Origin of the sequence: Massilibacillus massiliensis, from assembly GCF_900086705.1 — a bacterium.
GTDB classification, from domain to species: domain Bacteria; phylum Bacillota; class Negativicutes; order FLKF01; family FLKF01; genus Massilibacillus; species Massilibacillus massiliensis.
In genome coordinates this window covers 1,953,894-2,011,564 of sequence record NZ_LT575483.1, presented here as the reverse complement: position 1 = coordinate 2,011,564, position 57,671 = coordinate 1,953,894, and the positions used below count along the sequence as shown (strand labels likewise).

The 57,671-nt window shown below is 37.6% G+C and carries 52 protein-coding genes, 1 tRNA gene, 1 rRNA gene and 1 other annotated feature (2 of these 55 cut by a window edge); of the genes, 39 read left to right on the top strand and 15 right to left on the bottom strand.

The genetic code is table 11. From position 1 onward, the window contains the following. From BN6559_RS09650 to ttdA, 3 genes are all read right to left on the bottom strand, one after another. A protein-coding gene (locus BN6559_RS09650; protein WP_110954517.1) for a hypothetical protein crosses the window boundary here: on the bottom strand, positions 1 to 590 show its start. The gene continues 1,015 nt to the left of window position 1, outside the view; 590 of the gene's 1,605 nt are visible here — the first part of the coding sequence; the start codon lies at positions 588 to 590; the stop codon falls past the left edge of the window. A 402-nt stretch (positions 591 to 992) separates the two neighbouring features. Then, positions 993 to 1,604 (bottom strand): L(+)-tartrate dehydratase subunit beta, encoded by a 612-nt coding sequence (gene ttdB / locus BN6559_RS09645; protein ID WP_110954516.1) that lies wholly within the window; start codon positions 1,602 to 1,604, stop codon positions 993 to 995. Continuing rightward, on the bottom strand, positions 1,604 to 2,503 hold the full coding sequence (gene ttdA / locus BN6559_RS09640; RefSeq protein WP_110954515.1) for a L(+)-tartrate dehydratase subunit alpha: 900 nt from the start codon (positions 2,501 to 2,503) through the stop codon (positions 1,604 to 1,606). The genes ttdB and ttdA overlap by 1 nt, the downstream gene beginning before the upstream one ends. Before the next feature lie 300 nt (positions 2,504 to 2,803). On the opposite strand from ttdA, the gene BN6559_RS09635 reads away from it, so the two are divergent. After that, a complete protein-coding gene (locus tag BN6559_RS09635; protein WP_110954514.1) occupies positions 2,804 to 3,718 on the top strand; it encodes a LysR family transcriptional regulator in 915 nt (304 codons plus the stop codon). A 201-nt stretch (positions 3,719 to 3,919) separates the two neighbouring features. Here BN6559_RS09635 and BN6559_RS09630 read toward each other — a convergent pair whose 3' ends face one another. From BN6559_RS09630 to BN6559_RS09615, 4 genes are all read right to left on the bottom strand, one after another. Next, positions 3,920 to 4,372 (bottom strand): HIT family protein, encoded by a 453-nt coding sequence (locus BN6559_RS09630; RefSeq protein WP_267886727.1) that lies wholly within the window; start codon positions 4,370 to 4,372, stop codon positions 3,920 to 3,922. Between the two features lie 11 nt (positions 4,373 to 4,383). Continuing rightward, on the bottom strand, positions 4,384 to 5,151 hold the full coding sequence (gene fabG / locus BN6559_RS09625; RefSeq protein WP_110954512.1) for a 3-oxoacyl-ACP reductase FabG: 768 nt from the start codon (positions 5,149 to 5,151) through the stop codon (positions 4,384 to 4,386). A gap of 87 nt (positions 5,152 to 5,238) precedes the next feature. Beyond that, positions 5,239 to 6,246, bottom strand: coding sequence for a C-terminal binding protein (locus BN6559_RS09620; RefSeq protein WP_110954511.1), 1,008 nt, complete (start codon positions 6,244 to 6,246; stop codon positions 5,239 to 5,241). Positions 6,247 to 6,347: 101 nt separating this feature from the next. Next, positions 6,348 to 7,667, bottom strand: a complete 1,320-nt coding sequence (locus BN6559_RS09615; RefSeq protein ID WP_199883898.1) for an MFS transporter — start codon at positions 7,665 to 7,667, stop codon at positions 6,348 to 6,350. 344 nt (positions 7,668 to 8,011) lie between these two features. Here BN6559_RS09615 and BN6559_RS09610 point away from each other — a divergent pair, with 344 nt between their 5' ends. From BN6559_RS09610 to BN6559_RS09585, 6 genes are all read left to right on the top strand, one after another. Continuing rightward, positions 8,012 to 8,749: a FadR/GntR family transcriptional regulator gene (locus BN6559_RS09610; protein ID WP_110954510.1), complete on the top strand. Its 738-nt coding sequence runs from the start codon at positions 8,012 to 8,014 to the stop codon at positions 8,747 to 8,749. Positions 8,750 to 8,801: 52 nt separating this feature from the next. Continuing rightward, on the top strand, positions 8,802 to 9,233 hold the full coding sequence (locus BN6559_RS09605; RefSeq protein ID WP_110954509.1) for a VOC family protein: 432 nt from the start codon (positions 8,802 to 8,804) through the stop codon (positions 9,231 to 9,233). A gap of 743 nt (positions 9,234 to 9,976) precedes the next feature. Next, on the top strand, positions 9,977 to 11,326 hold the full coding sequence (locus BN6559_RS09600; protein ID WP_110954508.1) for an AAA family ATPase: 1,350 nt from the start codon (positions 9,977 to 9,979) through the stop codon (positions 11,324 to 11,326). Between the two features lie 5 nt (positions 11,327 to 11,331). Further along, positions 11,332 to 11,682, top strand: coding sequence for a hypothetical protein (locus BN6559_RS09595; RefSeq protein WP_110954507.1), 351 nt, complete (start codon positions 11,332 to 11,334; stop codon positions 11,680 to 11,682). Positions 11,683 to 11,935: 253 nt separating this feature from the next. Further along, the gene (locus BN6559_RS09590; RefSeq protein WP_110954506.1) at positions 11,936 to 12,895 is read left to right on the top strand and encodes a hypothetical protein; all 960 of its coding nucleotides are present in this window, start codon (positions 11,936 to 11,938) and stop codon (positions 12,893 to 12,895) included. A gap of 336 nt (positions 12,896 to 13,231) precedes the next feature. Then, on the top strand, positions 13,232 to 14,224 hold the full coding sequence (locus tag BN6559_RS09585; protein ID WP_110954505.1) for a hypothetical protein: 993 nt from the start codon (positions 13,232 to 13,234) through the stop codon (positions 14,222 to 14,224). Positions 14,225 to 14,429: 205 nt separating this feature from the next. Here BN6559_RS09585 and BN6559_RS09580 read toward each other — a convergent pair whose 3' ends face one another. The 3 genes from BN6559_RS09580 to BN6559_RS09575 form a co-directional block, all read right to left on the bottom strand. Next, positions 14,430 to 14,753, bottom strand: coding sequence for a hypothetical protein (locus BN6559_RS09580; protein WP_110954504.1), 324 nt, complete (start codon positions 14,751 to 14,753; stop codon positions 14,430 to 14,432). Then, positions 14,746 to 14,901, bottom strand: coding sequence for a hypothetical protein (locus BN6559_RS19250; protein WP_199883897.1), 156 nt, complete (start codon positions 14,899 to 14,901; stop codon positions 14,746 to 14,748). Before BN6559_RS19250 ends, BN6559_RS09580 begins: the two co-directional genes overlap by 8 nt. A 688-nt stretch (positions 14,902 to 15,589) precedes the next feature. Further along, a complete protein-coding gene (locus BN6559_RS09575) occupies positions 15,590 to 16,492 on the bottom strand; it encodes a LysR family transcriptional regulator (RefSeq protein WP_110954503.1) in 903 nt (300 codons plus the stop codon). A 248-nt stretch (positions 16,493 to 16,740) separates the two neighbouring features. On the opposite strand from BN6559_RS09575, the gene BN6559_RS09570 reads away from it, so the two are divergent. The 3 genes from BN6559_RS09570 to BN6559_RS09560 all read left to right on the top strand — a co-directional run bounded on the left by BN6559_RS09570 (position 16,741) and on the right by BN6559_RS09560 (position 20,374). Continuing rightward, a complete protein-coding gene (locus BN6559_RS09570; protein WP_234407824.1) occupies positions 16,741 to 17,880 on the top strand; it encodes a M20 family metallopeptidase in 1,140 nt (379 codons plus the stop codon). A gap of 110 nt (positions 17,881 to 17,990) precedes the next feature. Then, a complete protein-coding gene (gene dcuC, locus BN6559_RS09565; protein WP_110954501.1) occupies positions 17,991 to 19,358 on the top strand; it encodes a C4-dicarboxylate transporter DcuC in 1,368 nt (455 codons plus the stop codon). A 95-nt stretch (positions 19,359 to 19,453) separates the two neighbouring features. Further along, entirely contained in the window at positions 19,454 to 20,374 is a 921-nt protein-coding gene (locus BN6559_RS09560; RefSeq protein ID WP_110954500.1) for an alpha/beta hydrolase, read from the top strand. A 199-nt stretch (positions 20,375 to 20,573) separates the two neighbouring features. On the opposite strand, the gene BN6559_RS09555 is transcribed toward BN6559_RS09560, so the two are convergent. Continuing rightward, positions 20,574 to 21,011: an Hsp20/alpha crystallin family protein gene (locus BN6559_RS09555; protein ID WP_110954499.1), complete on the bottom strand. Its 438-nt coding sequence runs from the start codon at positions 21,009 to 21,011 to the stop codon at positions 20,574 to 20,576. A 393-nt stretch (positions 21,012 to 21,404) separates the two neighbouring features. Here BN6559_RS09555 and BN6559_RS09550 point away from each other — a divergent pair, with 393 nt between their 5' ends. From BN6559_RS09550 to BN6559_RS09520, 7 genes are all read left to right on the top strand, one after another. Next, entirely contained in the window at positions 21,405 to 23,414 is a 2,010-nt protein-coding gene (locus BN6559_RS09550; protein ID WP_110954498.1) for a BglG family transcription antiterminator, read from the top strand. Further along, complete coding sequence (locus tag BN6559_RS09545; protein WP_199883896.1) at positions 23,411 to 23,902, top strand: PTS sugar transporter subunit IIA; 492 nt, start codon at positions 23,411 to 23,413, stop codon at positions 23,900 to 23,902. Before BN6559_RS09550 ends, BN6559_RS09545 begins: the two co-directional genes overlap by 4 nt. Next, entirely contained in the window at positions 23,899 to 24,174 is a 276-nt protein-coding gene (gene gatB, locus BN6559_RS09540; RefSeq protein WP_110954496.1) for a PTS galactitol transporter subunit IIB, read from the top strand. The genes BN6559_RS09545 and gatB overlap by 4 nt, the downstream gene beginning before the upstream one ends. A gap of 40 nt (positions 24,175 to 24,214) precedes the next feature. Beyond that, positions 24,215 to 25,600 carry a PTS galactitol transporter subunit IIC gene (locus BN6559_RS09535; RefSeq protein ID WP_110954495.1) on the top strand — a complete coding sequence of 462 codons (1,386 nt, stop codon included), beginning with the start codon at positions 24,215 to 24,217 and terminating at the stop codon, positions 25,598 to 25,600. Beyond that, entirely contained in the window at positions 25,600 to 26,640 is a 1,041-nt protein-coding gene (locus BN6559_RS09530) for a galactitol-1-phosphate 5-dehydrogenase (RefSeq protein WP_110954494.1), read from the top strand. Before BN6559_RS09535 ends, BN6559_RS09530 begins: the two co-directional genes overlap by 1 nt. 97 nt (positions 26,641 to 26,737) lie before the next feature. Further along, on the top strand, positions 26,738 to 27,595 hold the full coding sequence (locus BN6559_RS09525; RefSeq protein ID WP_110954493.1) for a tagatose bisphosphate family class II aldolase: 858 nt from the start codon (positions 26,738 to 26,740) through the stop codon (positions 27,593 to 27,595). Between the two features lie 31 nt (positions 27,596 to 27,626). Further along, positions 27,627 to 28,553 carry a 1-phosphofructokinase family hexose kinase gene (locus BN6559_RS09520; protein ID WP_110954492.1) on the top strand — a complete coding sequence of 309 codons (927 nt, stop codon included), beginning with the start codon at positions 27,627 to 27,629 and terminating at the stop codon, positions 28,551 to 28,553. Positions 28,554 to 28,637: 84 nt separating this feature from the next. On the opposite strand, the gene BN6559_RS09515 is transcribed toward BN6559_RS09520, so the two are convergent. Beyond that, on the bottom strand, positions 28,638 to 30,194 hold the full coding sequence (locus tag BN6559_RS09515; RefSeq protein ID WP_110954491.1) for an ABC-F family ATP-binding cassette domain-containing protein: 1,557 nt from the start codon (positions 30,192 to 30,194) through the stop codon (positions 28,638 to 28,640). A gap of 191 nt (positions 30,195 to 30,385) precedes the next feature. Then, a complete protein-coding gene (locus tag BN6559_RS09510; protein WP_110954490.1) occupies positions 30,386 to 30,712 on the bottom strand; it encodes a helix-turn-helix domain-containing protein in 327 nt (108 codons plus the stop codon). A 486-nt stretch (positions 30,713 to 31,198) separates the two neighbouring features. On the opposite strand from BN6559_RS09510, the gene BN6559_RS09505 reads away from it, so the two are divergent. The 9 genes from BN6559_RS09505 to BN6559_RS09465 all read left to right on the top strand — a co-directional run bounded on the left by BN6559_RS09505 (position 31,199) and on the right by BN6559_RS09465 (position 42,161). After that, positions 31,199 to 31,933, top strand: coding sequence for an MIP/aquaporin family protein (locus BN6559_RS09505; RefSeq protein ID WP_110954489.1), 735 nt, complete (start codon positions 31,199 to 31,201; stop codon positions 31,931 to 31,933). 86 nt (positions 31,934 to 32,019) lie between these two features. Beyond that, a complete protein-coding gene (glpK, locus tag BN6559_RS09500; RefSeq protein ID WP_110954488.1) occupies positions 32,020 to 33,519 on the top strand; it encodes a glycerol kinase GlpK in 1,500 nt (499 codons plus the stop codon). A 106-nt stretch (positions 33,520 to 33,625) separates the two neighbouring features. Beyond that, positions 33,626 to 35,233, top strand: a complete 1,608-nt coding sequence (glpA, locus tag BN6559_RS09495) for an anaerobic glycerol-3-phosphate dehydrogenase subunit GlpA (RefSeq protein ID WP_110956357.1) — start codon at positions 33,626 to 33,628, stop codon at positions 35,231 to 35,233. After that, positions 35,230 to 36,477: an anaerobic glycerol-3-phosphate dehydrogenase subunit GlpB gene (gene glpB / locus BN6559_RS09490; RefSeq protein WP_110954487.1), complete on the top strand. Its 1,248-nt coding sequence runs from the start codon at positions 35,230 to 35,232 to the stop codon at positions 36,475 to 36,477. Before glpA ends, glpB begins: the two co-directional genes overlap by 4 nt. A gap of 10 nt (positions 36,478 to 36,487) precedes the next feature. Then, positions 36,488 to 37,723, top strand: coding sequence for an anaerobic glycerol-3-phosphate dehydrogenase subunit C (locus tag BN6559_RS09485; protein ID WP_110954486.1), 1,236 nt, complete (start codon positions 36,488 to 36,490; stop codon positions 37,721 to 37,723). Positions 37,724 to 37,902: 179 nt separating this feature from the next. After that, complete coding sequence (gene glpK / locus BN6559_RS09480) at positions 37,903 to 39,402, top strand: glycerol kinase GlpK (RefSeq protein ID WP_110954485.1); 1,500 nt, start codon at positions 37,903 to 37,905, stop codon at positions 39,400 to 39,402. Positions 39,403 to 39,523: 121 nt separating this feature from the next. Continuing rightward, positions 39,524 to 39,778: a binding site (T-box leader), on the top strand. Positions 39,779 to 39,837: 59 nt separating this feature from the next. Continuing rightward, a complete protein-coding gene (gene pheA / locus BN6559_RS09475) occupies positions 39,838 to 40,704 on the top strand; it encodes a prephenate dehydratase (protein ID WP_110954484.1) in 867 nt (288 codons plus the stop codon). Positions 40,705 to 40,733: 29 nt separating this feature from the next. Continuing rightward, positions 40,734 to 41,750 (top strand): 3-deoxy-7-phosphoheptulonate synthase, encoded by a 1,017-nt coding sequence (aroF, locus tag BN6559_RS09470; protein WP_110954483.1) that lies wholly within the window; start codon positions 40,734 to 40,736, stop codon positions 41,748 to 41,750. 96 nt (positions 41,751 to 41,846) lie between these two features. Then, the gene (locus BN6559_RS09465; RefSeq protein WP_110954482.1) at positions 41,847 to 42,161 is read left to right on the top strand and encodes a hypothetical protein; all 315 of its coding nucleotides are present in this window, start codon (positions 41,847 to 41,849) and stop codon (positions 42,159 to 42,161) included. Between the two features lie 122 nt (positions 42,162 to 42,283). On the opposite strand, the gene BN6559_RS09460 is transcribed toward BN6559_RS09465, so the two are convergent. Both BN6559_RS09460 and BN6559_RS09455 read right to left on the bottom strand, forming a co-directional pair. After that, positions 42,284 to 42,538 carry a hypothetical protein gene (locus BN6559_RS09460; protein WP_110954481.1) on the bottom strand — a complete coding sequence of 85 codons (255 nt, stop codon included), beginning with the start codon at positions 42,536 to 42,538 and terminating at the stop codon, positions 42,284 to 42,286. A gap of 151 nt (positions 42,539 to 42,689) precedes the next feature. After that, positions 42,690 to 42,766, bottom strand: a tRNA-Val gene (locus tag BN6559_RS09455). A 500-nt stretch (positions 42,767 to 43,266) separates the two neighbouring features. On the opposite strand from BN6559_RS09455, the gene BN6559_RS09450 reads away from it, so the two are divergent. From BN6559_RS09450 to BN6559_RS09390, 13 genes are all read left to right on the top strand, one after another. Beyond that, positions 43,267 to 43,881, top strand: coding sequence for a transketolase C-terminal domain-containing protein (locus tag BN6559_RS09450; RefSeq protein ID WP_199883895.1), 615 nt, complete (start codon positions 43,267 to 43,269; stop codon positions 43,879 to 43,881). Position 43,882: 1 nt separating this feature from the next. Then, positions 43,883 to 45,370, top strand: a complete 1,488-nt coding sequence (locus tag BN6559_RS09445; protein ID WP_110954479.1) for an FGGY-family carbohydrate kinase — start codon at positions 43,883 to 43,885, stop codon at positions 45,368 to 45,370. A gap of 34 nt (positions 45,371 to 45,404) precedes the next feature. Further along, entirely contained in the window at positions 45,405 to 46,412 is a 1,008-nt protein-coding gene (locus BN6559_RS09440) for a D-ribose ABC transporter substrate-binding protein (RefSeq protein ID WP_110954478.1), read from the top strand. Positions 46,413 to 46,460: 48 nt separating this feature from the next. Next, positions 46,461 to 47,102 (top strand): DUF2291 domain-containing protein, encoded by a 642-nt coding sequence (locus tag BN6559_RS09435; protein WP_110954477.1) that lies wholly within the window; start codon positions 46,461 to 46,463, stop codon positions 47,100 to 47,102. A 12-nt stretch (positions 47,103 to 47,114) separates the two neighbouring features. Next, on the top strand, positions 47,115 to 48,668 hold the full coding sequence (locus BN6559_RS09430; RefSeq protein WP_110954476.1) for a sugar ABC transporter ATP-binding protein: 1,554 nt from the start codon (positions 47,115 to 47,117) through the stop codon (positions 48,666 to 48,668). Positions 48,669 to 48,704: 36 nt separating this feature from the next. Continuing rightward, a complete protein-coding gene (locus BN6559_RS09425; protein ID WP_110954475.1) occupies positions 48,705 to 49,739 on the top strand; it encodes an ABC transporter permease in 1,035 nt (344 codons plus the stop codon). Continuing rightward, entirely contained in the window at positions 49,736 to 50,743 is a 1,008-nt protein-coding gene (locus BN6559_RS09420) for a LacI family DNA-binding transcriptional regulator (RefSeq protein WP_110954474.1), read from the top strand. Before BN6559_RS09425 ends, BN6559_RS09420 begins: the two co-directional genes overlap by 4 nt. A 16-nt stretch (positions 50,744 to 50,759) precedes the next feature. Further along, positions 50,760 to 51,686, top strand: coding sequence for a ribokinase (rbsK, locus tag BN6559_RS09415; RefSeq protein WP_110954473.1), 927 nt, complete (start codon positions 50,760 to 50,762; stop codon positions 51,684 to 51,686). Positions 51,687 to 52,061: 375 nt separating this feature from the next. Beyond that, complete coding sequence (locus BN6559_RS09410) at positions 52,062 to 53,072, top strand: NAD-dependent epimerase/dehydratase family protein (RefSeq protein ID WP_110954472.1); 1,011 nt, start codon at positions 52,062 to 52,064, stop codon at positions 53,070 to 53,072. Between the two features lie 354 nt (positions 53,073 to 53,426). Next, on the top strand, positions 53,427 to 54,614 hold the full coding sequence (locus BN6559_RS09405) for a pyridoxal phosphate-dependent aminotransferase (RefSeq protein ID WP_110954471.1): 1,188 nt from the start codon (positions 53,427 to 53,429) through the stop codon (positions 54,612 to 54,614). Positions 54,615 to 54,672: 58 nt separating this feature from the next. Beyond that, complete coding sequence (locus BN6559_RS09400) at positions 54,673 to 55,518, top strand: transporter substrate-binding domain-containing protein (RefSeq protein WP_110954470.1); 846 nt, start codon at positions 54,673 to 54,675, stop codon at positions 55,516 to 55,518. A gap of 84 nt (positions 55,519 to 55,602) precedes the next feature. Beyond that, the gene (locus BN6559_RS09395; protein WP_199883894.1) at positions 55,603 to 56,583 is read left to right on the top strand and encodes an L-lactate dehydrogenase; all 981 of its coding nucleotides are present in this window, start codon (positions 55,603 to 55,605) and stop codon (positions 56,581 to 56,583) included. A gap of 693 nt (positions 56,584 to 57,276) precedes the next feature. Continuing rightward, positions 57,277 to 57,671: ribosomal RNA gene (locus BN6559_RS09390) — 16S ribosomal RNA — on the top strand; it runs 1,159 nt beyond the window's last position.

Genomic DNA, 57,671 nt, shown 5'->3' with positions numbered 1-57,671 from the left:
ACGTAACTGTCCGCATTACGCAAAATATTGATCGTGTCCAATTGCCAGACAGCCAGACTCTGGAAACCGCTTTTTTCAGTCAGTGCGGCACCAATGTAATCAGCGGTGCCTTCTTTCAGCCAATACAATCCTTTGTCATCGTTGTTATGGGATAATTGCGCTTGTACTTGATGAAAGAGTTCATGCCCGGCTGAGGCAATCAGATTTTGCGGAATCTGCATTTTGTTTGCAGCTCCATTCAATGCAACCATATGTAATTTATCATTGGATATTCCCGCTGAAAGCTTACCTTGCCGCATCGCTTTGTCTTTCGGTAGATGTATTTCTTGTGCTAAGACATTTGTGTACTCCTCCTGTGTAGAACAAAGGAGCAGCTTGATATCACGGGTAAGTTCCAATTTCATCTCAGCTTTTAAAAATTGCTTGAAGAGTACCGTTGTTTTTTGTGTGTTCTCTATTAAGGATTGATTCATTTTCCCACGGGAGATGATATCAATCTTTCCAGTGCCATTTTCAGAAGGGAAAAAGAAAAAAAAGGCTGCGACCAATATACCGATGCAAAATAGTAGTAAGACTAAAAATTTCTTCACGTTACTGTCTCCTTTCAGACGATAAAACCATTGCCGGTATTTAGAATAAAAGTAAGTAGTCCTGCCATTATTGCAAAAAGTGTAGTTTGTGTCAAGCCGTATAAGGATGTAATTTCAATTGTGATAAAATCGTTTGATTTATTCCATTGGTATATCATATGAAGCTGGAACATATTAAAGACGAATGCTGAAGTTAAGATTTCTTGTCTCAAATGCAGCATTCGTCTTTTTGTACTTGTTTAGGAGGGGAAATTTCTAATGGCAAGGTGAGATAGATACATACAAAAATGATAGCGCGGATTTTTTCCACGCTATCATTTAAACTTAAAAAGCAATATTATTTTTTAGTAGCTTGATGCGCATAAACTCAATAGAGCTTATGCCAAATAACCATATCACAGTTTACTTAATGAAACGCACCTGTTCGCAAATTTCGGCAATTGCTTCTTCCTTTTTTTCGTTAAAAATAACTTTGTTTTCCTCAAACAAATTGCGGCCATGTGTATCAATGGAAACAATAAGCGGACCGAATTCTTTCACTTTACAAGTCCAGAGCGTCTCTGGCATGCCAAGATCTTTCCAATTCGCAGACTCAATTTTTTCAACACAAGTTGCCGCAACAACGGCACAGCCTGCGGGGAAAACCGCATGAAGTGCCTTATGCTTCTGGCAGCCTTTCATTGTGCCATCGCCCATGCCGCCTTTGCCGACAATGAGTTTAACCCCGGTTTGTTTAATAAATTCTTCTTCAAATTTTTCCATGCGCATGCTTGTCGTTGGTCCAACGGATACCATTTCATATTTTTCATCCCCCAATGGACGAATAATCGGGCCTGCATGAAAAATGGCTCCGCCATCGAGATCGACGGGAAGTTTTCGTCCCTCTTCAATCAGGCGGCGGTGTGCGACATCGCGGCACGTTGTAATATAACCGTTTAAATAGACAATATCGCCTACGTTAATATCTTCTAAATCTTCCGCTTTGATCGGCGTTGTTAAAATTTTCTTTGTCATTAGAAATCCACCTCCGCATGAGAATCAATTGTATAATTTAGCTCTCGATCAAATATGACATGTCCACGTCGATGTGACCAGCAACCCACATTTACAGCGACACCGATAACCGATGGATGTCTCGCCGTATTTTCAATATGAACACCAAGTACCGAGTTTTTTCCTGTTAGGCCCTGTGGGCCAAGTCCAATTTTATTAATCCCATTCTCTAATAGTTTTTCCATTGAAGCGGCCCGCGCATTCGGATTATGACTGCCAAGCGGTCGCATCAAAGCTTTTTTTGAAAGGACAGCTGCGGTTTCTACCGATGTTGCAATACCAACGCCGACTAATAATGGCGGACAAGCATTCAATCCGTAACTTGTCATCACATCCATGACAAAACGTGTTACGCCCTCATAACCTTCGCCGGGCATGAGCACCATAGCTTTCCCGGGTAAGCTGCAACCGCCGCCGGCCATGTACGTATCAATTTCAAGCTTGTCATTATTTGGAATGATATCCCAAAATAATGTTGGAACACCTTTTCCTATATTTTTACCTGTGTTATATTCATCAAATGTTTCTACACTATTATGACGCAATGGAGCATCCTCGGTAGCCTGTAACACGGATTGACGCAAGGATTCCTCTATTTCATTTATATAAGGAAAATTTGCACCACACTTGATGAAAAATTGAATCGCTCCTGTATCTTGGCAGCTTGGTCGATTTAATTCTATGGCAAGCTCCTGATTTTTAAACATCGTTTCATAGATAACTTTTGAAAGTGGAGCATCTTCCTCTTTACCAAGTTCCTTCAACTTTTTTTTCACATCATCTGGTAATACTTTGCCTGTATACGCTACAACCTTAGCAATTGTATCTGTTAAACGCGATACGACTTCTTCCTTATTCATCAATATCAACCTCTTTCTGTATTATACTTTCCTGCTAGGAAGACAATTAGATTTATTATGACCATTGCTTTAAAGACCTTATAATCAAAAAATAATTCCTCCGGATTTTATAGTATTAGATGATGTGTTTTGTATGATAAATCACTTCATAAATAGTAAGAAAAATCTGTTTTTTATGCGCGGCGTTGCACATTCCTTTACACAATTTAAAGTATAATTTATACTTGGTTATAAGTCGAATATGAAAAAATTTATAATCATTATAGGATTTTTCATATAATCAAAGGAGTCGATAAACGAATGGAATATCGCCATTTAAAATATGTTCTCACAGTAAGCGAAGAAAAAAGCTTCTCTTTGGCAGCCAAAAAGCTTTATATTTCACAGCCCTCATTGAGTCAACTCATTCTAAAATTAGAAGATAAAATTGGCTTTTCCTTGTTTGACAGAAGCTGCACACCATTAAAGCTGACCTATGTTGGTGAATTATATATCGAGATGGCGAAAAAAATAATAGATTTAAATGATCAATTTACAAAACAGGCAGATGATATTGCTAATTTGCGTCGTGGGCGTTTGACGATCGGCAGTTCACCGTTCCGCAGTACCTATTTAATGGCGCAGATTATTCCTGTCTTTGAACAACGGTTTCCTGGGGTGGAACTTATTTTAAAGGAAGATACGACGCTTCGTTTAGAGTCTCTTGCATTAAGTGGTTTGACGGATTTTTCAATATCACTTTTACCGATCAATACAAAACTCTTCGATTATGAAGAACTATTTCAGGAAGAACTGCTTCTTGCTTTGCCCCCGAGTCATCCACTTTGTGTTAAGCATCACAGCCAACCGGGAGACTATCAAAATCCACCTCAAATAAAGCTGGAAGAGATCAGTGATACGCCTTTTATTTTCATGGATCAAGGTCAAAAAATTCATGAAACTTTATTTGATTTATGCAATAAAGCAAATTTTAAGCCGAAAATTCTGCTCGAAACGCAAAGTATGAATGTGGCGCAGGCACTCGTAGGTGCTGGAATGGGAGCAGCTTTACTACCAGATACGTTGATTCGTGCTAGTAATCTCGACAAAAATCCTTGTTATTTCTCGCTTTCCTCAAAACCGTTCCGCACGGTCATTGTCGCCTATTGCAAAAACCGCTATCTATCTAAGGCTGCCATAGAATTTATTCGCTTAATGAAGGAGTCTTTGCGATAACTTTAAAGGAGCATGAGCAGATACTGTAAGAACTGCAAAGAATCGCACCGCTTGTAGACATCGAGATATTAGAGCAGGGCAGGCATCAGAGAAAATAATAAAGACGAATTCTAAGATAGGATGGATTATTCTATCTTCAGAATTCGTCTTTTGTAATTGGTTAGGATGTTGGCGGAACAGGTATAGATACGTTTGCCTTAATTATTTTAAATAAGCCTGAATTTTTTCACTGATTTTTTGATATGCTGCATCATCAAGCAAGACCTTATTTGCAGGCATCATTTCAAAAGTGCCGCCCCAATTCGGCGCATTTTTATATTTGGGAACGATATGAAAGTGAAGATGGGCGAGCTTATCTGAATACGCGCCGTAATTTATTTTATCGGCTGAAAAAGCTTTTTTTACAGCCTGGGCGGCATTGGCAACGTCTTGCATAAAAAGTTCCAGTTCTGTTTCCGATAACTCAAATAATTCATTTACATGCCCTTTATAAGCAACAATACATCGGCCTTGGTAGGTTTGTTCTCTAAATAAATATAAGGTGGAGGTTTTTAAAGAACATAGTTCAATCATCAAATTTTTTAAGTTTTGATCATTTTGGCAATAAAAACAATCTTCGCTCATTTTGCAAAGCCTCTTTTCTGTATTTTTAATTTTAGGCGGATTTACTTTGCAAGGTATCCACCATCAATGGGAATGACTGCGCCGTTAATATAGTCGGAAACGGATGAGGCAAGAAAAACAGTAAGACCTTTTACATCTTCTGGTGTGCCCCAGCGACCAATCGGTATACGTGCTAAAATTTCGGTATTTCTTTTCTCATCCTGCATTAAAGCTGTATTCATCTCTGTTGCCATATAACCTGGGGCGATGGCGTTCACATGCACACCCTGTCCCGCCCACTCATTAGACAATGCTTTGGTCAATTGTACAACACCGCCTTTACTTGCTGCATATGCCGGCACGGTATAGCCGCCGAAAAAACTCAACATAGAAGCTACATTAATGATTTTTCCGGATTTTTGTGCGAGCATTTTTCTACCGGCAAGTTGGCAAAGTTGAAAAACAGCATTTAAATTGACATTTATGACATCATCCCAATCAGTTAAAGAAAAATCTTCGCATGGATTACGGCGCTGGATACCGGCATTATTGATTAAAATATCAATTTTTCCGTGCAGCAGATCAAGTGCTTTATCAAATACCGCATTGATTTCATCGCGATTCATTAAATTTCCTTGTATTCCTTGAATACGATGGCCTTTTTCACGCAACTGCTGGGCGGTTTTGAAAACTTCATCGCTGGATGAAAGAATGACAACCTCTGCACCTGCTTCACATAATGCTTCTGCCATTCCTCTGCCCAAACCTCTTGTACCTCCGGTGACAAGTGCACATTTTCCGTTTAAATAAAATTGCTCCATAAAAGACATAGTATTTGACCTCTTTCTGTTTATTTAAAATCTATATATAGTATACATCCAATTGGTGTTCAAAAATAATAAGGAGACTGCTGATATTTATGACCTTCTCGCTGGTGCTTTTACTAAAGTCTGTTTAGGTGAGACCTCCTGATTTACCAATGCGGCAGGATAATATCCCGCAAGCACATCAGCAATACCTTGTGCTGCCTTCGTTTTTAAATCTATTTCTGCCTGTTCTGAGTACCAGGCCACATGTGGTGTAATGATAACATTTGATTGTCCGAGCAGCGGGCTGGACGTTGCTAACGGCTCTTCTTCTGTTACATCCAAACCGGCACCGGCAAGCTGTTTATGTGCTAAGGCTTTTGACAAGGCTGCTTCATCGATGAGTGGGCCGCGGGAAGTGTTGATAATGATAGCGGTGTTTTTCATCATGCCAAATTCTTTTTCTCCGAGCATATGATAGGTTTCTTTGCTTAATGGAACATGAACTGAAATAAAATCTGCTTCTGTTAATACCTCTTCCAGAGATAAAAGTTTAGCGCCCAATAAAGCGGCATCACTTTCTTTTACAAAAGGATCATAAACTAAAAGTTTGAGGTTAAATGCCTGCGCTTTTTTCGCCAAAGCTTTTGCAATTCTTCCGAATCCGAGTAGCCCTAGTTTCTGTCCGCTGAGCCGATAAATGGGTTTGCTGATTTTATAATCCCAACCCTTGGACTGTACCTGCTGATGTAAAAGTGTGAGTTTGCGGGCGCAAGCGATTAGGAGGGCAAATGCATGATTAGAAACTTCATCAACCCCGTAGTCCGGCACATTTAATACGCAGATGCCAAACTCTGTTGCTGCATCTAAGTCAATCGTATTGACACCGACTCCATAGCGGCAGATTACTTTTAGATGCGGTAACGCTTTCATTACTTTTCGGGTAATTGGAGCATATTGGTTTAACAGTCCGTCGGCGTCAGCGCAATGCTGCATAATCTCTTCTTCTGTTTTGCATTGCTGAGGAATTAATTTTGCACCGATTTTTTCTAGTTCTGTTTTTTCTTCGTCTAAAGATGCATATTCATAATCTGTTACATATACCTTGAATTTTTCCATACCAAATCACCTCATAAAAATTTTTGAACGGATTAGTTTAGCATTGTGGTTGAAAGGATACAGATCGATATGTAGTCTTTTAACAGAAAAGTTTATGACGATTAAACTGTGATTGGTTTAATATCTTTTAGTACAAAAGCATAAATCGCTGCTGCTGCGAAACAAGCTGTGCCGGCGATGAAGAATGGAATCGTAAAAGAACCGCTTACAGCAACGAAATAACCGGTAACCACGGGCCCTAGAATACCGCTGACACCCGAAAAAGTGTTTTGAATGCCGCCAAGTACTGAGGTCATATTACGGGGTGCAATATCGCTTGGCAGACACCAATGTACGGAAGCAGCAAATGACATACCAGCATAAGCGAGACAAAATAATACGATGGTGGCAGTATTGGACTCAACAAAATCAACGCCTAGAATGACGGAAGCTAAGAGGAGACCTGCAACTAAATTGATTTTTCTCGAGAGCGTTAGATTTCCGGTTTTATTGTAGATCCAGTCCGTAAAAATTCCGCCACACCATTGGGCGACAATACCGCATAATGGCGGCAGCATTGCAAGCCAGCCCATTGTCATGAGTGCCATACCGCGTACTTGAATCAAATAAGTAGGGAACCATGTCACGAAGAAGAACATGACATAATTGTAAAGGAATAATGCTGAACACATAGCTAGTACATTACGATATTTCAGCAGTTGATACCATTTCATCGGCTGAACTTTATCAATGCCTTCTTTTTTTATTTGTCCCTGACGAATATATTCAAGTTCACGTGCTTTTATGAATTTATGTTTTTCTGGATCCTGATAGTAAAAATACCAAATACCCGCGAATAAAATACCAATTGCCCCGCAGACAATAAAGGGGAATTGCCAACCATATAAACTGATCATCCATGCGACAAATGGCATGGCAAAGGCTGTACCAAACTTACTGCCGCTATCAAATAGGGCGGTTACGCGACCACGTTCATTGTCGGGAAACCATTTTGCAGCAATACCTGTATTACAGGGATATACTGTTGCTTCACCGGCACCCATGAGAAAGCGAATTCCAAATAAAGCACCTATGGATTTTGCACCGGCAGTCGCCATCGTCATGACAGACCACCAGATGATGCCAACGGTCAGACAAATTCGCTGCCCGATTTTATCGGCTAGCCAGCCAGACGGTATTTGACACGGCATATAGGCGAAGAAAAATGCTGACATAACAAATCCCATTTCTGTAGGACCCATATTTAAATCTTGCATAATGATTGGCGCGGCTGCAGAAATAATTGTACGGTCAAGATAGTTGATCGCAACGGCTCCCAGCATTAAAATTGCAATTACATAACGTGTTTTTCCCACTTTTTCTGGAACACAATTCATTACTTCACTTTGACCTAGAGGTTGTACGTTAAGTTGATCTTTCATTCGGATACCCTCTCTTTATGTTTATTTAGTTTTTAGAAAGCAGGTGATAAACCGGCAAAACAGGATGCCGTCCAATAGAAAAACATATGGGATTTCTTTGCATGCAATAAAATCATCCCATATTTACTTAAAATTCATCTGATGAATATATGTAATATATTAATGCTAATATTACGATTAGTCAATAAATTTAGAAAATTTTTAATAATTAAAACATGAAAATGACAATATTCGTCTGATGATTAATTCGAGGTCATCGTATAAATATTGCAGGATTGTTCCGTTTATAATAAAATTATTTTAAATATGACGAAAATACGAAAAATAGAAGAGGGAATCATACGATGAGTAGAAAAGCACATGAACCGTCTATGGCGGAACTAACAGCGAATAGAATTATAGAATACATAACTTCAAATAAAATGATGCCTGGCGATAAAATGCCGACGGAAAATGAAATGCTAAAATATTTGGGCGTCGGACGGTCGACTTTACGCGAGGCTTTTAAAATCATGAGTGCGCGTAATATCTTGGATATCAGACAGGGGTCGGGGGCATTCGTTTCTCATAAATGCGGAATTCCCGATGATCCACTGGGGCTTACTTTTATTTATAACGATGATCGTTTAGCTTTGGATTTACTCGATGTCAGAGCTTTAATCGAACCACAGGCAGCTATGCTTGCGGCCTTGCATGCTACGCCTAAGCAGCGAATACAATTGGAAAAACAATGTTTGGTCGTAGAAGCACTGATCAAAGAACAACAAGTTTATCAAGAAGAAGATATTGAGTTACATAAATTGATCGCAGAAGCGAGCAGGAATAATGTGATTAGTAATTTATCCTATATCATCAATACATCAATCAAGAGAAATATTATTGCCACGGCAGATTCGCTGCGTGATAATAATACACTGGTTTATCATCGAAAAACGATCGATGCCATTATAAATGGCGATCCAATCAGTGCATCCAATTCTATGATGATACACATAAGTCTCTTGCGTGAATATATCGCTGATAAACTAAAAAAAGCGGGAACAAGGGAAGCTGCATCGATGGAAACACAGGAGATTTCATAGAGAGTAACGAAAAAATATGCATAAATAATAAAAATATAAGGAGAATGCTGCAATGAATAGAATGAATATCGTTTGTCTTGGCGTAAGAAATATGGAAAAATCAATTCGATTTTATCGGGATGGTCTGGGATTCCAAACGGATGAAAAAGGCGTAAATCCTGAAGTTGTATTTTTTAGTACATCGGGGACTAAGCTTGAGCTGTACCCATTGGAACTGTTGGCAAAAGATATTGATGCCAAGAATCCCCCTGAAATTGCCAGTGGTTTCGGAGGAATTACGCTTGCCTACAATGCTAAAAATAAAGAAGAAGTTCATACAATTATTGAATTGGCGAGAAAATCGGGCGCAAAGATTGTAAAAGAACCAGAAGATGTTTTCTGGGGTGGATATCATGCTTATTTTTCTGATCCGGATGGGTACTATTGGGAAGTTGCATGGGGACCAGATTTTACTTTTGATGAAAATGATATGCTGCAATTGTAGAACGCATATCATTTTTGTTTTTCATGTAGGAAGAACAGATTAAAGGTCAATTTACCATTGTTCGCTTAAAGACGCAATTAGAGTAACTCATTTACGATATTATGGTTATGAAACGAAAAATATCTTGCTATCATTAGGAATCGATAAAGTAGCGTTATTATTACTAACGGATGTGAAGATGAAAAAACAGAAAAATAATTTTTCGCTTGTTACAGAAATTATTGAAAAATTAAGTACAAAATTCTTTTACTGTGATATTGAGCAAGGCTGACCAAGTAGTCGATGTTCAGTGCTGGTATATTTAGGCGATAAGGTTACGGCAACAGTGAAATTTGTGTATGAATATGAACAGGGAGGTTACTTCGCTTTGAAACACCGAATGAGAAACTAAAAGAATATCATTACGAAGTGATTTAACCTTCTAATGAAAATATGAAATGGAGTTCGGTAACAGTTTGCTTGCTTTTAAAAAATTAATGGTAGAATATCTAGTTTTGTGCAGAAATACACTGAATTATGAGTTAAAAAAATAACCAATTACTATAATGGACATAAATGTAATAATATGAGAAGATTGGCTCGTTGTTTACTGAATTTTGAAATGGAAAAGTGCACTTTGCTTTAACTTAATGTGATTTTTTCGTATTTAAATGATGGTAAATGGTTAAATTATAAATTTTTATATTTACAAATGTGATTTTTTCACATATAATTTAGTTAGCGATAAATTAGGAGGAATCCCAATGCTTATAAAGGTGTTAATTGGAAATTTTATGTCGTTCGGATCAATACAAGAATTTAATATGGTTGCAGGGAAGGTTAGAGGCCACCGTGAACATTTATTAATTAGCAAGAAAATAAAGATGTTAAGATTTAGTGCCTTATATGGAGCGAATGCTTCTGGTAAATCCAATTTTATCAATGCGCTAGATTTTGCTAAGCAAGTGATTATTAATGGAATTCCAAAAGGATTTATTCAAAAATATAATAGAACGACGGAACAAAATAAAAACAAAGTTAGTCATTTTGAATTTGAAATTAAAATAGATAATCAATTTTATAATTACGGTTTTGAAATTTTACTTAGCGAAAATAGCATTACAAAAGAATGGTTGCATGAAGTAAATCAAAATAATTTAATTACTATATTCACTAGAAATTTATTAGAAAATAATCATTCAATTGGTAAATATTTAAAAAAAGAAGATATTGTTAATCGCATACATATATATTTTGATGATATTAAAACAGATGAATCTACATTATTTTTGAGCGTTATGAATAGAGATAAATCTGAATTATATAAAACAAATTCAGAATTAATTATCTTCAAAAAAATTTATAATTGGTTTAAGCATGAGCTGGATATTAATTATCCTGACAGTCCATTCTCAAATTATTCCTATTTTATGACTAATTCTAATACTGAAGAAATATGTAATGCAATTGCTAAATTTAGTACTGGTATAACTAACTTTAAAATTATTGATGCTAAACCAGAGGAAATTGCCAATTCTATACCAGATAAAATATTAAAAAAAGTCCATGATGATATAGAAAAAAAAATTGTGCGTTCAAAAAAAGAAACAAATCCTCATTTAAAATCAGGATTTGTTATAAGAGGAAATAGAGATTTTTATATATTTGAGATAGATGAAAATTTCAATATTACAACAAAAACTATTGAGTTTGAGCACGGTTCCCATGGATCATTCAATATATGTGAAGAATCGGATGGGACAAGACGAATTTTAGAACTCGCTGAAATATTATTTACAGAAAATAACAACAAAGTATATGTAATAGATGAAATTGATAGAAGTCTTCACCCGAATTTAACATATAAATTTATTGACTTATATCTTAATTCATTAGGAAAAAAGAATATACAACTAATTGTAACTACACATGAATCTCGATTACTTAACCTCGATTTATTAAGACGTGATGAAATTTGGTTTGTAAATAAAAATGTAAATCATGAATCTGAAATATATTCTTTAGAACAATTTAATGAACGATTTGATAAGAAAATAGATAAATCTTACTTAATGGGTAGATATAATGCAATTCCAAATTTCGAAGAGGTATAAAGATTATGAATAACCGTTGCAAACGTAATTTGCCACAGCGTAAATTATCAAAATTCATATATATTTTTTACGATGATTTAGTTATAGGTCCACGTTTAAGGATTATGGCACATGAACTTGCTAATATACATAATTGTTGGTTGATGAAGGATTACGTTCATCATTCGCCTCTTACCAATAGTGAAATATTACGAAAAATTAATACTGCCTATCATAATTATGATAGGCACTTAGATAAGATTTGTGTTATATCGTCAAATCAATCTGAAACTGTAAGAAGTAGTAAAATTATGATTGAATGCTTTTCTAATATTACAAAATTCGAAGCCTGGTTAAATCAATTAAAAGCTTTTTAATATTCCTGTGGTGTTTACTACAGTTTAATATAGATATCAAAACCTAAAGGAGGTGTTATGGTGTATTTACTTAAAAAATAAGATAAGCACTAATACAGCAAATATTAGTGCTTATCTGGATACCAACTCAATCAATTCAATTTTTGAGAATACTCACTATGATATATACCACTCATAGTGTATCATACTCTCAAAAAAAATCAAGGTTAAAGATAGCATATCTATTTTTACAATTTTAAGGAGGAATTATTAGATGCACTTTAGTAAGTATATTAATCTTAAAATCAACGGACATGAGGATATTGACTTCGTAGATGTTAACTTAAAAACAGATACTAAATTATTCATAGATCCATTGCTCATAGAATGTTCAAACGATATTTTTTCAAGACACTGTACAATAGTTCTAAATAGTTTTTTTAACCGTGTATTCGAATGTTGCAAAACTAATGATGATAACGGACTTCAAGCACTACTTGATTTCGGACATGAACCAAATGAAACTAAATTAGGTCTTTCTCGCAAACAGTCAAGTGGTAAAGGAGCATCTTCGGACATTTTACACAAAATTTTTAAACAAGTATATGAAAAAAATCTAATTTCGGATGGTCTTGTTAAAAGTCACAAGGATCTAAGTCTTTTTATTGATAATTTTGCGGAAGATAGAATGTCGGACTTGATAACAAATATTCTTAGAAAAGAACTTTATCAATTTACTAAGGCTCAATGTTGCAAACATAAAATTGCCCTTGAGAGTAAAAAAGAAATTATTGGTAGTTATTGGGATAAAGATACCCTTTCGTGGAATTTATTAGAAGAATATCCATTGAAAGCAGGTAACATAACATTAATGTTAGTACCTAAATTTTTTGTTCGTCAAAGATTTGCTTATTCTGTAAGAGAATACCTTCAACAAAAAATTTTAGTTGAGAGACAGGATTATCATCAAGCCAATAAAACTAGCTTAGCGAAAATTAAACAAGATAAATTTGGAAATATGTATTATGAAAAGCCATCGAAAAAAGCTATATACGAAGACGAAGTAAGAGGAACTCCTCATAAACAATATGTAGAAGATTATTCACGCAAGAATCCAAATTCATTACTTCAATTCAGAAAACGTATGATAAAAAAATCACTTTTATTAGAATTATGTTTAACGAATGAACAATTAGATAATATTGTATATAAAAAGATATCAAAAGTATCGTAAATCTTATGAAAAAGTCTAGGTTCATGATATGAAGCGAACCTAGACTTTTTATTTTAACTAACTATTCGTGAATAGAAGCAGTAGACAATGTAAAAGTTCCTTTGTCTATTGTCGATTCAAGAATATAACAATAAAATACATAAAAATTTATTTTTTTTAGAAATTAGGGTTACTTTTTAATTATTAGTTTGTTTACATGGATTAAATTTTATTTTGATAGTTTTTGAGGAAAAGGTATACATTCCTTTGGATTCTTAACAGAGCATTGGAGAACTTTATAAATGATGACTGAGTTTTTCAATAACATTTATTTGAATAAAAACTTGGAAGGGTAACATGGAAAAGATAATTTTTGATACAAATATGTTCTATAATTACTTAGAGCTAAGAGAAAATACTGTACAAAAACTTAAACTCAAAGAAATTGTACAAAATTATGACTCCTATTTGACATCTGTAACGGTAGCTGAAGTAGTTATTTATTTTAGAAAAAATTTTAAAGTCATAAAAACAGTTTTTGATAGTATTGATAAAGATTTCTCATATATTAATACAAGTAATTTATCTATAGAAAATGAAGAAATAGACTTTATTAAAAACAGTACAAGTCTAGATGAAATTTCTGATCTAATTGATAATATTCAAGTAAGAAAAATTAAAATTGAAGCTGAATTTACAGCTCAAATTTTTTACTCAATTTTATCAATTATCCTTTTTTGTATAATTGATACTAATTCAACATGTATAAACCAATCAATAAAAATTCGTGAATTTTTTAAAGAAAAATTAACAAAAAACCCAAATTTTTTTGTAAGTAGGTATAGAAATTTATATATAAATGGATATCAAGATAGATCGGCTAAAAAAATAGTAAAAGCCGCATTCGATTCAGATATTAAGCGGTTTACACTAATTCTATTATGTAAGTTTTATTTAGGTAATTCCAATACTATTAACTTACCAGAGCAAGACGATTTATTTTTATGGATTAGTAATAAAAAAAATAGATGCTCTGTTTTCAAAAATTCGAAGTATAAAAATGCACTAAAAAACAATTTACTATTTTTAAAAATGCATTTAGAAAATGAACCTATTTTTAAAAATATGGATATAACATTAAACCATTTTATGAAAAAAGTAATACAAACATTTTATTCAGATGCAAAGTTAAAAACGAATGATATTGCTGATTTACTAATATTATATTGTTTATATGCATTTGAAGATAAAAATGTTGTTATACTTACGCACGATAAAGATATGCAAAAAACCTTAAAAGAATCAGAAAATTATAGCGTAGATTTTATGAAAAAACATTTTATCATATAAAAAGAGGAGAATTACCTACAGATAGAGTGGTGCTGTAACGGATCGTGTAAAAAACGACTATTTCACAATCTTCTTGTTGCGTCTAACATTTGAGCATTTCTGTTCGCCGGAACCCTAGCATGCTATTAGTTTTTAGACAAAAATGAGTATTCTCTTGTCTTTAGAAGTCTCTCATTCGTACAGATAAAAGTGCACCTAGCAGGGATTAACTGCTAGGTGTGCTTTTGTCCATGATATATTTTCGGTAGAGCTTTAGAGAATGCATTCTCTTGGGGGTAATGCCCTGTGATAATAGTTCTTTGTCTAATCTGGCGTAGGTAAGATCTCTATATTCTTCGAATGAAACGTCGTCCACTATTTCAGTGACTCGACCAACTAACGAAAGATTATAGATCGTAACGTCATCTTGCTGTTTGATCAGCATGTATTCTTTCTTATCTAAATCTGTAATTAATTTAACTGTAAGATCGGTATTTTCCGATTCTTCACCGATAATCGTGTCTTTTGTTGTTCGGTAGGTTTTATACATGTATAGAACCTCTATTTTCCAAGAACACATATCTTGTTCTATGTAAATAGAGCGAACTTTTTCCTTTTGCGGTGGCGAGGATGGCTCCCCGCCACAGGCTGGTATGCTGCATTGACTGCAAATTTTTACTGGCTTGTACTGATACCAATTTATATCCCCCCATCATCATCCTGCATGTGGTTTCTCCTATTGGCTAAGGTAGATAGAAGAAACCAACATACAGTTTGTTTCAGGGGAAATTAAAAAAGCGCATGCGAAGGTTTATTCAACCTACACATGCGCAGTGCTATATCTTGATTGCATGCAGACGCTAAGCCTCTGCTAAAACTTCAATTGTATTATACCGAGCAAACAGACGCCTCCCTTGTAATAAAAGGAAAAGCAAGGTATAATAAATTGTCGTCGTAGACAGTTAGCTGTTACGTGTAGGTGCTTCGGACACCTGCTCGTGCCTAAGAGTGTTCCACCACTCTTGGGACACGGCGACTTTTTTAATTTCCACCTATTTCTAATTATATTACAATTTTTATCGATTGCAAGCAAAAGTAGGCAAAACATGATTTTTTATTGAAGTTTTTTCTATGGATTGCTAGTTTGACACTTAATAAACTATTGAAAAAAATTCATAGAAATAATGGATAAATAGAATATAAAAATAAAAAAAGAAACTCCTGCTGAATTCTGTATGAACGTGGCGGGCGTTTCTTTTTTATTTTTAAGGAAATATGTAAGCTTAATTGGTAAAAAGATGACGATGAAAAAATGTCCGACTTTATTTTTAACAAAAAATTTTCATGTTAGAAATTACCATTTTGGCTTCTTGGGGATAAGTGAGCTTACACATAATGATAGTCAGCCTCGTATTTTTGTATATAATTCCAAAATGTTTGAAGTGATGAAAATGTGTGCTTCTGTTTTTTGCGGGCGAGCACGATGTGTTTATAAAAAGGTTTAGCGAGCGGGAGAACGGTAATATCAGGGCAGTTGTAGTATTGCAGACCACTCAGAGAGATCAGCGATATACCTAGACCTGCGTTTACCAGATCAACTCTGCGGCCCGGTTCGTTACAATAGCTGATAATATGGGGGGAGAACCCAGATCTGCGGCATTCGGTCAGGAAGATGTCATAGGATACATTTTCGGGTGAAGGAAAAATGAATTTTTCATCTTTGGCGTCTTTAAGATTAAGCATCTTCTTTTGGGCAAAGGAATGGAGCTTAGGGACAATGCAAACAAAATCTTCTTTTCCTAGTGAGATGAAATCAAAATCATAATCTTTGATGTTGTAGGGTGCAGCAAAAAGTGCCAAATCAAGTTCGTCATCATTTAGTTTGCGGCAAAGCTCCTTACTCAGGTTATTGGTCAAGGTAAAATTAATATCTGAAAATTTAGTATTGAACGAGGAGAGGATATCCGCGATATTGATATTGCCAAGTCCTGTAATCATACCAATGCGAATGGTATTTTGTCCTTGGCACGGACGATATTTTTGCAACTGATTTTGCAATGCCGAGATGTCATCAAGAATTTTGATCGCGTATTGCATAAAATCTTGTCCGGCGGGTGTCAATTCTATAGGATGATTAATGCGGTTGATGAGTTTAACGCAAAGGTCATTTTCTAGTTTGGTAATTTGTTGTGATAAGGCGGATTGTGAGACGAAAAGACGATCAGCAGCACGTGTGAAATGTTTACACTCGGCAACTGCCATAAAATATTGAATTTGTTTTAATAGCATAAAATCACCTTTAAATTAAGTCATTTAACGATACTGTCCCAACTTTGATATTATATTTTACTATAATATCATTAACTGTGATTATTAATCAAATTATTTTTACTAATAACAATAGTAGAAATACGAATTGTACTTTCATCTAGAATCTTTGTATGATGAAATCAAATTGATCCTGTAAAAACGATTAGGATGTACATGAAAAGGATGAGGATTTTAATTTAATTTAGGAGCAAGAAATGAGGTATAAAATGAAGACATTCGAATTATCGCAATATTTAGAAGAATTGAAAGACATGGTAAACGTTGATAGTGTTTCATCTGAATCCATGGGAACAACACGGATCGCTAATATGATGAAAGAAAAATATGAAAGTATTGGGTGGCGGGTAAAAAAGCATCAATTCGCACCAAGTATTGGCCCTTGTCTGGAAATTACCAATGGTGAGGCTTCTCATTATGATGTTTTAATCCTAGCTCATATGGATACAGTTTTTCCGGTAGGAACAGCAAAACAACGTCCTTTCTCGATTCGTGGAAATCGTGCATATGGTCCTGGTGTTATTGATTGCAAAGCTGGGATGCTTAGTGGATTTTATGCATTGCAGTATTTAACACAGCAAGGTGAACTTGAAGATAAAGCCGTTTGCGTGTTTCTAAATAGTGATCATGAGGGAATTAGCTCCAAATATTCACAACACTACTCGCAATCTCTGGCAAAAAAAAGCCGATATGTGCTTGTGTTAGAAGCAGGTCGTGCCAATGGTAATCTGGTCAATAAGCGAAAAGGCATTGGGCGTTATTATATTACAGTTCATGGCGTGGCAGCGCATGCTGGTGTTGATCATAAAAGTGGCAGAAATGCGATTGAGGAGTTGGCGCATTGGATACTGGCGTTGCAAGGGCGTACCGATTATGTGAAAGAAACCACACTGAATATTGGGATGGTGTCAGGTGGAGATTCAATTAGTGCAGTTCCCGCCGAAGCAAAAGCAGCACTGGATATTCGTTATTACGATGTGGAGGAAGCAAAAGCCATTGAACTTCTGATGCAAGATTTGATAGCGAATCCGCATATAGAGGGAACAACAGCAGAGTTTACTGGTGGGATAACGCGTCCGCCAATGCTGCCGACAGAAAAGACGATGCAGCTTTGTCAGGTAATTGATGATATCGGGGCAGAAATCGGTGTGGATTTTGGCTGGATGGCAAGTGGAGGCGGTTCTGATGGAAGTTTTGCCGCAGCAATAGGTACACCGACGATTGATGGATTAGGCCCAGTTGGTGGCGGGGCGCATAGCTCAGGAGAATATATGGAAATTGATACGATTATACCACGATATGAACTTTTGTGTAGAACGTTAATGCATATTTTAAGAGAAAAAGTATGATGGCATAGAAAGCTTAATTTTAGCGTTTAAGTCACGGGAATTTAAAATATTAGCTTAGTAAATGTAATTGATAAAGGAGTTTATAAGTTTAAAGTTGGAGGGATCATTTGATGCTGGAGATCTTTATTGCAGCGGTTGTTACTATGGGAATGGGCTTTTTTGTAATAAAAAAATATAAACCACAGCCAATTATTCTACTGGGCGGTTTGGTATTGCTCGGCTGTGCACTACTGATGGGAAAAGGAATTATTGCCAATAAACAAAGCTTAGGAATAGGCTGGTTTGATATTTTTAAGGTAGTCGAAGATTTAATGAGTAAGCGGGTTGCCGGGCTGGGGCTTATGATTATGTCGGTAGCCGGATATGTGCGATTTATGGATAAGATAGGAGCTAATAAAGTGTTTGTCAATTTAGGTGTTAAACCACTGAAATGTGTTCGTTCACCTTATCTTGTACTTGCATTAGGTTTTTTTGTTGGGCAGATCATGAAGATGGCGATTACAAGTGCAGCTGGCTTAGGTGTATTATTGATGGGGACTATGTTTCCGATCCTTGTAAGCTTAGGTGCCAGCCGAGCGGCAGCGGCAGCGGTGATTGTTACGACTTCTTGTATTGATCTTGGACCGGTAGCCGCATCTTCTCAATTGGTAGCTAAGAACTCCGGGATAGAAGCCATGGTGTATTTTTTGAACTATCAGTTGCCAATTGTGGCAATTGTTTTGCCGCTTATTGCAATTTTGCATTATTTTACGCAGAAATGGTTTGATAAAAGGAGTGGACATATAGCAGTTCGGAAGGAAGAAACAATCGAACTGCAGCAGGAAGACGGTAAGAATTTACCACCAGCTATATATGCTTTATTGCCGATACTGCCACTGATTTTAATTTTTGTGTTCAATCCTGTATTTGGTTCCAAGGCAAAAATGACACTGATTAGTTCAATTTTAATTGGAATGTTTATTAGTATGGTATTTGAGTATATTCGTCATAGAAATGCACAAACGGTGTTTGGCAGTGTGCAAAGTTTTTTTGATGGGATGGGAAGTTCTTTTGCATCGGTCGTTACCTTGATAATAGCGGCTGAAACTTTTTCAACAGGGTTAACTGTCATTGGAGCAATTCATCATATTATTGAGGCAACAGAAACAGCAGGGGTGGGCTCATGGTCGATGATTATTGTTATGCAGGGCGTCATTACTGGTGCATCACTCTTAACAGGTTCAGGAGATGCTTCTCTCTTTTCTTTTGCCGGATTAGTGCCTGCAATAGCCGAGCGCATGAATATTGATCCAGCTCACGTTTTGCTTCCGATGCAGTTTTCCGGTACGATTGCCCGGGCGGTTTCGCCGATTTCTGGTGTTTGTGTTGCAGTTGCGGGCTTGGCCATGGTTTCACCCATTGATATTGCAAAAAGAACAGCAATCCCTATGGCAGGGGCATTGTTGGCTACGACGATTGCTAGTTTTCTTTTCTTTTAACGAGTTCTTTAAGAAGAATTTTAGGGAAATGATATGAGCGAAATATTCAGATTGAGACGAAGTAAAAAGAAACCTTAAAATTGGAGGCTTCCTGGATGAAAAATAAATTTTCTAAAGTATATATGGTTATTATTTGTCTTTTTATTCTATTACTGATGGCAGTCGGTTGTGCTGCTAGTCCACAAAAAGCGGCATCATTGGATATCGGGTCAGGCATGTTTACGATGCCGGAAACTACAGGTGTTAATAAGGATGATCTTCAGGTTTTTTATTATCGTCCAGCCGGATGGACTCCGGATAAACCAATTGTTATTGTACAGCATGGGTTGCAGCGTAATGCAGAGGAGTATCGTGATGGCTGGAAGACATATGCAGATCAGTATAATTTATTGGTCGTATGTCCACAATATTCTGAAGCAAAGTACCCGGGGGTGCGTTACTATAATACAGGAAATGTATCAGATACGGATCATGATAAAGGAAATTTACAACCCAAAAATCAATGGGTTTTTCCGGTGATTAACCATGTGATTGCTGAAGCACGGATACGATCGGGCGCCACGGGTAATAACGTTGCAGTTTTCGGACATTCAGCTGGTGCACAGTTAGTCCATAGATATGTACTTTTCGGCGGACAAACACAGGCGAAGAGAATCATTTCAGCGAATGCTGGCTGGTATTCGATGCCAGATACAACTGTAGATTTTCCTTATGGAATTAAAAATATGTCGATGAACAAAGAAGAGCTGGCGCAAGCATTTGCAAAACCAGTAACGATTTTATTAGGTGAGCAGGATATTAAAAGAAGTAAGGTACTTCGTAAAACACCAGAGGCGGATGCACAAGGGGCAAATCGTTTTGAACGGGGAAGCCAATTCTTTGAGGAAGCAAAAGCAAAAGCAGCAGAATTGGGCGTACCTTTTCATTGGCAATTAATTAGGGTCCCAGGTGTTGGACATGATGATGTCGGAATGGCAGCAGCAGCAGCAAAGCTGATTGCTGAGGGAGAGGTATAATCCGTATGTGGTTTATTATTTCTACAATGTAATGTAAGGAAAGGTGTACTATGTAATAAGGAGAAAAAATGTGTAGTCACATAGAAAAGAGGCCGTTAAAACGCATTTGTGCGTTTTAACGGCCTCTTTTTGCTTGGATTTTTTGAATACAGACTTTTTCAGCAGCTTCGTATTTATGCGGTAGGTTTTTAGTCTCGACTCAATGAATTTCAATTTGTTTATAATTCTCGTTTGGATTCACTTTTGGCAAAGCCACCTTTAGTACACCATCTTTAAATTCTGCGGTGATGTTTTCTCTGGCAATATCGCTAATGAAAAAGCTGCGCTGCATAGAACCGAAATGGCGTTCACGGCAAACATAGTTTTCATTTTTATCTTCAGATTGTTCTTCACGCTTTGCAGTGATTGTTAAATAGTTGTTTTCATACTGCAATGCAATATCTTCCTTTTGGATACCCGGTAGTTCAGCGACCAATTCATATACAGAACCGTTATCTTTGACATCCACCTTAAATGTAGAATGGAGCTTGCCCATTGCGCTAAACGGTTGCTCTAAAAAGTAATCGAATAGACGGTCGAAAGCATCTCCTTTTTTAGCAATATTGCCTTGAGATCGGAATGGTACTAAATCAAACATACTCTCTTCCCCCTTAACTATTTTATTGACAAGAATCAGCATAGCGTTGGCTATGGATGATTCTTCCTTACGCCTTTATTATAGCGCAAATAATTGAAAAAGTCAAAAGGTCAAAGTAGAGAATTTAATAAAATTTTAAGAAAAATAAAAGACTCCAATAAAATTTAGTATGACTTTTTAAAAGGGAAATATGTAGTGTGTATGATCATTGATACATGAAGTAAAAAATCAAAAAAGTAATACTATGTAAAAATAATTACACGAAAACAATAAAGATCTGAAAGACTTTAGCTGAATTTATTTACTTGTAGAAACTCTATTTCCGTCATTTATCAAGTGTTTGAAAATATCTAAATCGTATGGTCAGCATGTTTCCTTGATGGAAGGAAATAGATGAACTATGCTATGAATGGAATGATTGCTAAACTAAAATTAAGCCAGAGGGGTGATGACATGAATACACCAAACGAGCGAATTTTAAAAATTTTTAAATTGTTGATGAAACATGATGCAGGTATTACAGGCGAAGAATTGTCCAAACTGGTGGGGGTATCGTCAAGAACCATTCGTAGTGATATGAAGAGTTTGCATAGTTATTTGAAAGATAAGGGGGCGGCGGTTCACTCAACGAGTAGAGCTGGCTATAGTTTGATTGTTACGAATCAAGAGTCTTTTAAAGAAATGGGGTTTATCGATCAAGCAGTAAATAGAGTGAATTTAACATCAAACGAGGCGAGGGTGTTTTATATTATTAAAAAACTGTTGTTTAATGCATTGCAGAATAAGCAAATTACGCAAATGGATTTAGCAGATGAGATGTTTATTAGTATATCAACACTGAAACTCAGCCTGAAAGAAGTCGAGAAAAAAATAGCAAAGTATGCCCTTCGGGTTATTCGTTATAAAAGTAAAGGGATACAGATTTCAGGGAATGAAGCCCAGCTTAGATATTGTATTTCGGAGTATATATTTAATCGCGAGCAGCAGGCGTTTATTTATACAAATCAATTTTATCGAGAGTTTTTTAAAGAAATTGCGCTGGATAAAATTCAAGAGATTATTCTTGCTGTAACAGCCGCCAAATCTATGAAATTGACGGATATATCGATTAAAAATCTATTGATTCATACGGCGATTGCAATTAAACGAGCTAAATATGAAAATCAAATTGTGTATACGATTAGTCAGGCAAAAAAGATTGAAAAAACAATAGAATTTCAGGTTGCTAAGGGAATCATTGAGGAAATTTACAAACAGTTAAATATCGATATTGCAATGAGTGAAATTTATTATATTGCACAGCATTTAATTGCAAGTAAAAAATATTTAGATGTAAGTTCTGAGGAACCGACAGATCATATTGAAGATATGCTGAAGCAGATTTTATTTAAAATAGATGAAGTTGTGAAAATTGATTTTTCTAGTGATCAAAATTTAATCAAAGGACTGATGCTCCATCTCAAAGCCGCGCTTACAAGAATGAAATTTCAGATGAATATTCGGAATGAAGTTTTAGAAGTGATTAAAAGTGAATATCCATTAGCTTTTCAGATCGCAGTAATTGCAAGCAGTGTCATTGAGAAAATGGAAACGATTCATGTAGATGAAAATGAGATTGGGTATATTGCCATTCATTTTGGTGCGGCTTTAAGCCGTAAAGGGATAAAAGATGAGGCAAATTTAAAGAAAGCAATTATTGTATGTGCAACGGGAATTGGGACTGCAATTTTAATAAAAACCAAAATAGAAGAACATTTTAAAAATCAGATTCAAGTCGTTAAAACGATAGCTGGGTATGAACTTGATGAAATCGCAGTAAATGATATTGATATCATTTTGACAACGATACCGATAGAACATATACAGTCTGAAAAGATTATGCGCGTAACAAATTTATTAAATAAAAATGAATTAGACAGCATTGAGAATTATCTTTTTAGGGCGGGGATACATGAGGAGATCGCGTATGAGAAATTTTTCAGTGAAGATTGTTTCTATAAAAATATGCCGTTTAAAAATAAACAAGAAGTTTTAGATTTTATGACAAATGAGATGATCAAGAGAAAGTATATGAGTGAGCAAACCAAACTTTCTGTATTTGAAAGAGAAGGAGCATCATCCACTGAAATCGGCAATTTAGTCGCAATACCGCATCCAATGTATAACGATATGGATCTATCTTCGATTGCAATTTTGATTTTGGATAAACCGATTCTATGGGATGAACAGCCTGTGCAAGTCGTGTTTTTAATCAATATAGCAAAAGATAACGCTGCTTTATGGGAAACTGTTTTTTTGAAATTGTTTGAATATTTGGTTAAAGAAAATGGAGTTAAGGCTCTGATTAGAGAAAAATCTTATCAAAAATTTATGAAAAGTTTTAGGAGAAGGTGGACTTTGTGAATATAGAAGGGTTTATTACAACAGATCTAATTCGCCTTAAGGAAAATGTGAGCGACAGGAAAGCGGCAATTCGAAAATTAGGACAGTGTTTGCTGGAAAAAGGGTATATAAAACCGGCATATATTGAGAATGTTTTAAAAAGAGAAGTCAATTTTCCTACAGGAATAAAGTTGCTGAAAAATGGAATTGCCATACCACATGCAAGTCCCGAAAAAACTGTAGTGAAAAATGGAATTGCGATATTGCAATTGGCTGATTCAGTTGTGTTTCATCGCATGGAAAATAGTGATGAAACCGTGGCGGTCAACCTGATATTTTTGCTGGCATTAAAGGAAAGCAATCAGCATTTAACGATGCTGCAAAAATTATTTGCAATGTTGCAGGAAGAGAGCTGTATTGATGTATTGTTAAATTCCAGTAACGAAGAAGAAATTAAAAATCTGATGCTAAGTAAGTTAAAAGATAAATCTGAGGAGGAACGAGTATGAAAAAAGTAATTGTAGCTTGTGGTGGTGCGGTAGCAACATCGACCGTTGCGGCAAATGAGATTAAAGAGCTGTGCAAGGCAAATGGTATTGAAGTGGAAATTTTACAAATTCGAATGTCTGAAATTGAAAGTAGTTTACAAGGGATAGATTTAATTGTAACTACGATGAAAATCAAAAGAGATTATGGGTTGCCCTATGTAAATGGTATGGCTTTTTTAACGGGGATCAATAAAGCAGAAACAGAAGAGAAAATATTAGGATATTTAAAATAATTTTTAACTCTAATAAAACTTATGGGAGGGTGCATTTATAATGGAAATATTATCTTTTGTACAGTACTTTGTAGATTTGGGACCGGCAGTTATGCTGCCAATTGTTATTTTTATTGTAGCGTTATGCTTAGGGCAATCCATTGGTAAAGCTTTAAAGTCTGGTATTTCGATTGGCATTGGTTTTATTGGTATTGGATTGGTAATTAGTTTAATGCTAAATAATTTGGCAAAGGCTGCAGTTGCCATGTCTGAAAACTTTGGTATTAGCATGAGTATCATTGATATTGGTTGGCCGGGGTCTTCACCCATGACATGGGCAAGCGATATTGCATTGGTTGCAATTCCAGTTGCTATTGCAGTCAACCTGGTCATGCTGGCATTAAGAATGACGAGAGTCGTTAATATTGATATTTGGAATATTTGGCATTTTGCTTTTACAGGTGCACTGGTTCATATTGCAACCGGTAGCTATGCCCTTGGTATTGTCGGGGTTATCCTACATGCGGCATTTGCTTATAAGCTGGGCGATTGGTTTGCACCAATTGCAGAAGATTATTTCGGATTAGAGGGCATTGCGTTGCCACATGGTACAACTGGTTACCTCGCACCAATTTCAGTACCCATTAATTGTTTATTAGATAGAATTCCAGTGATTAAAGATATTAACATTAATCCGGGGCAAATCGAAAAACGATTTGGTGTTATTGGTGACCCTGCAATTATGGGAGCCATTATGGGCGTTATGATTGGGATTCTTGCAGGATATGATGTACGGGGAATCTTAACGTTGGGTATTCAAATGGCCTCGGTTATCATTCTTATGCCACAGGTAGTAAAACATATTATGACCGGGTTGCTTCCTGTTTCAGAAGCAGCAAAAGCAATGTTACAAAAGCGTTTTAAAAATAGTAAATTCTACATTGGCCTTGATTGTGCATTGCTACTTGGGGACCCGGTCGTGGTAACAGCTTCGCTTTTGTTTATTCCAATTACGATATTTTTAGCAGCAATTATTCCCGGAAATCAAATTCTTCCTTTTGGTGATTTAGCAACGATTGGTTTCTTTGTAGCAATGGCGGTTGGGGTTCATGGTGGAAATTTGTTTAGAACCATCATTACTGGCTCGGTGGTCATGAGTTTTACAATTTGGATAGCAAACCAGACGATTGGTTTACATACAATATTAGCAAAAAATGCAGGCCAATTGACAGATGCAAGTGCGAAAATTGCCTCTCTTGACCAAGGTGGCAGCCCCATTACTTATATTTTAACGCAAGTATTCCATACAACAAATGTAACTGGACTCCTTTGTGTTGGCGGTTTTTATCTTGCTTGTGTCGTATTTACTTATTTTTGGTATAAAAAAGGACAACAGAAAATGGCTGTTGCTGAGGTTAGGGAAGTTCAAAAGGGGATGGCTAAATAATGGCAACAATGAAAGCATTGGTTGTAGAAGGTATGAAAAAACTTGTTTATCAAGATATCCCAAAACCTGAAGTAACAGCTGATAAAGTGTTGATTAAAGTAAGAGCGTGTGGGATTTGCGGTTCTGATATCCCAAGAGCAAAAGATGGTGGCGTGCATCAGTATCCTATTGTCATTGGACACGAGTTTTCTGGAGATATTGTGCAAGTCGGATACAAGGTAGCCAATTGTAAGATCGGAGATCGGGTGACAGCGGCGCCGCTCATTCCCTGTGAAAAATGTGAAAACTGTCAAAAGGGAAAACCTGCAATGTGTACACAGTATTCCTTTATTGGTTCCCGAGAAAATGGCGCAATGGCAGAATACGTTGTTGTACCAAGTAAAAATGTTATAAAAATATCGGAAAAAGTAAGCTATGCGCAAGCGGCATGTATAGAACCAATCACTGTTGCCATTCATGGGGTGGAAAGAGCAACGATTCAAGGTGGTAAAAAAGCAATTGTCTATGGCTGTGGTACGATTGGTATTTTGGTGATGCAATGTTTATTAGCAAAAGGCATAGGAAAAGTATATGTGATAGACATTGATGATTATAAGTTAGGGTTGGCTAGAAATTTGGGCGCTTATAAAACGATCAATCCATTGCATACAAACGTAAAAGAATATTTTTCTGCGCATGGAAAAGTTGATTATATTTTTGAAACTGCTGGTATTAACTTTATTCAGAATGAAGTATTAACGCTGGTAAATAAATTAGGCACGATTGTTTATGTAGGTACGGCGCACAATGATGTAAACATTGAAGCAAAAAACTTTGAATTGATTTTACGTGGTGAGCTGCAGGTAACTGGTTCATGGATGAGTTATTCTGCACCGTTTCCTGGTACAGAGTGGACAGCAGCCGTTGAGTATTTGGATTCCGGAAAAATCAAAGTGGATGATATGATAACGCATAAATTTAAATTAGAAGATGGGTATAAAGCTTTTGAAACAATGCTCAGTAAGGATGAAAAATCTTTAAAGGTAATGTATGTTTTTTAAATAGCTAAAATTAAAGGCTCACCCAATAGGCTAAGTGAGAATTCACAAAGCTAGCAAAGGAGAGCCTTTATTCTTTAAATTTCAGGAGGTTTTGTAAATGAAAACAATCGTATCGACCAGAGAAATGTTAATGAATGCACAAAAAAATAAATATGCAGTACCTGCGTTTAATATTCATAACTTAGAAACGTTGCAAGTTGTTGCTGACACTGCAAAAGAAATGAAGTCACCGGTTATTATTGCGGTAACACCATCAACGATTGATTATGCACGAGCTGAGTATGTGGTAGCAATGGCAAACTCGGCCGCAAAAAACACGGATACTCCAATTGCAATTCATTTAGATCATTTTGAAGACATTTCAAAAATCAAACAGGCGATTGATGTGGGCTTTAAATCATGCATGATGGATGCTTCAAAAGAAGCCTTTGAGGAGAATATTGCAAAAGTAAAAGACGTGGTAGCTTATGCACATCGATACGATGCAACGGTAGAAGCCGAACTTGGTAAACTCGTTGGGATAGAAGACGACTTGGTTGTAGATGAAAAAGACAGCATGTATACCAATCCTGAGGATGCAGCAACTTTTGCCCGGAGAACAGGAATTGATTCCCTGGCTATTGCTATTGGTACAGCACATGGATTATATAAAGGAAAACCGAAACTAGATTTTGAACGTTTGCAAAAAATTAGAGAAAAAGTAAGGATTCCATTGGTATTACATGGAGCTTCTGATGTACCGGATGCGTTAGTAGAGCAGGCAATTTCAATGGGGATTTGCAAAGTAAATATTGCTACTGATCTAAAAATTCCATTTTCTAATGCAATAAAAGATTACTTTATCCAAAATCCAAACGCCAATGATCCTAGAAAATATTTAACACCGGCAAAAGAGGCAATGAAAAAAATTGTGCAGCATAAAATTAAAATATGTGGCAGTTCTGATCGATATTAGATAGCCTTAGACATCATAGGAGGATAGGTAAATGGTTTTAGTGGTGAATTTAAATGCTTCGATGGACAAACGTTATGAAATTGCCGATATTGCCAAAGGTAAAGTGATAAGAGCGAAGCATGTTGAGAATACACCCGGCGGAAAAGGAATCCATGTTGCAAATGTCATGACCATTTTAGATGAAGCGTGTATTGTGACAGGATTTCTTGGAGGAAAAACGGGAACTTTTATTGAAGAAAAATTAAGAGCGTACGGAATAAAACAAGACTTTGTAAAAATCCAAGGAGAGACACGATCGTGTTTGGCTTTTATTTCGGATGATGGAATACAAACAGAAATATTAGAACCAGGACCAGAAATTACTGCTGCTGATCAGCAGTATTTTATCGATACATATAGTGAACTGATTCATGCGGTCGAAATTGTTGTTATTTCAGGAAGTGCTCCTAAAAATGTGCCAAATGATTTTTATGAGCTTTTAACGGGAATTGCCAAGGAGTATGGAAAAAAAGTATTTTTAGATGCAAGTGGTGAACTTTTAAAAAATGGGATACAAGCTAAGCCCTATTTTATTAAGCCTAATCAGGATGAAGTTGAAGCGCTGACTGGACGGAAGATTCGAAATATCCATGATGCAATAAATGAAATAAGAAATTTTCTTCAATTTGGTATTCAAATCGTTGTCATATCTTTAGGTGCCGATGGAGCTGTTATTGGATATAGGGACAAAATATATAAAGTAGATGTACCAAACGTAAAAGCGATAAATCCAATCGGCTCGGGAGATGCCTATGTAGCTGGCATGGCAGTTGCTGTGCAGAAAGAATATCCGCTACTGGATGCACTTAAATTTGCTTCTGCCTGCGGAACTGCAAATGCCTTGGAAGAAGAAAGTGGATTTGTTAGAAAAAGTGTAGTTGATGATTTACTTCAGCACATTATCATCAAAGAAATCTAAGCATTATGTACATGATAAGAAAAAGGGAATGTAAAATCGTTTACAGTAATTGAAAACGATTTTACATTCCCTGATTTTTTATCTTTAAACGATTTTTGTTGTCCAACCTTCGACGTTCCATACATCGGTTACCCAGCCTTCATAAAATTCAGGTTCATGGGATACGAGGAGAATTGTGCCTTTAAAATCCATTAAGGCGCGTTTTAGCTCTTCCTTTGCTTCCACATCTAAGTGGTTTGTCGGTTCATCTAATACCAGTAAATTAATCTTGCTTTGCATAACTTTGCACAGGCGGACTTTGGCAGCTTCGCCGCCGCTTAAAACCATCATTTTACTGGTGATGTGTTCGTTGGTTAAACCACAGTTAGCGAGTGCGGCACGTACTTCGTAGTTACTCATGCCGGGATACTGGGCCCAAACATCTTCAAGCGCTGTATTATCATTGTCGCGGCTAGATTCTTGCTCAAAATAACCTGGTTCTAAAAATTCACCGAGTTCTATTTTACCGGAAATTGGTTGGATTTTTCCAAGTAATGTTTTAAGTAATGTAGTTTTACCTAAGCCATTTACGCCGCGAATGGCAATCTTTTGTCCGCGTTCAAGTACGATATCGACGGGCTTTGTGAGTGGTTCGTCATAACCGAGTACAAGCTGCTTGGCTTCGATTACGAAACGACTTGGTGTTCTTGCTTCTTTAAAATGAAAATGAGGTTTTGGCTTTTCTTTTGGTTTTTCGATGATTTCCATTTTGTCTAAACGTTTTTGCCGGCTGTTTGCCATGCCGCGTGTAGCAACACGGGCTTTATTTCTGGCAATGAAATCTTCTAAACGGTCAATTTCCTGCTGTTGTCGTTCAAACGCAGCATTTTCTTGTTTTTTACGCATTTCATGCATCGCTTGAAATTGTGTATAGTCGCCGGTATATCGTGTTAAAGTGGCATTTTCAACATGATAAATGACGTTGATTACATTATTTAAAAATGCGATATCATGTGATACGAGAATGAAAGCATTCTCATAGTTTTTCAAATAATTCGTCAGCCAGTCAATATGCTCTACATCTAAATAGTTTGTCGGTTCATCGAGAATTAAAATCGTAGGGTTTTGCAATAAAAGTTTTGTTAATAAGACTTTTGTGCGTTGTCCGCCGCTAAGATCCGTTACGTCTTTATCCAGTCCGATATCACGTAAGCCAAGACCATTGGCGATTTCTTCAATTTTCGCGTCGATCATATAAAAACTGTTGTGGTCTAAAATATCTTGAATTTCGCCGACATCCGTCATCATTTTGTCGAGTTCGTCTGAAGCAGCGTCACCCATCTTATCGTAAATTCCGATCATTTCGGCTTCTAATTTGTACATTTCATCGAAAGCCGTACGGAGTACTTCACGAATGCTCATTCCTTTTTTTAGCACAGCATGCTGATCTAAATAACCAACAGTTACACGATTTGACCAAGTGACTTTTCCTTGATCGGGCTGTAATTGCCCGGTAATAATATTTAGAAAGGTTGATTTTCCCTCGCCATTTGCTCCGATCAACCCAACATGTTCACCTTTTAATAATCGGAAGGAAGCGTCCTCCAAAATGGTTCTTGCACCAAAACCATGTGATACATTTTCTACATTTAATACGCTCATCGTAGCCACCTATCTATTAAAATAATTATATTTATTGTAGAATATCGTATTATCTGTGGAAAAGCAAATATTTATTTATATAATGGAAAAGCAATAGAGAAGTTTATGAGAATTTGCGTATTTCGTTGTAATAAAACAAAGAGAGGATGATGCAGTTTTTTGGTGCATCATCCTCTCTTTGTTTTATCAAATTACATATGTGTTAAAAGTATTTTAAGTGCAATGCGTTTCTCAGGAGAAAGTTCACGGATGAGTTTTAACAGAAAGGGATCAATATCTTGTTCATCTTTTTGATGATTAGGCAGAATTTGAGCTTCTGTTCCGAAGTGATCCAAGTCTTCAATTTTTATATGGAGCGCATGGCAGATTTTTAATACATTATCCACAGCCGCACCGCCAATGGATCCGTTTAAAATAGATAATAAAGTTGTGTAGGGCATGTTAATTTGCGTGGCAAATTCTTTTAAATTATAACCATGCGATTTTATAAGCGATTTAATATAATCCTCTCGAGTCAAAATAGTATACACCTTCTTATTCTAAGTTCTGATACGCTCTAACATTTTAGTTCACGCGTATACAGATAACTTAGCAAATTTTATATGCAGACAGATAAAATACTTATCGCTGCTACAGCCGATTTTATCTGATGTTGTGTGAAGGAAAAGTGGTTAATTTATAAAATAAAACATTTATATTATATCATAAGATATATTTTAAAGTAAGTAAATGACAAAACGAAAAAACATAATAATATAAAATATTTTACGAAATTACGTATTGACAGTACGAAATATTATGATAATATTTATATTAAATACAATATTTAGTTTTTAAAATCAAAATGTCGGTGAAGGAAGCTGAGAAGTTTCAGGTGATGAATTTCTGAAAAAGGAGTGTGAAGTAAAAGAGATTTAAACCGCTGAATATTCTGAATATTAAAAATCTGTGTGTATGACCTATGTTTATGAAAATTCATTAAACTGAATAGGGGGGCATGAAAAATGGATGGAGTCTTATTAGGAGAATTTATCGGAACTGCAGTACTATTAGCCTTTGGTTGTGGAGTTGTGGCCAATGTATCTTTAAAAAAATCAAAAGGTCTTGGTGGTGGACCCATTGTTGTTTATACAGGATGGGGAATGGCAGTGGTTATGGGAATCAGTTGCGGGCTTGCCGTCGGAAATACAGGAGACTTGAATACAGCAGTAACTTTCTACAAATTATTGATGGGAACATATTCATTATCCGTCGCAATTCAAATTATGATTGCACAGCTTCTCGGCGGAATTGTTGGCGCAACGATTGTTTGGCTTGCTTATTTGCCACATTGGGAGGCTACGGAAGATAAGGCTACAAAGTTGGGGGTTTTTTGTACGATTCCTGCGATCCGGAATTATGGTGCAAATGCGCTTTGTGAATTTCTTGCCAGTATGCTGCTGTTCCTTATTTTCATATCTTTTGGCAATAAATTCGTTTCCGGGACCAATGGATTTATTCCAGGAATGGGTACGTATATGGCTGGATTAGCAGTCTGGGCAGTGGGGTTGTCGTTTTGCGGGCCTACAGGATATGCTGTAAATCCAGTTCGTGACCTTGGACCGCGTATTGCACATGCAATTTTACCGATTTCCGGCAAAGGTGATTCTGATTGGAGTTATTCTTGGGTTCCCATTGTTGCACCGATGGCTGGTGCTGTAGCGGCAGTATGGATAGCCAAAATATTTGCAATTATATAAATTTTAATCTACATAAATTCTTAATATTCTAAACATTGAGAATATTATCTTTAAAATCTATAAAATGGAATGGGGAGTGAAGCGAAATGGCAACCAAATATGTGATGGCACTGGATGCCGGAACTACCAGTAATCGTGCGATTATTTTTGATCATGAGTCAAATATTATAGCCATGGCACAACGAGAATTTACACAAATTTTTCCAAAGCCGGGCTGGGTTGAACACGATGCTGAGGAAATTTGGAGTACGCAGATTACTGTAGCCAAAGAAGCGGTTGAGCGGGCTGGCATATTAGAAAGTGATATTGCTGCGATTGGAATCACCAATCAACGGGAAACGACGGTTATCTGGGAACGGGCGACAGGAAGACCTATTTATAATGCAATTGTCTGGCAATCCAGACAAACTGCTGGAATTAGTAATGAATTAAAGAAAAACGGATTAGAAAAAGAATTTAAAGAAAAAACCGGATTGGTCATTGACGCCTATTTTTCTGGCACGAAAATCAGATGGATTCTTGATCATATTGAAGGTGCCAGAGAAAAAGCGGAAAATGGAGAATTGCTTTTTGGCACAATTGATACATGGCTTCTTTGGAAATTGAGCGGTGGAAAGATTCATGTGACAGATTATTCTAATGCATCGAGGACTTTATTATATAACATAAAAGAATTGAAATGGGATGAAGCGCTTTTAGGATATCTTGAAATACCAGCTAACATGCTGCCAGAAGTAAGAAATTCCAGTGAAATTTATGGATATACAGATCCGGGGATATTTGGTGCTAACGTACCATTGGCAGGAGTAGCAGGAGATCAGCAGGCTGCGCTGTTTGGGCAGAATTGCTTTGAGTCTGGTATGGCAAAGAACACGTATGGAACAGGCTGTTTTATGTTAATGAATACAGGCGAAAAAATGCATCCCTCAGAGAATGGATTAGTTACAACGATTGCATGGGGGATTGATGGAAAAATTAATTACGCGCTGGAGGGAAGTATCTTTATCGCGGGATCTTCTGTTCAATGGCTCAGAGATGGTCTGCATATGATTGAGGCTGCTTCTGATTCGGAATGGATTGCGAAGAAAGTTCCTGATACGGGCGGTGTTTATGTAGTACCTGCTTTTGTGGGACTTGGTGCGCCTTATTGGGATATGCAGGCACGCGGTACGATTATTGGGTTGACACGCGGTACAAAAAAAGCACATATTGTCAGAGCTACGTTAGATTCTATGGCGTACCAGACGCGGGATGTTTTAAATGCGATGGAAGAAGACGCCGGGATCAAGCTTAAAGCCTTGAAAGTAGATGGCGGCGCTTGTGCAAATAATTTATTAATGCAGTTTCAGTCCGATATTTTAGGTGTTCCGGTAGAACGTCCAAAGGTGATTGAGACTACTGCATTAGGCGCAGCTTATCTTGCGGGTCTGGCGGTTGGAGTTTGGAAAGATTATTCCGAATTAAGTAAGAAGTGGATGCTAGATAATTGTTTTACGCCAGAAATGGAAAAAGAAAAAGCGGATAAACTTTATCGTGGATGGCAGCGTGCAGTGAAACATTCCATGCATTGGGAAGAAGCCGAATAATTTTGATTGTAAGGCATGAACAGATCATGCTGGGAGGATTCTCTTGGATAATTTCACAAGAGGATCCTTTCTGCTCGCTTATAAGGTGAATAAAGGGGATGTAATCATGGAGAGAGCGACGGTAATTGTTATCGGCGGTGGAGCAACCGGCGTTGGAATATTGCGTGATTTAGCTATGCGTGGCGTCGATGTATTACTTTTAGAGAAGCTGGATATGGTCAATGGAACCAGTTCCCGCTATCATGGACTTTTGCATAGTGGAGCACGTTACGCTGTAAAGGATCAGGAAGCGGCTAGAGAATGCATAGAAGAAAATGAGATTTTACGAAAGATTGGAAAGTCCTGTGTGGAGGCAACAGAAGGTTTATTTGTCCGTTTACCGGAGGATGATGTGGAATTTGAAAAAAAGTGGGTGGAAGGATGCAGGAATAGTGGAATAGATGCAGTTGCAATTTCACCGCAAGAGGCTTGCCAGTTGGAGCCGAATTTATCACATAAAATTGTGTCGGCATACAGAGTGCCTGATGCTGCAATTGATGGTTTTCGCATGGCGTGGCAAAACATAGATTCTGCGAGGCGGTATGGTGGACGTATTAAAACTTATACAGAGGTTATAAAAATTTTTTCAGAAAATGGTAAAGTAACCGGCGTTGAAGTTCTGGAGCAGTTTACAGGGAGAACTTATTTTATTTATTGTGAATTTGTAGTCAATGCAGCGGGCCCGTGGTCTGGAAAAATTGCTGCACTCGCTGGGCTTGATGTGCGTGTACAACCCGATAAGGGAACATTAATTGCATTTAACCAAAGAATTACGAGTCGGATCGTAAATCGATTGCATGTACCTGCCGACGGAGATATATTTGTCCCGCATGGCTCCATCACAATTTTGGGCACAACTTCTATGGCAGTAGAGAACCCTGAAGATACGAGTTCATCTTTTAGAGAAATAGAAAGTTTGTTGCAAATTGGTGAAAAAACTTTTGAAAACTTGCGTAAATATCGTGTTTTGAGAGTATTTGCCGGTTCCAGACCTCTATATAGTTCGTCAGGCGGTAAGGGACGCGGTGCTTCGAGAGGTTTTGTTATTTTAGACCATGCAGAAGATGGATTATATGGAATGATTACGATTACAGGCGGAAAATTTACGACTTATCGTCTTATGGCAGAAAGATTAACGGATCTGGTTTGTGAGAAATTACAAATATCTGCAGTATGCCGTACTGCGCAGGAACCTTTAATTCAGGATGTATCAGAGCAGTTGAAACGCAAGGCGAAAAAGTACTTTCCCGCCTACGGAACTGCGCTGGCTGCAAATCGATTGGGAGAAGAACGCTTTCAACGTGTAGTGAAGCGGCTAGAAGGAAATCCACAAGAGCGTCAGTTGATTTGTGAATGTGAGAATGTAACATTAGCAGAAATTGAAGAAGTCATGCAAGAAGGAACTAGTTATACAGTGAGTGATATTCGGCGGAAAACAAGAATGGGAATGGGAACTTGTCAAGGGATTTTTTGTGCGATGCGTAGTGTTGGGGTCCTATCACGTTTTGAGAAAATTTCAGGAAAACAAAACTCTCTGCAGCAGTTAGAGGATTTTTTACAAGCACGTTGGAAAGGGATTCGACCTATTCTTTGGGGAAATGCATTGCGAGAAATAGAGATAACGAGAGGAATATACGGCGTCGGATTCAATGTGAAGGGAGGAACTCCGCAATGAGAAAGTCTGATGTAATTGTGATTGGTGGTGGATTTGCCGGCTTGATGGCAGCAGCAGTCAGTGCGAAGCGGGGTAAAAAAGTAACTTTGTTGACCTATGGTTCGGGTTCATTTCCTTTAAATAGCGGCTTAATTGATATTTTGGCAAATCCAATTGATGAGCTGGTTTGTGCTTCTCCAGCAGAGGGAATTACAGCGTTGCCAGAACAACATCCATATAAAAGAGTTGGAATAAAGGTGATAGAAGAAGCGATCGCGTTTTTTTTGACACTGTGCAAGGCGGAAAAATATCCTTATTGTGGTAGTCTTTCAGAGCATCAATGGGTGGTAACTGCTTTGGGAACCATGAAACCATCTTGTCTTGTACCGCGCAGTATGCAGGGGAATGTATGCTTAAAACGGAAGACCATTGTTTTGGTTGGATTTACTGGCTTAAAAGATCATTATATCGATATGATGCAGGAGAATCTACAAAAGACGCTGGGAGAAGAAAATCAGTTTAAATCGATTATGATTTTTACTGATTTGGAGGACGGTAGAGATTTAACAAGCCTTGATATTGCTCGTTGGCTGCATACGAAAGAAGGTTACGAAACGTTTATACAGCAGTTGCGTAAGGTGGCAAGTTCTGATTGCGTTATCGTTTTACCGCAGGTTTTAGGCGTACGTCCAGTCTATGAGATTTGGGAACGTTTACAAGAAGAGTTGCAATGTGAAGTTGTCGAATGTACCGGCTTGCCGCCATCGGTAAATGGTATGAGAATGCGAAGCATGCTGCTGAGGTATTTAAAGAAACATCATGTCGATATTATTGAAAACTGCAAGGTCATGCGTGCGCAGATGAAAGAAGCTGTTTGTATAGCTGTTAAAGCAAAGAGTACAAGTAGAGAAAAAAGTTATGCGGCAGATCATTTTATTTTGGCAACCGGTGGTTTTTATGGCGGTGGTTTGAAGATGGAGAACTTTGGAGAAATAGAAGAAGCTATTTTTGATATTCCAGTTCAGTTTGATGGGGCTGCAGATCAATGGGCAAATGAGAAGATTTTTTCTTCACAAAAGCAGCCTTTTGCATTGGTTGGAATATCTACAGATCAGCAGATGCGTCCATTAGATGCACAGGAAAACTGCTTGTTTAAAAATGTTTTCGTTGTCGGACGGAATCTTGGTGGATATGATTTTTGTTTTGAGCAATCAGGAAATGGTGTGGCATTAGTATCTGCTTATCAGGCAGCAATGTCAATATAGGAGGCGCATCATGAGCACATTAGAAGAAAATCCTAAGGGGACTGCAGACTATTGTACTGCTTGTACATCCTGTATGATTGCCTGCCCAGTAACTGCTGCAACTCGGAAATTCAAGGGGCCCAAACTTGTTGGCCCCGCGCAAAGCAGAATGCATTTTGCAGAAGAGGATGATGAAGCATCGCTTGAGTTTTGCTCAAATTGCAAGAATTGTGATATTTCCTGCCCCTCTGGGGTGGCCATATCGACTTTAAATATGTTGCAGCGTGGTGAATATTATAAAACGCACAGGCATTCTTTAAGAGATTATATTTTGGCGCATAGTGAGCTGATGATAAAAATGGCACGAAGACTGCCGTTGGGGGCTTTTTTTGCGAATTTAGGAGCAGAAATCGGACGGAAATCAGGGATGTTTAAAATGGTGGGAATTGCATCGGAGCGTCCTATGCCCAGCTATGCAAAAAAATCATTTCTTCATCAATTTCGGGAAATAGAGCAGGTTGCGTATGCCGATAAAGTGGTATTTTTCCCAGGATGCTTCGTTAATGAGAACAATCCGGAAGTCGGTCTTGCACTCGTACGAGTTATGCAGCAGAATCATTATGAAGTTATTGTTGATGAAGAATTTGTTTGCTGTGGTTCACCTTTAGTTGTTACAGGTTACTTAGAGGAAGCGAAAAAAAAGGCGTCTAAAAATACTGCAATTCTTCGTAAATGGGCAGATAAAAATTATCCGATTCTGACTTGCTGCACAAGCTGTTCTTTGATGCTTAAACAAGAATATGCGGAGTTGTTTGATTTGCCGGATGTCGATAGAAACGCGGCATTAATTTATGACGCGTGTGAATTTTTATTGGATTTATATGATAAAAATCGTTTGAATCAAAATTTTAATAAATTAACTGAGCACTATATTTATCATGCACCGTGCCATTTACGTGTGCAAGGGATTGGGGCACCGGCACTTGAATTGTTGTCACTTATTCCACATAGTAACGTTGAAAATGCGGATGCGGGCTGTTGTGGAATCTCGGGAAATTATGGATTTAAGGCAGATAAATATGAGATATCAATGGACGTGGGCAGGGAACTTTTTCATCGTATTAAGGCGTCAGTAGCGGATCGCGTGATTTCCGACTGTGGAACATGTCGGGTTCAGATAGAGCATGCAACTGGAGTTCGGGCAGTGCACCCGATAGAAGTGCTTAATCTAGCATATGGTTTAAGCAATCGAATAGATAAAAAATAGAAAGTTTAAATTTTATTTCTCATTTGTTTTGATATTATCATTCATGACATGGTATAATATTCCATAAGAGTATAAGTAGAATGAAAAATAAGATGAATCGTTATATTCATCTTATTTTTGGTACCCCAGACTTGGAATAAAACAGAGAATTTTTCAGTCATGATGAGGGAGATTTTGGCATGAAAAAAGGGTATGTATTGGCTTTGGATGCAGGCACGATGAAAAACCGAGCCGTTATTTTTGATAACGACTCAAATATTGTGTCAGTAGCGCAAAAAGAGATTGTGTCACTCCACCCCCAGCCCGGCTGGGTGGAGCAAGATGCCGAGGAGATTTGGAGTACCCAACTGCTGGTGGTGCAGGAGGCAATTGAAAAATCGGGAATAAAAAAAGAAGACATTGTAGCAATCGGAATAACAAATCAGCGAGAGACGACTGTGATATGGGACAGGTTTACGGGAAGACCGATTTATAATGCCATCAGCTGGCAGTCGCGACAGACGGAGGATATTTGCTGTAACTTGCGAAGCATGGGATTGGAAGAGGAGTTTAGGCAAAAAACGTCGCTGATTATCAATTCGTATTTTTCCGGTAGTAAAATACGTTGGATTTTGGATCATGTAACAGGTGCAAAGCAGCGTGCAGAAGATGGAAAGCTGCTTTTTGGAACAGTGGATACGTGGATTATGTGGAAGCTTAGTGGAGGAAAAATTTTTGCGACAGATTATTCTAATGCATCAAGAACGTTACTTTACAATTTGCGTGAATTAAAGTGGGACGAGGATCTATTACGGTATTTAAAAATCCCGCAGTGTATGCTGCCTAAAGTTTGTTCTTCAAGCGAGGTCTATGGATATACCGATCCAGCGGTTTTTGGTATGAAGACACCGATTGCGGGAGATGCCGGTAATCAGCAGGCAGATTTATTTGGACAGGGGTGTTTTGATCCGGGTATGGCGAAAAATACTTATGGAGAAGGTTCTTTTTTCCTCATGAATACGGGAAGCAAATTTTATCAATCCAATAATGGGTTAATTACAACAATTGCTTGGGGGTTGAAGAACGAAATTACATATGCACTTGAAGGCAGTGTTTTCGTTGCTGGGGCGGCAATTCAATGGTTGAAAAGCGGGTTAGGAATTTTGGATACTCTGGCAGAATCAGAGTGGCTGGCTAAAAAAGTGGGGGATACTGGCGGGGTATATTTCGTGCCGGCGTTTCGCGGGCTCAGTGCGCCTTATTGGGATATGCAAACTAGCGGAATGATGATCGGTCTGAAAAATGATACGACAAAATCACATATTGTTAGAGCTGCGCTGGTTGCGATGGCCTATCAGGTACGCGACGTCGTGGAGGCGATCGAATCGGATACGAAAATGAAAATTGAGGATTTAAAAGTGGATGGCGGCGCGAGTAATAATAATCTGCTGGTACAATTTCAATCGGATATTTTAGGCGTTCCTATTAAGCGATCTCGGATTAGAGAAACAACTGCATTAGGTGCTGCATATTTTGCCGGATTAGCGATTGGCGTTTGGAAAGATACAGAAGAATTGAAAAATAAATGGCAAGGAGACGCTTGTTTTAAACCACAAATATCGGAGCATGAGCGGGAAACTTATTATAGTGGTTGGCAAAATGCGGTTTCTCATGTTATGAGATGGGTTGATAAGGCATAAATGCTATACACAAATTTCCATTAAAAACAAAAGTACGATCGTAAAGAACATGAATATATAATGTTAAAAAAATATTGCGTTTATTATAATTATCTGTTACAATGATAAAAATTGTAATTAGAAAAAAACAATGAAGAGGAAAAGTAAGCTTAGTTTGGATTATTCCAGAGAGTCGGGGATGCTGGGAACCTGATATAAGAAGGTAAGCTGAAGTTCGCCTTGGAGTTACCCGCTGAACAATGTATTGTAGGCGGTGTCGGCACCTTTCCGTTATCAAGAAGGGGAGTATCGGCTAACACGGCCCGTACTTTTAAAGTGATTTGCTATTATAGCAAATAATTAAGGTGGTACCGCGAGTTCAACCCTCGTCCTTTTATTAGGATGAGGGTTTATTTTATTTCTATAAAGCTTTTTGAAAGGAGGCGCAATGCATTGATGAAAAAGAGAAAAACACTAGGTTTTCTCGGCCCCCAAGGTACGCATAGTGAAGAATTAGCGCAGTATTTGAATATTGAAAAAGCCGCATCGGATGATGCCTGGCAATTGATGCCCTATGCGAGTATTTATGATGCGATTTGCGCAGTAGAGCATGGAGCAATAGACTATTGTGTAGTTCCGGTAGAAAATTCAATTGAAGGTTCTATTAACATCACGTTAGATACACTTGTACATGAAGTGAACTTACAGATTGAGCGTGAATTTATTTGGGCAGTACACAATCAATTGATGGTAAAAAATACAGATGACGAGATTACCACGATTCTTTCCCATCCACAACCGCTTGCGCAATGCCGCAGTTATATAAAAACGCATTATCCAAATGCTGAAATTAAACCAGTTTCAAGCACTGCACGAGCGGCTAAAATCGTTGCTGAAGGGAATTATAAAGGATATGCTGTTATCGGCTGCAAACGAGCAGGGGAGTTATATGGATTGACTACGGTTGCAACGGAGATTCAGGATAACCGTACGAACTGTACGCGTTTTTTGATGCTTACCAAGCCGAATGCGTCTGGTGTATACGGAAAAGAAAAAACATCGATCATTTGCCAAATCAAAGGTGCAAAAGCCGGAAGTCTATGTGATGTGCTGCTCGAATTTGCGAAACGTAATGTCAATTTAACGCGGATTGAGTCTAGACCAGCACGTACTGGATTAGGTGAATATATCTTCTTCTTAAGTTTAGAAGGCGCAACAGATCAGGACAATGTAAAAGCAGCGCTTGCGGCTGTTGAGCAAAAGAGTTTGTGGGTAAAAAATCTAGGCTCTTTTGATGTGATAACAATTGATAAACAAAAATAGATATAAATAATAAAAGGTGGTAGAATGAAATGGTAATTATTATGAATGCAGGGGCAACTGCAAAGCAAATTAAAACTGTCATTCAAAGAGTACAGGGAATTGGTCTAAAAACGCATGTTGTCGAAGGGGAGTCGAAAACAATTATTGGAGTAATCGGAGATAAGAGTTTAATGGAAACGCTTGCAATTGATGCAATGGATGGTGTTGAAAAAAGCGTTGCCATTTCAAAAAGTTATAAATTAGTCAGCAGGGAATTTCACCCAGCGCCTAGTATTGTTGACGTAGATGGTGTGAAAATCGGCGGTGGCAACTTGGTTGTTATGGCAGGCCCGTGTGCAGTTGAAAGCAGAGAGCAATTGTTTGAATCAGCAAAGATTGTGAAAGCTGGCGGAGCGCAATTTTTAAGAGGTGGGGCCTATAAGCCACGGACATCTCCTTATGCTTTTCAGGGGCTTGAAACAGAAGGTTTAAAATTTTTAGCAGAAGCCAGAGAATTGACAGGATTGAAAGTCGTGACGGAAGTAACGGAAGTTGAAGCGGTAGAAACCGTATCCAAATATGCAGATATGCTGCAGGTTGGTGCTCGTAACATGCAGAATTTCAGCTTGTTAAAAGAGGTTGGCCGTGGGGATAAACCGGTTTTATTAAAACGTGGTCTTGCTGCGACGATCAACGAATGGCTGCATGCTGCAGAATATATTCTGAGCGAGGGCAATCATAATGTTGTATTATGTGAACGCGGGATCAGAACCTATGAAGAATACACGCGCAATACATTGGATTTAAGTGCGATTGCAGCGATGAAGCATTTAAGTCATTTGCCAATCATTGTGGATCCAAGCCATGGTACAGGAAAATGGAGAATGGTAAAACCTATGGCAATGGCGGCGGTGGCTGCCGGCGCAGATGGGCTGATGATTGAAGTACATCCAGATCCATCGAAAGCTTTATCAGATGGACCACAGTCCCTGACACCGGAAAATTATCAGGAAGCTATGCGAAGTGTATTTAAATTAGCGAAATTTATCAAAGAAGAGAATTTATAAATATTGAAAATCATTCTCATCAATGTTACAATAATACATGGCGAAAACGTGGAGTGCGACTTGTGTTTTCAGCAATTGAATGAGGATGTGTTAACAATGTGTGTTTCGTGCGATGAAACGTCTCGAATTTTTTCCGTAGGAATTGTAACGCAAGAACCTGTTAGTAATAACATGGATTTGTATAAGGAGATTGCCAAACGCTTATTTGAGAATAAGGTTATTTCATTGATTAATGTTGGCAATAACCGTGCGTATGTGGACAATGAAAAACAAATTTTTGGCTTTGATCTTCATTTAACAAATCGGCATGATGCATCAAAGGTAACCTTGACGAACGTCGAGAATGCGTTGGATGGGTTGTTGGTGCAGTTTGACGGTTATTCTGAAATGCAGATAGATTTAAAAGAATAGATAGATGTTTCACAAAAGTTGTCGTATTTGGCTGAAGCCATAATATTTATCGCCAAACGAAAAAAGAGCCTATAAGCTACTGAAAGTAAATCTTTCGGTACCTTATAGGCTCTTTTTTGTCTTTATTTATTTGGGAATTTTGGCATTTTTTTAAGTAATGTTTTAGCGGCTATATAGGATGTGTCGTATTGCATTTCTTCAATATTTCCTTGAAGTTCTCCAACGATGGTATAAAGAGATTTGATATCATTATGAGTTTCTACTCGGAATTCTTTAAGGTCTTGTTGGATAGCATCAATCTTAGTTTCGAGCTTGTCAAATTTAGCATCAATTTTATTGAATTTTTCGTCTAAGTATTTCATTAATTCAGTATCCATATTCACACCACCTTATAAATTTATTATAGCTTATTTAGCTTGCGTTGTCTCTACGAAAATTGCAATATATTGGATGTCGCTGAAGGCAGACACAAAAAAAGCCATGACCTGAATGGCATGACCTCAAAATTGAGTGTATAAAAATCATGATTGGTGGGGTTAACAGAATTCGAATCTGTGACCTCTTCGATGTCAACGAAGCACTCTAACCAACTGAGCTATAACCCCGAATATATAATTCATTTTACTATAGATTCAATAGGTTTTGCAACAGAAAAATAATAGGGGGGAGAAAATCGGGATTTCTTTCGTTGTATTATTTTATGACAATGAAAAAAGTGAACTAAATATTTTATCTAAATTTTTAGCTCACTTTCAAAAAAATATATCAAACAACATGGTATTATTCTGAAATCAAAGCGTATATTTCTAAAAACAAACCATTTAATAGGGAATTAAGATGCAATAAAAAATAAGTGCGTGAAAAATTTTAACTAAAGATTTTTAAAAATCATCTAAACTTTTAAATGAACAGTTGCTGGCGATTCGATACATAAAGTAGCAGGCCTCTTGGTTAAGAAATGTTAGATGTATTGCTGTATGTGTACCGCAAGGAAATAAAGTCGGAAATATCTGAATATTAAAAATAAAATACATCTGCAACTATAACTTCTTTTTGGTTACTTGCGTAACAGGCTATATCTAGTCAATAAATTGGAGGGATGAGCATGGAATCCATTCAGTTGGAATTTGCGCGGCTGCAAAAAGGTAGGTCGATGGATGATCTTGCAATTATGACATCGGTTCCCGATATGTGCGTTTATCTGCCAAGTGATCATCTTCAGACAGAGCAAGTTGTGCGGGCACTTTTACAAAACGAAAAACCTGCTTATGTACGTGTTGGACGTAATGTTGCAAAGGAAGTTTATGGCGAGGATAAGGTTTTATTTCATATGGATCGCGCTACCGTTTTACATGAAGGCAACGATGCTACGATCATTGCGTGCGGTGAATTGGTGAAGGCGGCTGAAGAGGTGGCATGTATTCTGAAAGAACAAGGAATTCATGTAAGAGTACTCGATATGTATTGTTTGAAACCGATTGATGCAGTTGCAGTGGAGAAAGCAGCAAAAGAAACAAGAGGAATTATCACGGTAGAACCCCAGCCGCATCATAGCCGACTTGGCTGCACAGTAAGCCGGATTGCAGCCGAAATATCATCGATTAAAGTGATCCGTCTTTCCTTCCCTGATCCAACCGCCTCAAATGATAAAGCAGAGCAGCAGTTTGATCATCGATTACGTAATGAAACGATTGCGGCAGCAGTTATGGAGTTGATCTAAGATGACAGGAAATTATATTTTAGGAATTGACCAAAGTACGCAAGGGACAAAAGGTCTTTTATTTGATTTGCAGGGTGAATTAATTGCCAGAAGTGATCGATCCCATCTTCAAAGGATTAATGAAAAAGGTTGGGTAGAGCATGATCCGGAGGAAATTTACCAAAATGTTTTAATGGTTGTGAAAGAGGTGGTGGAAAAAGCAAATATTGATAAAGAAGAAATTGCTGTTATCGGAATCAGTAATCAGCGGGAAACTGCGTTGGTTTGGAATCGTAAAACAGGCAGAGCAGAATATAACGCGATTGTCTGGCAATGTGCGAGAGGTGCGGAAATTTGTCAAAGATTAGAGGCAGCCGGCTTTGCTGATAAAATCAAGACGGCTACGGGCATGCCGGTATCACCTTATTTTTCTGCAGCTAAGTTTGCCTGGATTTTAGAAAATGTAAAAGGTATTAGAGAAAAGGCTGCGCAGGGTGAAATTTGTTTTGGAACAATGGATAGCTGGCTGGTTTATCGCTTAACGGGAGGAAAGTCGTTTAAAACCGATTATTCAAATGCATCAAGAACACAGTTATTCAATATTGCAATGCTGACATGGGATAAAGAAATTTGCCAAATGTTTGATATCCCCTGTAATGCACTTCCTGAGGTATGTGCTTCTGATGCAAATTATGGAGTAACAGATTTTAATGGCTATTTGGAAAATCCAGTTTCTATTCATGCGGTATTAGGAGATTCTCAGGCGGCTTTGTTTGGGCAAAATTGCAATAAAATAGGCATGGTGAAAGCTACTTACGGTACAGGTTCTTCTGTTATGATGCATATTGGTGAAGTGCCAATGGTAAGTAAAAAAGGTTTAGTTACTTCGATTGCATGGAAGATGGGGGAAAAGGTCCACTATGTGCTAGAGGGAAATATTCATTATACCGGTGCGGTGATTCGCTGGTTAAAAGATGAGGTGAAAATCATCGCACAGGAAAAAGAGGCGCAAACGTTAGCGAAGCATGCGCATGCCGAGGATCGAAGTTATTTTATACCGGCATTTACGGGGATTGGGGCACCGTATTGGGATTCTAGAGCGACCGGTCTTCTTACAGGCATTACCAGAGTGACCGGTCGGGCGGAAATCGTACGTGCGGCTTTGGATTGTATTGCGTATCAAATTGTAGATATTGTGACACTTATGCAGGAAGAATCCGAAATTGAAATCAAGGAGATACGTGTAGATGGAGGACCAACAAAGAATACCTATCTTATGCAATTTCAAAGTGATACATTGGGGGTAGCTGTACAAGTGCCGAATGTAGAAACATTATCAGGTATGGGAGCAGCATACGCTGCAGCAATCACAGTTGGAATCTATGATGAACGGCAAATTTTTTCTCGAATTGATAGGGTTAAGTATGAGCGGAAAATGGATGAGGCGAGAAGCAAAGCTTTATATCAAGGCTGGAAAGAAGCAATAAAGCAAGCTTTATATCATGCATGAGTATGCTTAAAAATAAAAACAGGAGGCGTTTTCTATGAAAATTTTAAGAAGAATGTTGGTTGTCCTTTTATCAATTTTTTTAATAGGGAGCTTACTTACAGGGTGTGGCCCAGCGAAAGCCGATTCAGAAACAACGGCACCGAAAGCAAAGGAGACAAAAATATTGACTGGTGGCGGTTCTAAGATTATTTATATTATCACGCCATCTCATGCGAATCCTTTCTTTAAAACTGAGGCAGAAGCTGCCGCTAAAAAAGCGAAGGCACTGGGATATGAAGTAAAAGCAGTTTCTCATGACGATGATGCGGCGAAGCAATCAGAACTATTTGAAAATGCAATCTCTGATAAGGCTGCCGCGATTATTTGTGATAATGCGGGAGCAGATGCCACGGTCGCTGCAGTTCAAAAAGCGCGTGACAACAATATTCCAACGTTTTTAATTGATCGGGAGATCAATGGCAGCGGGGTTGCAATTTCTCAAATCGTTGCCAATAATTATCAAGGTGCAAAAGCAATTGCCGAAGTATTTGTTGAGACTATGGGTGAAAAAGGAAATTATGCAGAATTGCTGGGGAAAGAATCGGATACAAATGCCGGTGTTCGCTCTAGCGCATTTCATGAGGTGATTGACCAGTATGCGGACATGAAGATGGTTGCACAGCAAACTGCAAATTGGGAGCAAACAGAAGCTTATCAAAAAATGGAAAGTATTTTACAATCAAATCCGGATATCAAAGGCGTAATTTGTGGCAATGATACGATGGCTGTAGGTGCAATTGCTGCGATAAAAAATGCAGGTTTGAAGGGAATTGCCGTGATTGGTGTGGATGGTTCGGATGAAGCAGCTGCTGCAATCAGAGAAGGTAATATGACAGGGACTGCTTTGCAGCAAGCGGCGCTGATCGCTGAAATGGCTGTAAAGCAAGCCGATGATTATCTGAAAAAAGGTACGACTGGATTAGATGAAAAACAATTGGTAGATTGTGTTGCAATTACGAAAAAGAATGTAGAGAAACTCAAAACTTTCGTTTATACCGAATAAGTAATTACACGAATGCTGTCTCATGATGCGGAGGATAGGAGTCTGTCTATGAAAAAACGTGTGCGTTTTATTTTAATCGTGTGCTTCGTGATGGTAGTGTTTCTGACTGGATGTGTAAAAGTTGTGCCGATTGGGCAAGAGGGAAAATTAACCGGGGATATTGCTTTTAATGCGGCAGAAAATGTTGCTGCGATCTGGAATGAAACCGCAATTCCAGAGCTGAAAAGAAAAGCGGTGGATTTGCCAAGTTTTTTTAAGGAAGCGAATGGTGATTTAAAATCTTTGGCCGACAAATATGGAAAATACTCTATGGGAAAATCGGGTGAATTGAATTATGTCGTAAAAGGTGTAGGAATCGTTACTGCAGTACATAGAGAAAAAAAGGCCGGCTATATCATTGTAAAATTAAAGGAACAAAAAGAAATACCACTTATCAAACTGCAGATCGGAAGCGTCTATAAAGGCGCTGCGGTTCGCGATTCTCTCGACTTTATCAAATATGAGGACTATAAGAATCAAGTAGAATGGGCAAAGGTATCGCAAAGTATTCATGATGTAATCTACGCAGATGTTATCAAAAAAATTGATTTAGATGCGATCCAAGGGAAGGAAATTTATTTTATGGGGTGCTTTAGTGTGGATAAGGCAAATGAAGTATTGATTACGCCAGTCGAATTGACCGTGCAATAGGAGGCATGCGAAATGGATACGGGGATAAAAACAGAAGAAAATATTTGCCTGCATGTAAAAAATATCTGCAAGAACTATCCTGGCACGAAGGCACTGGATCATGTATCTTTCGCTGTATATCGAGGCAAGGTAAATGTCTTGATTGGCGAGAACGGAGCCGGAAAGTCTACTTTGATGAAAATCATCGCCGGGATTGAGCAGCCAAGTTCTGGTGAAATTTTTATGGAGAATCAAAAAGTCTCTGCCTTTCAGAATGTAATTGAAGCAAGAAAGCATGGAATTGGTATTATTCATCAAGAACTAAACTTGTTCCCAAATCTCAATATCTATCAAAACATTTTCATGGCTAGGGAAAAAAAGATTGGTGGAATTCGATTAGACGATCAACAACATATTGCGTTGACAAAAAAGATTTTGGATAAATTGGAGCATCCGTTGAATCCCAAAACTTTGCTTGGGGAACTTCGCGTTGGGCAGCAGCAGATGGTTGAAATTGCTCGCAACTTAATGCAAGATGATTTAAAAATTCTCATTATGGATGAACCTACCTCATCATTGAGTGCCCAAGAAGTTGAGGTATTGTTCCGCATCATGCGTGAATTGACAGCTGAAGGAATATCAATCGTATATATTTCACATAAGTTAGAGGAGATTATGAAAATCGGTGATTTTATTACAATTTTGAGAGACGGTAGATTGGTCGCAAATGCTGCAATTGAGGATGTAGATATAGCGTGGATTGTAAAGCAGATGGTAGGACAAGAAAAATCATATCCACGGCGAAAGCCTGTAAGTGATCGGACGCGGCAAGCGGTGGTGTTAGAAGTAGAAGAGCTTACCTTACCCAAAAAGGGTGGTGGCTATCTGCTTGATCATGTGAACTTTAAGTTAAAAAAGGGCGAGATTCTTGGCATATATGGCTTGATGGGTGCCGGACGTACCGAAATTTTTGAATGTATTATGGGGCTGCGTTCGGAACATACGGGTACTGTTAAGTTGCAAGGGGAAATCATCCAAATACAGCATGTCGCAGAGCAGATTGAACGAGGTTTTGCATTGGTTCCGGAGGATAGACAGAGAGAGGGCTTGGTGCAGACTTTAGATATCGGTAAAAACATTTCTCTCTCTAGTCTTAAAAAGTATGCAAAAGGTATTTTTTTGAGCAAACAACGTGAGGATCAAAATGTAATGAAGCAAATTCAAGATATTCACATTAAAGTAGCAGATAAACGTCTGCCAATTTTATCGCTCTCTGGTGGCAATCAACAAAAAGTTGTAATTGGAAAAGGGCTGCTTACAGCACCTAAAATATTGCTTTTGGATGAACCGAGTAGAGGGATTGATATCGGTGCTAAGGCAGAAGTGTTTGAAATTATCAGCCGGTATGCCAAGCAAGGTCTTTCTATCATTGTGATATCTTCAGAACTGCAGGAAATCATGACGATTGCTGATCGAATTCTGGTTCTTTCGAATGGGCGGAAAACATGTGAGCTAGATCAGGAAGAAATCACAGAGGAAAAATTGGTGCTTGCGTCTTATGAAGGCCATGACGGACATGAAAAATAGCTGCTTCATCGTTTTGACGAAAGGGATGGACATAGGATGAAAACAAAAAATTCGTTTGCCTTAGCGATATTAAAAGGGCGGACCATCATTGTTTTAGTGTTATTGCTCGTTTATTTCAGTGCAACTACCCCAAATTTCTTATCCGCCAATACCTTCTTGCTGCTTGCAAAACATGTAGCGCTATATGGCATTTTGGCAATCGGCATGACGTATGTAATTATCACCGGAGGAATTGACCTTTCGGTTGGTGCAGTAGTCGGTCTTGCCGGCATGATTGCCGGTGGCATGATCAATGAAGGTCTGACAGTAAAAATGCTGGGAGTTACGCTTTATTTTAACGTTTGGCTGGTTGTAGCGTTTACGATTTTTGTTGGTGCTGTCGTTGGATGGATCAATGGCACGATTATCACAAAATGTAAGGTAGCACCTTTTATTGCAACGCTTGGCACCATGTATATCGGGCGTGGATTTGCGATGCTGCATTCTAATGGAGCGACGTATTCGAATATCGTCGGCAATGAGGCACTTGGAAATGTTGGTTTTACGGTATTTGGCAGTAGGATTCTGGGCATTCCGGTTGGTGCGATCATTTTAATTTTTATTGCGGTTATTGCAGCAGTTCTTTTGAAAAAAACGACTTTTGGATGGCATATCTTCGCAATTGGCGGTAATGAAAAGACTGCTAAATTATCAGGAATTAAGGTAGATCAGGTAAAAACACTGGTATATATTTTCTCAGGAATCTGTGCGGCGATTGTCGGCATCATTACGGCCTCCCAATTAGAGGCTGCACATCCCGCAACGGGGCAGACTTGGGAAATGAATGCAATTGCGGCAGCCGTTCTTGGCGGAACTTCTATGGCAGGCGGGATTGGAACGATTGGTGGAACGATCGTCGGTGCATTTGTTATCGGTGTGATCAGTGACGGTATGGTGATGAGTGGGGTATCTGAATTTTGGCAGATGATTATCAAAGGCGTGGTGATCATTTTAGCGGTGATTGTGGATCAGTTTCAACGAAATTTACAGGAGAAGATCGCATTGCAGGCGCGCAATGAATTCAAAGAATGAAGATCAATATTAAAACAATCAGTCAATTATCCGGATTTTCTCCCGCAACAGTCTCAAATGCACTGAACAACAAGAAAGGCGTAAATGCAGAAACTGCAAAAAAAATCATAAAAATTGCGCAGGAATATGGTTACCTTCATGAAAGTAAAATAACAAATATAAAGCTTGTCTTATATAAGGATAGCGGAATGATTTTTTCTGATTCACCATTTTTTGCTGCCTTGTTGGAAGGAATTGAAAATGAGAGCAGAAGATCCGGATATAGTACAACAATTTTTAATTTGTATAAAGCCAGTTCAGATTATCAAGAGCGTTTACTCCAAATTTTAAATGATAGCACTTCAGCCATTTTGTTTATGGGAACGGAACTTTCTGAACAGGATGCAAAAATGTTTCAAAATATTCCGGTACCACTGGTTATGCTGGATAGCTGGTTTGAAAATTTGGAGTTTAATGCGGTTCTTATGAATAATGTAGATTCTGTGTTTCAGGCTGTACAATCCTTAATTGATAAAGGACACCAACGTATTGGTTATTTAAAGAGCGCAATTCGTATTCAAAATTTTCGGTTTCGCCAAGAAGGATATGAACGAGCTATGCATAATAGAAACTTAGAAGTAGATACGAAGTATTTTTTCTCTGTACCGCCTACCCTAGATGGGGCATATATCGAAATGGATCGAATTCTGCAAAAGAAACCTGATTTACCTACCGCCTTTTTCGCTGATAATGATATTATTGCGCTTGGTGCGATGAAAGCATTTCAGAAAAACGGTTATCGAATTCCGGAGGATCTATCATTTATTGGTTTTGATGATTTACCTTTTTGTAATGTCTTTATACCTGCACTTACGACCATTCGGGTTTTTAAGCAGGAAATGGGCCAATTGGCAGTACAACGTTTGATTGAATTGATTAAAACAAATACAACACTAAAAATCAAAATTCAAATTTGTAATGAACTTATTGAAAGGGACAGTGTTTGTACTCTTAAATCCAAATGAACAGGGAGATGCTGAAATGAAAATAGCGGTGATTGGTTCTTGTATGGTAGATCTTATGTCATATGTTGATAAAGTTCCTGTAGCAGGTGAAACGAAGGAAGTTTTTGATTTTTCTATAAGTTGCGGAGGCAAGGGAGCAAATCAAGCGATTGCTGCAGCGAAAATGGGGGCGGGCGTTATCATGCTGGCAAAAGTCGGTGATGATATATTTGGTGATACTACGATTGAAAATTTTAAACAACATAAAATTGATACGCAATTTGTTCAGAAAGTGCCGAATACGCCAAGTGGTATGGCAACTGTTATTGTAGACGAGTCCTCTCAAAATCGCATTTTAATTCATAAAGGTGCAAACAATTCTCTTTTACCTATTGATATTGACCAAGCTTCTGAAACATTAAAAGAATGTGATTTGCTATTACTGCAATTGGAAATTCCTATGGATACGGTTGCATATGCAATTGCATTTGCCAATGAAAATGACATTCCGGTTTTATTAAATCCAGCTCCGGCAGTGAAAGATTTGGATATAGATATGGTATGTAAATGTGATTTTTTTGTTCCGAATGAAACGGAACTAGAAATATTAACAGGAATGCCGGTAGGATCAGAAAATGAAATAAAGAGGGCGGCACAGCATCTGGTGCAGCAAGGTGTGAAAAATGTGCTGGTGACAATGGGAAGCAGGGGCTCGATGTGGTTGTCCCAGGACGAGTTTTATTTTTTTGCGGCATATAAAGTGGAGGCGAAAGATGCGACTGGTGCCGGGGATGCATTTATTGGATCTTTTGCGAATCATTATGTGAAAACAAAAGATGTACGAAATGCAATGAAAGAGGCAAGTGCATTTTCTGCCTTGAGTGTAACGAAATCAGGTACACAGATGTCTTATCCTTCGGAAGATGAAGTGAGATCGTTCTTGGCGAGAAGGCAGAATATATAAATTCTGTGGGTGAACTTTAATAAAATGTTCGTAAGGAGTCCTAGTTTCTAAATCCTATTAATCATTAGGGTTTAAGAAGTTTTATATTGAGGACGTTTATTTATATTTAGAGAATTTTTTTGATCGTTTCTTTCAATATTTAAGGTTAAGACACGTTAACTGGAGTATAGCAGTTAACGTGTCTTAATTTTTTTTATGATCTTCAGTAAGTAACTCATTTATAAAAGGACGACGTTAATCAAAAATAGCAAAGGTTTAAAATTTCATGATTGTAATTAGAATGTGCATACTAATTTGTAAGGAGCTAAAACGATAAAGTAGGAAGAGTTGAATTGGATCAATTTCTAAGTAGTGAAGAAAGGATGTCAGATTAATATGAAAGAAACAATTTATTTAGTAACTGGCGCTACCGGATTTCTAGGAATGAATATTGCAAAAAAATTAGCCGCGCAAAATAAAAAGATGAAAGTGCTTGTATTAGCCGGTGATCCTGTTATAAACTATTTACCCGATCAAGCGGAGATTGTTCTTGGTGATTTGATAGATAAAACGTCGCTTGAAAAGTTTTTTACAGTACCTGCGCATACAGAGATCGTTGTGATTCATTGTGCGAGTATTGTTTCTCTTTCTCCAGATTTCAGCCAGAAAGTATATGATATCAACGTTACGGGTACGGAGAATATCGTAGATTTTTGTGTGGCGAAAAAAGTAAAAAAACTAATATATATTAGTTCTACCGGTGCTATTGCCGAGGCACCAGGAAATCAAATCATTCAAGAGCCTGCAATGTTTCTCCCAGACCAAGTAGTAGGATATTATGCAAAAACAAAAGCACTTGCAACGCAATATGTTTTAAAAATGGTACAAGAAAAAAACTTGGATGCTTCTGTTATCTATCCGTCCGGCATCTGTGGACCCAATGATTATGCTTATGGGCCGGTTGCCGAATTTATCATACGTTATTGTCAAGGCAAAATGACTGTTGGAATTGAAGGTACGTTTAATTCTGTAGATGTGCGAGATCTTGCGGATGGAGTCATTTCTTGCGTGAAAAACGGGCGTAAAGGTGAAGGGTATATTATGAGCAATGAACTGGTAACCATGCGGCGGATGTTTGATCTTATAAGTCAAGCTAGTGGGGCAAAACGAATTGAAACAATTCTTACAAAGGAGCAAATGCTGCAAATGCAGGAGAAGGGAAGCCATAGTTCAGAAACTGAGAAAAACCAAAAAGTTTTAGAATTTGAAATTTATAATTTGACACGCAACAATAATTTTTCTTCGGAAAAGGCGATAAAAGAATTAAGTTATCATACACGGCCATTTGAGGAAACCATGGTCGATTCAGTAGAATGGCTTCGCAGTGTGGGGAAAGTTAAAAGATAACATTTTCTATGATAAAAACGAATAAGACAGTACAAGACGAATTTAGAAGTCTAAGTTCATAAAGCTGATTTAAACTCTCTTCGTCAGAGCTGAATTAGTTTTCCTTTGACACCTTCGAATTCGTCTTAGTACCTTTAGTGATTTTCTTATACCCAGTATCTCTTTTGAGGCTAATTTTATTTATATTGACAGCATATAAATGAATATGATATTCTCATAACAAGAAATTTAAAATTACATATTTATAAAAATTTGTTTGCAAAAGCTGATCATAATAAATGAAGGCTGGAGAACATCTGAAAAGATGTCTCCAGCCTTTTTTTATTTGTAAAATTTATTGTGGGGAGAAACATTATGACGTATTTACTTCATGCCGAAAACAAAATTTCAGAACGAATAAATCAAATAACAATACCACGTTTTAAAGAATTAGCGGCGCTTGCTTTGCAGCACCAGGCGATTGATTTGGGCAGCGGCAAACCAGATTTTTCAACCGATCTCTTATTTAAAAAAGCTGCTGTTGAAGCAATTGAACAGGACTTTAATCAATATGCACCAACGCAAGGGATACAGAGTTTACGTGAAGGAATAGCTAGTAGATTTCAGCAAAAGACGCGGATACATTTTCATGCAGAGCAGGAAATCACAATTTGCAATGGTGTGACAGAAGGGATGGCAGCAGCATTGTTAGCTTTGATCAATCCGGGGGATGAAGTCATTGTTTTTACACCTTCTTTTGCTGCCTATGCCGCAGATATACATTTATGCGGGGGTATACCTGTTTATGTAGAATTAACGCAACCAAATTTTCGCTTAGAGAAGTTTAAACTTGAAGCCTCAATTACAAAGCATACAAAAGCAATCATTTTTAATTCACCGCATAATCCTTCGGGACGAATTTTTAGTTTTGAAGAAATTCAAGGTGTGGCTGAAATCGCACAAAAATATGATTTAATTGTGATCACGGATGAAATTTATAATGAAATCTATTATGAAGAAAAAGCACCGATTTCAATTTGGACTTTACCCAATATGCGTGAACGGACGATTATCATGAATGGTTTTTCGAAAGCTTATAGTGTTACAGGCTGGCGGCTTGGGTATGTGATTGCGACGCCCGTGCTGACAAACGGCATTCGTAAGGCACACAATTATTTAACCTTGAGTTCCGCGTTGCCGTTGCAGATGGGAATGGCAGCAGCAATTCGTAGTCATGAAGATTATTATGTAAATTTAAGAAAAGCATATAAACGGCGGCTGAATTTATTAAAAGCTGGATTTGATGCTTTAAAAATTCCATATTTGCAGCCAGAAGGCGGCTATTTTTTACTTGTTGATTTTTCTCAATTTGGGTGGACGGATGATTTAAAATTTGCCCGCTATATTACTGAGAATTTCGGTGTATCAGCTAGGCCGCTATCAGGATTTTACCCGCAGCAAACTTCGCCGAATGGAAAAATTTGGTTAAGGTTGGCATTTTGTAAAAAAGAAAATGTATTAGCGGAAGTAATAGAAAGATTCAAAAAGTTAAAATCGGTTTAAACAGAACTTTACAAGTTGTGAGGTTCATAGAAATAAAAGGAAAGAAAGGTGAACCAATATGTATAGAAATAAATGGTGTACTTATTTTTTAATTATGATATTTTTGTCGGCAACTTATATCATGGCTGGCTGTGGGCTGCAAGAACAAAAAAAAGTTGAAGAGAATAGTGGTGCGGCTAAGACCTATTATGTTGGCACTCGTGGAACCTTTAAACCGTACAGTTATGTAAATGATAAAGATCAATTAACAGGATTTGATATTGAAATTCTTAAAGAAGTAGAAAAAAGAAATAAGGATATTAGATTTGAATTTAAAACAATGAGCGTGTCGAGCGCTTTTGTCGCACTAGAAGGAAACCAAATTGATATTATAGCCAATCAAATGACCCACAATAATGAAAGAGACAGTAAATACTATTATACAAATGAAGCTAATAATTATAAAAATAATCGAATTACTGTTATCAGTGAGCGCAATGATATTAAAACGATTGAAGATTTAAGAGGAAAGAAAGTTTCGGTTACATCGACCAGCCCAGGTTATAGAATTTTAAAAGAATACAATCAAACAGCTGAACCTAAAATTGAATTCTTAGTTACAGACAAGGGAACAGCCGAAACGATTTATATGGTTGTCGATGGTAAAGCGGATGCTACTTTGGCCGATCCGATTACTGTAAAGGAGATTAATCAATCGCATAATCTAAACCTTAAAATTGTCGGTAAAAATATTACGCCGATTCCAACATTCTTTATTTTGCGTAAAAATGATGAAAACGAAAAATTCTTAGCGGATAAAATAGATGCAACTGTTCGCGAAATGAAACAAGATGGAACGCTAGAAAAATTATCAAAGGAATTTTTGGGCGAATATATTTTACCAGAACAAGAAAATAGTAAATGAGTTTCAAGCATAATGAACAGGCAAAGTTCTATCATTGTAATAATAAGTAGCTAGATTTTGCGTTAAAAGTAAAGGAGTCGGATTATGTCGTTGAAAAATAAAATGGTTATTATAGGTATGGGACACGTAGGTGCGGCTGTATTGAATCGTGCAATTGCTTTTCAATTGGTATCAGAAATTGCTGTTGTTGATATTGATAAAAAGAAAGCGCATGGAGAGGCATTAGATGCAAGTCATTCTACAGCCTGTAATTATAGTCAAAATATAAAAGTATATGATGGAGACTATGAAGAATGTAGGGATGCACGCTTGATTATTATTGCGGCTGGGTTTGCAGGACGCTCACTCCCGCCATTAAAACCGGGAGAAGTTCGCGATCGTTTGCGCCTTGCTGCATGTAATATTGATGTGATTCGTAAAGTTATGAGGGAAATAACAAAACATACGAAAAAAGCAGTTATTCTTATGATTAGCAATCCACTTGATATCACCACATATTATGCAGCTAACTTTTTTGATTATCCAATAGATCGCTTGCTTGGCACAGGGACGACGCTGGAAACGCTGCGTTTTCAGCGCATTCTAGCAGATCATTATCGAATTGATGCAAAAGATGTCAATGGTTTTATGCTTGGTGAACATGGTAAATCTGCTTTCGCGGCATGGAGCTTGACTAGTATTAGAGGCATTCCTATAAAAAAGTTTGAAGATTATTTTCAACCTGAAAAACCACTTGACCGCAGCTGGGTTGATGATCAAGTAATTCGGGCGGCAAGTGACATTGTAGATCACAAGGGATGGACGAATTATGGAATTGCAATGGGGGTATGTCGTATAGCGAAGGCAGTACTATTCAATGAACGTTCTATTCTACCTGTTTCTACAACATTGCAAGGAGAATACGGTATCCATAATGTAGCACTTAGCTTACCGTGCTTGGTTACAGAGAATGGAGTAGAACGACGGCTGGCAGTTTCGTTGCAGGAAGATGAAGTAATAAAAATAAGAAGAAGTGCGCAGACGCTTACAGACACGTTGAAGAAACATGATATTTTAAAAGATTAGTTACTGGGTAAGTTAGCTGCAGATGTTAAGTTGTATTTTTATTTTGAAAGACTTTGTGATAAGGTTATAGGTAAGATGCTTTTATTTTGCAATGCGAGAGCAGATACTTCACAACGAAAACAGGCAAGACGGCGCGAGATGAATCTTAAGGTAGTACAAATGCTAAGACCGCAAAACCGACTTAAACTCCCTACGGTCAGACATAAGTCGGTTTTACTCCGTATAGACTCTGATTCATCTCATTGCCTTCGTTGGATTGTTTTCTTATGTAAAGCATCTGCTCTCTATACTATAATTAGAAACGACTATATAATAGAAGAAGCAAAACAAGGAGCGCGTTTCAGTGGGCTGAAACATTGCCGTGCGAAGAATTGATTAGTTTTTTATAAAAAAGTTTTAAAAAACTTTCAAAAAGGTGTTGACATAATCGAATAAAACGTGTAACATAATACAAGTCGCTGATGAACAAAGCGCGGCGATAAAAAAGATGTTGACAACAACTTAAACGTTGTGTTAATATAAATGAGCTGACAACGAAGCTTGCCAGCAAGTGTTCTCTGAAAACTAAACAATGTAGATGTAATAAATGCCAGATGTGCGGTGTCTATCGTAAGATAAACACAAAACAAAAACAATTTCTTTTAAAAAGAAACAAGATATTAATTGAGCCTTTTAGGCTTTCTAATAATAAATTTATTGGAGAGTTTGATCCTGGCTCAGGACGAACGCTGGCGGCGTGCCTAACACATGCAAGTCGAACGGAGAATTAGCAATAATTCTTAGTGGCGAACGGGTGAGTAACGCGTAAATAATCTGCCCTTTAGATGGGGACAACAGATCGAAAGATCTGCTAATACCGAATGTTGTTAAAGAAACGCATGTTTCTTTAACTAAAGATGGCCTCTATATATAAGCTATCGCTAAAGGATGAATTTGCGTCTGATTAGCTAGTTGGTGAGATAAAAGCTCACCAAGGCAACGATCAGTAGCCGGTCTGAGAGGATGAACGGCCACACTGGGACTGAGACACGGCCCAGACTCCTACGGGAGGCAGCAGTGGGGAATCTTCCGCAATGGACGAAAGTCTG

Coding starts and splice junctions, on each gene's coding strand:
- glpA (WP_110956357.1), top strand. CDS start 33,626: ATGGAGAGAGCGACGGTAATTGTTATCGGCGGTGGAGCAACCGGCGTT.
- glpB (WP_110954487.1), top strand. CDS start 35,230: ATGAGAAAGTCTGATGTAATTGTGATTGGTGGTGGATTTGCCGGCTTG.
- BN6559_RS09525 (WP_110954493.1), top strand. CDS start 26,738: ATGAAAACAATCGTATCGACCAGAGAAATGTTAATGAATGCACAAAAA.
- gatB (WP_110954496.1), top strand. CDS start 23,899: ATGAAAAAAGTAATTGTAGCTTGTGGTGGTGCGGTAGCAACATCGACC.
- dcuC (WP_110954501.1), top strand. CDS start 17,991: ATGCTGGAGATCTTTATTGCAGCGGTTGTTACTATGGGAATGGGCTTT.
- aroF (WP_110954483.1), top strand. CDS start 40,734: ATGGTAATTATTATGAATGCAGGGGCAACTGCAAAGCAAATTAAAACT.
- BN6559_RS09560 (WP_110954500.1), top strand. CDS start 19,454: ATGAAAAATAAATTTTCTAAAGTATATATGGTTATTATTTGTCTTTTT.
- BN6559_RS09445 (WP_110954479.1), top strand. CDS start 43,883: ATGACAGGAAATTATATTTTAGGAATTGACCAAAGTACGCAAGGGACA.
- rbsK (WP_110954473.1), top strand. CDS start 50,760: ATGAAAATAGCGGTGATTGGTTCTTGTATGGTAGATCTTATGTCATAT.
- BN6559_RS09420 (WP_110954474.1), top strand. CDS start 49,736: ATGAAGATCAATATTAAAACAATCAGTCAATTATCCGGATTTTCTCCC.
- BN6559_RS09425 (WP_110954475.1), top strand. CDS start 48,705: ATGAAAACAAAAAATTCGTTTGCCTTAGCGATATTAAAAGGGCGGACC.
- BN6559_RS09555 (WP_110954499.1), bottom strand. CDS start 21,011: ATGTTTGATTTAGTACCATTCCGATCTCAAGGCAATATTGCTAAAAAA.
- BN6559_RS09395 (WP_199883894.1), top strand. CDS start 55,603: ATGTCGTTGAAAAATAAAATGGTTATTATAGGTATGGGACACGTAGGT.
- ttdA (WP_110954515.1), bottom strand. CDS start 2,503: ATGAATAAGGAAGAAGTCGTATCGCGTTTAACAGATACAATTGCTAAG.
- ttdB (WP_110954516.1), bottom strand. CDS start 1,604: ATGACAAAGAAAATTTTAACAACGCCGATCAAAGCGGAAGATTTAGAA.
- BN6559_RS09595 (WP_110954507.1), top strand. CDS start 11,332: ATGAATAACCGTTGCAAACGTAATTTGCCACAGCGTAAATTATCAAAA.
- BN6559_RS09530 (WP_110954494.1), top strand. CDS start 25,600: ATGGCAACAATGAAAGCATTGGTTGTAGAAGGTATGAAAAAACTTGTT.
- fabG (WP_110954512.1), bottom strand. CDS start 5,151: ATGTCTTTTATGGAGCAATTTTATTTAAACGGAAAATGTGCACTTGTC.
- BN6559_RS09460 (WP_110954481.1), bottom strand. CDS start 42,538: ATGGATACTGAATTAATGAAATACTTAGACGAAAAATTCAATAAAATT.
- BN6559_RS09535 (WP_110954495.1), top strand. CDS start 24,215: ATGGAAATATTATCTTTTGTACAGTACTTTGTAGATTTGGGACCGGCA.
- BN6559_RS09410 (WP_110954472.1), top strand. CDS start 52,062: ATGAAAGAAACAATTTATTTAGTAACTGGCGCTACCGGATTTCTAGGA.
- BN6559_RS09635 (WP_110954514.1), top strand. CDS start 2,804: ATGGAATATCGCCATTTAAAATATGTTCTCACAGTAAGCGAAGAAAAA.
- BN6559_RS09485 (WP_110954486.1), top strand. CDS start 36,488: ATGAGCACATTAGAAGAAAATCCTAAGGGGACTGCAGACTATTGTACT.
- glpK (WP_110954485.1), top strand. CDS start 37,903: ATGAAAAAAGGGTATGTATTGGCTTTGGATGCAGGCACGATGAAAAAC.
- pheA (WP_110954484.1), top strand. CDS start 39,838: ATGAAAAAGAGAAAAACACTAGGTTTTCTCGGCCCCCAAGGTACGCAT.
- BN6559_RS09435 (WP_110954477.1), top strand. CDS start 46,461: ATGAAAAAACGTGTGCGTTTTATTTTAATCGTGTGCTTCGTGATGGTA.
- BN6559_RS09400 (WP_110954470.1), top strand. CDS start 54,673: ATGTATAGAAATAAATGGTGTACTTATTTTTTAATTATGATATTTTTG.
- BN6559_RS09585 (WP_110954505.1), top strand. CDS start 13,232: ATGGAAAAGATAATTTTTGATACAAATATGTTCTATAATTACTTAGAG.
- BN6559_RS09615 (WP_199883898.1), bottom strand. CDS start 7,667: ATGAAAGATCAACTTAACGTACAACCTCTAGGTCAAAGTGAAGTAATG.
- BN6559_RS09575 (WP_110954503.1), bottom strand. CDS start 16,492: ATGCTATTAAAACAAATTCAATATTTTATGGCAGTTGCCGAGTGTAAA.
- BN6559_RS09620 (WP_110954511.1), bottom strand. CDS start 6,246: ATGGAAAAATTCAAGGTATATGTAACAGATTATGAATATGCATCTTTA.
- BN6559_RS09430 (WP_110954476.1), top strand. CDS start 47,115: ATGGATACGGGGATAAAAACAGAAGAAAATATTTGCCTGCATGTAAAA.
- BN6559_RS09440 (WP_110954478.1), top strand. CDS start 45,405: ATGAAAATTTTAAGAAGAATGTTGGTTGTCCTTTTATCAATTTTTTTA.
- BN6559_RS09405 (WP_110954471.1), top strand. CDS start 53,427: ATGACGTATTTACTTCATGCCGAAAACAAAATTTCAGAACGAATAAAT.
- BN6559_RS09450 (WP_199883895.1), top strand. CDS start 43,267: ATGGAATCCATTCAGTTGGAATTTGCGCGGCTGCAAAAAGGTAGGTCG.
- BN6559_RS09610 (WP_110954510.1), top strand. CDS start 8,012: ATGAGTAGAAAAGCACATGAACCGTCTATGGCGGAACTAACAGCGAAT.
- BN6559_RS09590 (WP_110954506.1), top strand. CDS start 11,936: ATGCACTTTAGTAAGTATATTAATCTTAAAATCAACGGACATGAGGAT.
- BN6559_RS09550 (WP_110954498.1), top strand. CDS start 21,405: ATGAACTATGCTATGAATGGAATGATTGCTAAACTAAAATTAAGCCAG.
- glpK (WP_110954488.1), top strand. CDS start 32,020: ATGGCAACCAAATATGTGATGGCACTGGATGCCGGAACTACCAGTAAT.
- BN6559_RS09505 (WP_110954489.1), top strand. CDS start 31,199: ATGGATGGAGTCTTATTAGGAGAATTTATCGGAACTGCAGTACTATTA.
- BN6559_RS09580 (WP_110954504.1), bottom strand. CDS start 14,753: ATGTATAAAACCTACCGAACAACAAAAGACACGATTATCGGTGAAGAA.
- BN6559_RS09465 (WP_110954482.1), top strand. CDS start 41,847: ATGTGTGTTTCGTGCGATGAAACGTCTCGAATTTTTTCCGTAGGAATT.
- BN6559_RS09570 (WP_234407824.1), top strand. CDS start 16,741: ATGAAGACATTCGAATTATCGCAATATTTAGAAGAATTGAAAGACATG.
- BN6559_RS09515 (WP_110954491.1), bottom strand. CDS start 30,194: ATGAGCGTATTAAATGTAGAAAATGTATCACATGGTTTTGGTGCAAGA.
- BN6559_RS09520 (WP_110954492.1), top strand. CDS start 27,627: ATGGTTTTAGTGGTGAATTTAAATGCTTCGATGGACAAACGTTATGAA.
- BN6559_RS09605 (WP_110954509.1), top strand. CDS start 8,802: ATGAATAGAATGAATATCGTTTGTCTTGGCGTAAGAAATATGGAAAAA.
- BN6559_RS09600 (WP_110954508.1), top strand. CDS start 9,977: ATGCTTATAAAGGTGTTAATTGGAAATTTTATGTCGTTCGGATCAATA.